General features: G+C 40.5%; 42 protein-coding genes and 1 tRNA gene. 5 read left to right on the top strand and 38 right to left on the bottom strand.

The window, feature by feature from the left end:
• Positions 1 to 83: 83 nt before the first annotated feature.
• The 25 genes from AB5642_RS11735 to AB5642_RS11615 all read right to left on the bottom strand — a co-directional run bounded on the left by AB5642_RS11735 (position 84) and on the right by AB5642_RS11615 (position 24,629).
• Entirely contained in the window at positions 84 to 527 is a 444-nt protein-coding gene (locus AB5642_RS11735) for a hypothetical protein (RefSeq protein WP_118578893.1), read from the bottom strand.
• The gene (locus AB5642_RS11730; protein ID WP_334285828.1) at positions 520 to 957 is read right to left on the bottom strand and encodes a DUF3990 domain-containing protein; all 438 of its coding nucleotides are present in this window, start codon (positions 955 to 957) and stop codon (positions 520 to 522) included. Before AB5642_RS11730 ends, AB5642_RS11735 begins: the two co-directional genes overlap by 8 nt.
• A 47-nt stretch (positions 958 to 1,004) precedes the next feature.
• Complete coding sequence (locus AB5642_RS11725; RefSeq protein ID WP_195391663.1) at positions 1,005 to 1,196, bottom strand: hypothetical protein; 192 nt, start codon at positions 1,194 to 1,196, stop codon at positions 1,005 to 1,007.
• A gap of 27 nt (positions 1,197 to 1,223) precedes the next feature.
• Positions 1,224 to 1,682: a hypothetical protein gene (locus AB5642_RS11720; RefSeq protein WP_118578897.1), complete on the bottom strand. Its 459-nt coding sequence runs from the start codon at positions 1,680 to 1,682 to the stop codon at positions 1,224 to 1,226.
• A 276-nt stretch (positions 1,683 to 1,958) separates the two neighbouring features.
• Positions 1,959 to 3,347, bottom strand: coding sequence for a phosphoglucosamine mutase (gene glmM, locus AB5642_RS11715; protein WP_368371641.1), 1,389 nt, complete (start codon positions 3,345 to 3,347; stop codon positions 1,959 to 1,961).
• Between the two features lie 81 nt (positions 3,348 to 3,428).
• A complete protein-coding gene (locus AB5642_RS11710; RefSeq protein WP_207746639.1) occupies positions 3,429 to 3,752 on the bottom strand; it encodes an SIS domain-containing protein in 324 nt (107 codons plus the stop codon).
• A 2-nt stretch (positions 3,753 to 3,754) separates the two neighbouring features.
• The gene (gene glmS, locus AB5642_RS11705) at positions 3,755 to 5,623 is read right to left on the bottom strand and encodes a glutamine--fructose-6-phosphate transaminase (isomerizing) (RefSeq protein ID WP_087273357.1); all 1,869 of its coding nucleotides are present in this window, start codon (positions 5,621 to 5,623) and stop codon (positions 3,755 to 3,757) included.
• A gap of 24 nt (positions 5,624 to 5,647) precedes the next feature.
• Positions 5,648 to 6,283 carry a hypothetical protein gene (locus AB5642_RS11700; RefSeq protein WP_087273355.1) on the bottom strand — a complete coding sequence of 212 codons (636 nt, stop codon included), beginning with the start codon at positions 6,281 to 6,283 and terminating at the stop codon, positions 5,648 to 5,650.
• Between the two features lie 3 nt (positions 6,284 to 6,286).
• The gene (locus AB5642_RS11695; protein ID WP_087273381.1) at positions 6,287 to 7,525 is read right to left on the bottom strand and encodes a nucleotide sugar dehydrogenase; all 1,239 of its coding nucleotides are present in this window, start codon (positions 7,523 to 7,525) and stop codon (positions 6,287 to 6,289) included.
• Positions 7,526 to 7,540: 15 nt separating this feature from the next.
• On the bottom strand, positions 7,541 to 8,404 hold the full coding sequence (locus tag AB5642_RS11690; RefSeq protein WP_227200754.1) for an esterase-like activity of phytase family protein: 864 nt from the start codon (positions 8,402 to 8,404) through the stop codon (positions 7,541 to 7,543).
• Positions 8,401 to 9,861, bottom strand: coding sequence for a lipopolysaccharide biosynthesis protein (locus AB5642_RS11685; protein WP_087273351.1), 1,461 nt, complete (start codon positions 9,859 to 9,861; stop codon positions 8,401 to 8,403). The genes AB5642_RS11690 and AB5642_RS11685 overlap by 4 nt, the downstream gene beginning before the upstream one ends.
• A 2-nt stretch (positions 9,862 to 9,863) precedes the next feature.
• Positions 9,864 to 11,045 carry a hypothetical protein gene (locus AB5642_RS11680; protein ID WP_009246053.1) on the bottom strand — a complete coding sequence of 394 codons (1,182 nt, stop codon included), beginning with the start codon at positions 11,043 to 11,045 and terminating at the stop codon, positions 9,864 to 9,866.
• A gap of 8 nt (positions 11,046 to 11,053) precedes the next feature.
• On the bottom strand, positions 11,054 to 12,163 hold the full coding sequence (locus AB5642_RS11675) for a radical SAM protein (protein ID WP_087273347.1): 1,110 nt from the start codon (positions 12,161 to 12,163) through the stop codon (positions 11,054 to 11,056).
• 2 nt (positions 12,164 to 12,165) lie between these two features.
• Positions 12,166 to 13,215, bottom strand: a complete 1,050-nt coding sequence (locus AB5642_RS11670; RefSeq protein WP_087273345.1) for a polysaccharide pyruvyl transferase family protein — start codon at positions 13,213 to 13,215, stop codon at positions 12,166 to 12,168.
• The gene (locus AB5642_RS11665) at positions 13,190 to 13,969 is read right to left on the bottom strand and encodes a glycosyltransferase family 2 protein (RefSeq protein ID WP_368371640.1); all 780 of its coding nucleotides are present in this window, start codon (positions 13,967 to 13,969) and stop codon (positions 13,190 to 13,192) included. The genes AB5642_RS11670 and AB5642_RS11665 overlap by 26 nt, the downstream gene beginning before the upstream one ends.
• Positions 13,970 to 13,979: 10 nt before the next feature.
• A complete protein-coding gene (locus AB5642_RS11660; protein ID WP_087273341.1) occupies positions 13,980 to 14,732 on the bottom strand; it encodes a glycosyltransferase family 2 protein in 753 nt (250 codons plus the stop codon).
• Positions 14,733 to 14,741: 9 nt separating this feature from the next.
• Positions 14,742 to 15,425, bottom strand: coding sequence for a sugar transferase (locus AB5642_RS11655; protein ID WP_087273340.1), 684 nt, complete (start codon positions 15,423 to 15,425; stop codon positions 14,742 to 14,744).
• Between the two features lie 27 nt (positions 15,426 to 15,452).
• Positions 15,453 to 16,655 carry a DegT/DnrJ/EryC1/StrS aminotransferase family protein gene (locus AB5642_RS11650; RefSeq protein ID WP_087273379.1) on the bottom strand — a complete coding sequence of 401 codons (1,203 nt, stop codon included), beginning with the start codon at positions 16,653 to 16,655 and terminating at the stop codon, positions 15,453 to 15,455.
• Between the two features lie 34 nt (positions 16,656 to 16,689).
• Positions 16,690 to 16,953, bottom strand: a complete 264-nt coding sequence (locus AB5642_RS11645) for a hypothetical protein (protein ID WP_087273338.1) — start codon at positions 16,951 to 16,953, stop codon at positions 16,690 to 16,692.
• Positions 16,954 to 16,998: 45 nt separating this feature from the next.
• Positions 16,999 to 18,630, bottom strand: a complete 1,632-nt coding sequence (locus tag AB5642_RS11640) for a nucleoside-diphosphate sugar epimerase/dehydratase (protein ID WP_252210552.1) — start codon at positions 18,628 to 18,630, stop codon at positions 16,999 to 17,001.
• Between the two features lie 28 nt (positions 18,631 to 18,658).
• Complete coding sequence (locus AB5642_RS11635) at positions 18,659 to 18,955, bottom strand: hypothetical protein (protein ID WP_243872665.1); 297 nt, start codon at positions 18,953 to 18,955, stop codon at positions 18,659 to 18,661.
• 366 nt (positions 18,956 to 19,321) lie between these two features.
• Positions 19,322 to 19,786, bottom strand: a complete 465-nt coding sequence (locus AB5642_RS11630) for a sugar transferase (RefSeq protein ID WP_173718967.1) — start codon at positions 19,784 to 19,786, stop codon at positions 19,322 to 19,324.
• 16 nt (positions 19,787 to 19,802) lie between these two features.
• A complete protein-coding gene (locus tag AB5642_RS11625) occupies positions 19,803 to 21,011 on the bottom strand; it encodes a DegT/DnrJ/EryC1/StrS aminotransferase family protein (RefSeq protein WP_173718968.1) in 1,209 nt (402 codons plus the stop codon).
• A gap of 45 nt (positions 21,012 to 21,056) precedes the next feature.
• On the bottom strand, positions 21,057 to 23,126 hold the full coding sequence (locus tag AB5642_RS11620) for a polysaccharide biosynthesis protein (RefSeq protein WP_368371639.1): 2,070 nt from the start codon (positions 23,124 to 23,126) through the stop codon (positions 21,057 to 21,059).
• 258 nt (positions 23,127 to 23,384) lie between these two features.
• Positions 23,385 to 24,629, bottom strand: a complete 1,245-nt coding sequence (locus AB5642_RS11615) for a transposase (protein ID WP_368371638.1) — start codon at positions 24,627 to 24,629, stop codon at positions 23,385 to 23,387.
• A 224-nt stretch (positions 24,630 to 24,853) separates the two neighbouring features.
• On the opposite strand from AB5642_RS11615, the gene AB5642_RS11610 reads away from it, so the two are divergent.
• A complete protein-coding gene (locus tag AB5642_RS11610) occupies positions 24,854 to 25,996 on the top strand; it encodes a tyrosine-type recombinase/integrase (RefSeq protein ID WP_368371637.1) in 1,143 nt (380 codons plus the stop codon).
• A 340-nt stretch (positions 25,997 to 26,336) separates the two neighbouring features.
• Here the strand turns inward: AB5642_RS11610 and AB5642_RS11605 are convergent, their stop codons facing one another.
• Together AB5642_RS11605 and AB5642_RS11600 are read right to left on the bottom strand one after the other, a co-directional pair.
• Positions 26,337 to 26,717 carry a hypothetical protein gene (locus tag AB5642_RS11605; RefSeq protein ID WP_195392017.1) on the bottom strand — a complete coding sequence of 127 codons (381 nt, stop codon included), beginning with the start codon at positions 26,715 to 26,717 and terminating at the stop codon, positions 26,337 to 26,339.
• A gap of 177 nt (positions 26,718 to 26,894) precedes the next feature.
• Positions 26,895 to 28,541 carry an LCP family protein gene (locus AB5642_RS11600; RefSeq protein ID WP_368371636.1) on the bottom strand — a complete coding sequence of 549 codons (1,647 nt, stop codon included), beginning with the start codon at positions 28,539 to 28,541 and terminating at the stop codon, positions 26,895 to 26,897.
• Positions 28,542 to 28,856: 315 nt separating this feature from the next.
• On the opposite strand from AB5642_RS11600, the gene AB5642_RS11595 reads away from it, so the two are divergent.
• Entirely contained in the window at positions 28,857 to 29,738 is an 882-nt protein-coding gene (locus AB5642_RS11595) for a homocysteine S-methyltransferase family protein (protein WP_173736488.1), read from the top strand.
• Between the two features lie 117 nt (positions 29,739 to 29,855).
• On the opposite strand, the gene AB5642_RS11590 is transcribed toward AB5642_RS11595, so the two are convergent.
• From AB5642_RS11590 to AB5642_RS11545, 10 genes are all read right to left on the bottom strand, one after another.
• On the bottom strand, positions 29,856 to 31,163 hold the full coding sequence (locus AB5642_RS11590) for a DUF362 domain-containing protein (protein WP_243249322.1): 1,308 nt from the start codon (positions 31,161 to 31,163) through the stop codon (positions 29,856 to 29,858).
• Positions 31,164 to 31,253: 90 nt separating this feature from the next.
• Entirely contained in the window at positions 31,254 to 32,954 is a 1,701-nt protein-coding gene (ptsP, locus tag AB5642_RS11585; protein WP_368371635.1) for a phosphoenolpyruvate--protein phosphotransferase, read from the bottom strand.
• A gap of 284 nt (positions 32,955 to 33,238) precedes the next feature.
• Positions 33,239 to 34,267: a spermidine/putrescine ABC transporter substrate-binding protein gene (locus AB5642_RS11580; protein WP_195409888.1), complete on the bottom strand. Its 1,029-nt coding sequence runs from the start codon at positions 34,265 to 34,267 to the stop codon at positions 33,239 to 33,241.
• Positions 34,268 to 34,340: 73 nt separating this feature from the next.
• On the bottom strand, positions 34,341 to 36,188 hold the full coding sequence (locus tag AB5642_RS11575) for an extracellular solute-binding protein (protein ID WP_215660859.1): 1,848 nt from the start codon (positions 36,186 to 36,188) through the stop codon (positions 34,341 to 34,343).
• 9 nt (positions 36,189 to 36,197) lie between these two features.
• A complete protein-coding gene (locus tag AB5642_RS11570; protein ID WP_148461825.1) occupies positions 36,198 to 37,019 on the bottom strand; it encodes an ABC transporter permease in 822 nt (273 codons plus the stop codon).
• Positions 37,019 to 38,062: a spermidine/putrescine ABC transporter ATP-binding protein gene (gene potA, locus AB5642_RS11565; RefSeq protein WP_195379445.1), complete on the bottom strand. Its 1,044-nt coding sequence runs from the start codon at positions 38,060 to 38,062 to the stop codon at positions 37,019 to 37,021. The genes AB5642_RS11570 and potA overlap by 1 nt, the downstream gene beginning before the upstream one ends.
• A gap of 107 nt (positions 38,063 to 38,169) precedes the next feature.
• Positions 38,170 to 39,075 (bottom strand): ABC transporter permease, encoded by a 906-nt coding sequence (locus AB5642_RS11560; protein ID WP_334285869.1) that lies wholly within the window; start codon positions 39,073 to 39,075, stop codon positions 38,170 to 38,172.
• A complete protein-coding gene (locus AB5642_RS11555; protein WP_330663578.1) occupies positions 39,072 to 40,049 on the bottom strand; it encodes an ABC transporter permease in 978 nt (325 codons plus the stop codon). The genes AB5642_RS11560 and AB5642_RS11555 overlap by 4 nt, the downstream gene beginning before the upstream one ends.
• Positions 40,049 to 41,197, bottom strand: coding sequence for an ABC transporter ATP-binding protein (locus AB5642_RS11550; protein ID WP_195392011.1), 1,149 nt, complete (start codon positions 41,195 to 41,197; stop codon positions 40,049 to 40,051). The genes AB5642_RS11555 and AB5642_RS11550 overlap by 1 nt, the downstream gene beginning before the upstream one ends.
• 447 nt (positions 41,198 to 41,644) lie before the next feature.
• Positions 41,645 to 42,652: an Rpn family recombination-promoting nuclease/putative transposase gene (locus tag AB5642_RS11545; RefSeq protein ID WP_243249544.1), complete on the bottom strand. Its 1,008-nt coding sequence runs from the start codon at positions 42,650 to 42,652 to the stop codon at positions 41,645 to 41,647.
• A gap of 149 nt (positions 42,653 to 42,801) precedes the next feature.
• Between AB5642_RS11545 and AB5642_RS11540 the strand changes: the two genes are divergently transcribed.
• Entirely contained in the window at positions 42,802 to 43,287 is a 486-nt protein-coding gene (locus AB5642_RS11540; RefSeq protein WP_118578965.1) for an ureidoglycolate lyase, read from the top strand.
• Between the two features lie 128 nt (positions 43,288 to 43,415).
• Positions 43,416 to 43,488 (top strand) — tRNA-Thr (locus AB5642_RS11535).
• A 151-nt stretch (positions 43,489 to 43,639) separates the two neighbouring features.
• Here the strand turns inward: AB5642_RS11535 and glgB are convergent.
• Complete coding sequence (gene glgB / locus AB5642_RS11530) at positions 43,640 to 45,967, bottom strand: 1,4-alpha-glucan branching enzyme (RefSeq protein ID WP_173736651.1); 2,328 nt, start codon at positions 45,965 to 45,967, stop codon at positions 43,640 to 43,642.
• Between the two features lie 214 nt (positions 45,968 to 46,181).
• On the opposite strand from glgB, the gene AB5642_RS11525 reads away from it, so the two are divergent.
• On the top strand, positions 46,182 to 47,156 hold the full coding sequence (locus tag AB5642_RS11525) for a carbohydrate kinase (RefSeq protein ID WP_368371634.1): 975 nt from the start codon (positions 46,182 to 46,184) through the stop codon (positions 47,154 to 47,156).
• Positions 47,157 to 47,332 lie beyond the last annotated feature (176 nt).

The following is a 47,332-nucleotide window of genomic DNA, read 5'->3' as shown; positions in this document are numbered from 1 at the left end:
CTGGAGTAGCACTCCTGAAGAATCTGTATATTATCCATAGCGGTTCCCCCATGTTTTTGCCTATATACCTTTTTCTGCTTCGTTTAATCCAACAATTTTCCTTCTCTATACGACCATTCCAGATAATCCGGATTCTGGTAATACAAATCCGAGTTAAAATTTGATATTTCATCACTTATAAAAGAGTTGAATATATTAATCAATTCCTGCACTTCATTTCCAGGCTTTGCACAATCTTCTATCATGATGCTATAAAGCTTTCCAATATCCAGGAAACTTGGCACTGAATATTTGCAGGCTGATATTGTATCGAAATTTCCATTTTTTATTTTATAATAGGAAATAACCTCATCTCCAACCTGCTCAAAGCTAAGACAATGATCTACTTCAGCATCATGCAAAAGCTTCTCCACACCTTTTCTGCCAATCGCACTCACAATATCCCCACGATGATTCAAAGTTTCTCTTGCAATATATTCGATCAATGCACATACATAAAAGTAATCGTTTCGTTCCTTCTCAGTCATAAATTACCTCACTTTTTACAAATTTCAAACAATTAAGGGCAGATAATGTATGAAAACTAATCTGATGAGTCGGATACTTGAATTCTGCCAATGCCCAAAACTGTTTTCTGTTAATTCTTCCAGCCAGGAAATCGTTTACATAGTTCCAAACCGTATCATTCGCCATAGGACCTTCTACAATATCATAATTATGAGTTACACTGCTTCTGCATTTTGCAATAAAATCAAGCCATTCATCTGATATCTCTGGGAATTTCAATATATTTAAACTTTCATTTGGCTCATATTCGTAAAAATTAATTATTGGTTCACCAATTCCACGATTTGCCCAACGTATAGCCTGGCGTAGTGCAATCCAGTAATATTTTAAATTATAACTCATCTTATACCCATCACCGCCGCCCAGCACACGCCGGGCGGCGGTATCCACGGCATCCAGCCGTTATCCGGCCACATACCCATTTTCTTTAATTACATTCACAACCATATCCTCATACTTCTGGCAGATTCCTTCAGGCGGCCTTTCGCCTTTACAATTCTTATCTTGTTCTCCCCTTCCCGAACGGCAAGACCGGCTGAGTCATAGCCGCGGTATTCCAGTTTCGACAAACCATTCAAAAGGATGGGTGCAGCCTGGGAAGGGCCGATGCAGGATACGATTCCACACATAAAATTTGTTCTCTCCTCTATAGCTGCTTAATCAATTCCATACTCTTCCAAGAGTTTTTGGCGAAAAGCAGGGTCGTCAAGGGCACACTTTAGGTCGTCGATGCGGTTGTCATTCAAGAGAGCTTTGGTAAGTCGTTGCTCATGCTCTGCGCCAATCTGGATTCCTTCAGACCTTCCAGCAGCACGTCCCTCTGCTAATCCAGCGATTCGCCCCTTTTCCTCAATGCCCTGAATCGCTTTACAAACATTCACCTTTTCTCCCTCGACTTCTTTTTCAATCTTCATTCCAGTCATCTCCTCCATTACACGAACAGCCTTCCTGTCCATAGTTTCAAATGCATCATTTCCTTTCACAAGCTGACTCAGTTTCTCCGTATCTTTTGAATACTTTATAAACTGCATCACTTCCCGGAAATTAGAAGTAAAATGTTCCAATACTTCTGTGTCCTCCATATACTCTTTTGTGATGATATCCTTTCTTCCCATGGATTTCACCACCTTCTATGATTTGTTTTTCAGAAGAGCTTATGTAAGTTTGAAACTCTTATGATGTATATAGGATAGCATACTATTTCCTTTTCTGGAAGAAAAATATATTGGAAAAGTATGAAATACAACAGCTGCCCCTAAGTATTTGATTTTCATAAGTGCCTCAAAACACTGTAACTCCAAGACCAATTATTATATTATTTTATAACTTATCTTATATATACCACCACCGCCCGGCACACTCCGGGCGGCATCATCCACGGCATCCAGCCCTTATCCGGCCACATACCCATTTTCTTTAATTACATTCACAACCATATCCACATACTTCTGGCAGATTTCTTCACTTTCCGCTTCCACCATAACACGCACAACCGGCTCTGTTCCAGACTCACGGACAAGGATTCTTCCGGTATCGCCCAGTTCCTCTGTAACCTTCTTCACCGCAGCCTGCACATCTGCATCATCCTGCGCTGCTTTCTTGTCAGTCACTCTCACATTGGTGAGCACCTGAGGATAAACGGTGAAGCCTTCTGAAAGCTCACTGAGCTTTTTCTTTCTCGCCATCATAACTTCCATAATCTTCAGGCTGGTAAGGATTCCGTCCCCAGTGCTGGCGTATTTGCTGAAAATAATATGCCCGCTCTGCTCACCGCCGATACGGCAGCCGTTTTTCATCATGTACTCATATACATATTTGTCTCCAACGGCTGTTTTCGCGTAGTCGATTCCAAGCTCATCAAAGGCCTTGTACAAACCGAAGTTGGACATGACGGTGGTGACAACAGTGTTGGTCAGCAGCTTGCCGCGCTCTTTCATGTATTTTCCGTAGATGTAGAGAATGTGGTCGCCGGTGATCACGTTACCCTTCTCGTCCACGCAGAGACAGCGGTCTGCATCGCCGTCATAGGCAAAACCAACGTCCATTCCGTTCTCCACCACGTATTTCTGCAGTCCCCCGATATGGGTAGAACCGGCATTGTTGTTGATGTTGGTGCCATCCGGCTTGGCATTGATCACGTAGGTTTTGGCGCCGAGAGCGTCAAAAACAGCCTTGGCAATGTTCCAGGAGCTTCCATTGGCACAGTCCAGCGCCACCTTCATACCGCGGAAGGAATAGACGCCCAGAGAGATCAGATACCCTATGTAACGGTTTCTTCCGGAAACATAGTCTACTGTACAGCCGATTTTTTCCTTCTTTGCAAAAGGAATCTCCTCCCATTTCTGCCCGAAGACTTCCAGATTTCCATCCAGATAGGCTTCCACAAGGGAAATGGTCTCCTCGTCCATCTTCTCCCCGTTTCCGTTGATCAGCTTGATTCCATTGTCAAAATATGGATTATGGCTTGCGGAAATCATAATACCGCAGTCAAATTCATCCACTCTTGCCACATAAGCCACAGAAGGTGTGGTCGTGACATGGAGAAGATATGCATCCGCACCGGAAGCCACCAGTCCGCCAACCAGTGTATACTCGAACATATAGCTGGAACGGCGGGTATCCTTTCCTATTATGATACGCGCCGGCGTGTCGTCACCGTTCCGGCGTTTCAGTTCTCCGTAATACCAGCCGAGAAAACGGCCTACTTTATATGCATGATCTGCTGTCAGGTTTTCATTTGCCTCTCCGCGGAAGCCATCTGTACCAAAATATTTTCCCATTTTTATAACCTCATCCTGTTGTTTTTCCCCCGAAAAACATCTGCCGTTTCTGTTCACCGCACCCATAAGACTGCTGCAAATTTACTCTACCGTAACACTCTTTGCCAGATTTCTCGGCTTATCCACGTCAAGTCCCTTTGCCACGCTGACGTAATATCCCATAAGCTGTAACGGAATCACCGCAAGGCTTGTGGCAAAGCACTCCTCTGTCTTTGGAACATAAACGGTAAAGGAAGCCGTATCTTCAATATTATAATTTCCATAGGTAGTCAGCCCCATGAGATAAGCTCCGCGGCTTTTGCACTCTACCATATTGGAAATGGTTTTTTCATAAAGCTCAGACTGGGTGAGCACACCGATCACAAGAGTGCCGTCCTCAATGAGACTAATAGTGCCATGCTTCAGCGTTATTCTACAGTAACGCTTTTTGCCAGATTTCTAGGTTTGTCTACATCTAACCCTTTAGCCACGCTGACATAATATCCCATTAGCTGCAACGGAACAACTGCCAGACTTCCTACAAAGTGTTCATCTATCTTCGGAACATAAACTGCAAAATTTACTTGATCTTCAATCTCATATTTTCCATATGTTGTCAGTCCCATCAAATACGCACCACGACTCTTGCACTCCAACATATTACTGATGGTTTTCTCGTAAAGATCACTCTGTGTCAATACACCAATTACCAATGTTCCTGGCTCGATCAGACTGATTGTACCATGCTTTAATTCCCCGGCTGCATATGCTTCAGAATGAATATAAGAAATTTCTTTCAGCTTTAAACTACCCTCCAGGGAAATCGCATAATCAATTCCTCTGCCCACAAAGAACACATCATGTGCATTAGCATATTTCGCAGCAAACCATTGCAGTCTTTCCTTATCCTGCAAGATTTTCTGAATCTTATCTGGAATTGTCAATAACTCAGTAATGTAATTACTATACTGCTCTTCTGTAATGGTATTTCTAATTCTGGCAAATTGAACAGCAAGACAATACATTGCTACAAGCTGAGCGCTGTAAGCCTTTGTCGTTGCCACTGATATTTCCGGACCAGCAAGAGTATAGAATACTTTATCTGCCTCACGAGCAATACTGCTGCCAACCACATTTACGATTGCCAGAGTTGTTATATCTTTTTCCTTTGCCAAACGCAAAGCTGCTAAAGTATCTGCTGTTTCCCCCGATTGGCTGATGACAATAACCAATGAATTTTTATTTATTGGCATTTTTCTGTATCTAAATTCAGATGCAAGCTCCACTCTTACTGGAACATCCACCAAGTCCTCTATCACATACTGCGCTGCCATTCCAACATGCCAAGCTGAACCACATGCAACAATATATATCTGTTCAAATTTCCGAATTTCTTCTTCTGTAATTTCAACTGATGATAAATCAATACAATTATTTTTTATGACAGAACCCAAAGTATCCTGAACGGCTTTCGGCTGTTCATGGATCTCTTTCATCATAAAGTGTTCAAATCCTGCTTTTTCTGCTGCCTCGGCATCCCACTTAATTTCTGTTGTCTGCTTTTCAATCTCATCCCCATCAAGGTTAAAGAAATGAGCTTCTCCAGGTGTCAATCTGGCAAATTCCAGATTACCAATATAATAAACATTTCTGGTATATTGCAGAATAGCCGGAACATCAGAAGCCACATAAGTTTCGCCGTCTGTCACTCCAATAATCATTGGACTGTCTTTTCTTGCTACCCAAATTTCTCCCGGATAATCTTTGAACATAAGTTCCAAGGCATAAGAACCACGCACACGAACCATTGTTTTGGCAATCGCATCAATCGGTCCGAGATTATACTTCTTATAATAATAGTCCACTAATTTGATTACTACCTCTGTATCAGTCTGACTATAAAAAGTATAACCATGCTTTAATAATTTTTCTTTAAGCTCCGTATAATTTTCGATAATGCCATTGTGTACTCCAACCACTTCTGATTCTACTTCTCCAGAACCTGATCTTGTACAATTTCCAGATACATGCGGATGTGCATTAATCTGACTTGGCTCGCCATGTGTTGCCCAACGTGTATGTCCGATTCCACATGTTCCTATTAGTGCTTTTCCTTCATCTGTTTTTTCAATCAGATTGCCTAATCTTCCCTTGGCTTTAACCACCTGTGCCAGACGCTCCCCATCTCGCACAGCGATTCCAGCCGAATCGTACCCTCGGTACTCTAATTTAGACAGACCATTTAATAAAATAGGTGCTGCCTGCTGTCTTCCAGTAAAACCAACTATTCCACACATTTTATTTTTATCTCCCCGTAAATACTATTGTTTATTTACATTTTCAAAAATATAATCCATTAATTTTCCATATTGTTCGATTCTATTTTCTTCTGGCAACATTTCGATAATCTGCAAAGCAATTAAATATTTCTCGGTTGCCTCCAATCGTTTGTGGTACTTTGCAAGTTGTTTAGATGTTTCCCTATACATCCAGAAGTAAAGACCAGACACAATCTCTACTATCGCTCCAGATAAACCAGCCATAAATGATGCTGAATTATTTCCACCTAATAAAAATATAATGACTGCCAAAACAAAAAGCATAAATCCTGCAAAGCATGAGAACATAGCTGCTGAAAAAGATTTTCTAATTTGCTGTTTACAGATAACATAGAACTCCTTCAATTCTTTTAAATTTTCAAACATTAAAGTTCTAATATCCTGATTCTCTTCCTTGCTTTTTTCAGTTAAAATATCCAGATCCTTAATGGCTTCTGAAACCTCTTTTGCTTCCTTTTCAGCAACCAACTCATCTGTTTTTACTTTCATTTTGTACAGAGCATGTATTGATTTTATTATCCAAATAATCCCCAAACACCATGTTATCGGAGATGAAACCGGCGATTCACAATACTGCACTATCAATCGATGTATAAATTGCAATGCATTTCCAATCATCTTTTAATCTCTGCCATACAAATCTCTTGTATATACTTTGTCTTTCACATCATCCAAACAACTATCATATCTATTTGCTATAATTGCCTGGCTCTGTTCTTTAAATTTATCCAGATCATTCACAACCTTGCTTCCAAAGAAAGTGCTTCCATCTTCCAATGTTGGTTCATAAATAATAACCGATGCCCCTTTAGCCTTAATTCTCTTCATAACTCCCTGTATAGAAGACTGGCGGAAATTGTCTGAATTTGATTTCATAGTAAGACGGTATACACCAATTACAACCTCTTTTTCCATAGAAGCATCATATGTATTTTCATCTCCATAAGCATAATATCCAGCTTTTTGTAATACACGATCTGCTATAAAATCCTTCCTTGTTCTATTAGACTCAACGATTGCAGACATCATATTCTGAGGAACATCTGCATAATTTGCCAGAAGCTGTTTTGTGTCTTTTGGTAAGCAATATCCACCATAACCAAATGACGGATTGTTATAATGAGAACCAATTCTAGGATCAAGGCATACCCCATTAATAATCTGCTGTGTATTCAGTCCCTTCATTTCTGCATAAGTATCAAGCTCATTAAAATATGATACTCTAAGAGCCAGATATGTATTAGCAAACAACTTCACCGCTTCTGCTTCTGTAAATCCCATTATCAAAGTATCAATATTTTCTTTAATTGCGCCCTCCTGCAGCAATCCAGCAAACGTGTTCGCAGCTTTTACCAATCTGGCATTTTCAACATCTGTTCCCACAATAATTCTGGATGGGTACAGATTATCATATAATGCTTTTGACTCTCGTAAAAATTCCGGACTAAAGATAATATTATCACAGTGGAATTTCTCTCTAATGCTTGCAGTATACCCTACCGGAATTGTAGATTTAATTACCATAATTGCATCTGGATTATATTCAATAACCAGCTTAATCACAGCTTCTACTGCTGACGTATCAAAGAAATTTTTCTTGCTGTCATAGTTTGTAGGTGCAGCAATAACAACAAAATCAGCATCCTTATACGCAGATTCCGCATCTAACGTAGCTGTCAGATTTAACTCTTTTTCCTTCAAATATTTTTCAATATATTCATCCTGAATCGGACTAATCCTTTTATTGATCTTCTCGACTTTTTCCGGGATAATATCAACTGCCATTACCTCATGATTTTGAGATAACAATGTGGCAATAGAAAGTCCCACATATCCTGTTCCTGCTACTGCTATTTTCATTATATTTTCCCCCATTTACTGATAATTTTCTTTGGTTTGTATCTTATTTAAAAAATACATATTAACTTGATTGATTGGCGTTTCAGCGTCATGATAATAACCATCATTTAGCACATACAATACATCATCAACAATCGTTATCCCTTCAATTGCATATGAATCTTTCAATACATATAATGGTTTAACTTTACTTGTTTTTAAGTCAACTGTATAAATATAGCTATCTCCATGATAGTCTGCACCTGCTGAAAAATATATCAAATCATTTTTTTCGTCTAAAAACAATTGATCTTGTCCTTTTATATGTATTTTAATTGTTTTTTGTACTACGCCATCATATGAACAATTATATAAATAATTATTCGTCAAAATCCAAAGCGTGTTACTCCTACTATCATTTGCAATGCCAGATGGTTCTTTTATATCAAAATTTCCTAATTCATTTCCTTTTTCGTCTATATGGCGAACTTTGTTTTCTCCATAAGAACATAACCAGATAGTTCCATCTGTTGACTTAGTAACTCCTTGTATATCTCTCATATTCTCAAATTTTAAATAACAAGGTATATCTCCTTTAATAGCCGAAAAATCCTTTTCAACTATTTCGATAGAAGCCTGGAAAGTCTTATCATTAGGCTTATATTTACCTGCATTCCCTATAAAAAAACTCTCTTCTTCTTTATCCCAATAAAGCCCTGTACACGTAAATCCTACATTAGCTTTTTCTTTGTCCGGCAATTTTAATATTTTATTTGCATATATTTTGTCACATTTCTCTTGTTCAATTTTTACTCTAATACGTGGTAAAATTATATATCCTACTGTAAAAAGTATTATGAGAAAAAATAACATAAAAATTAATTGTTTTTTCTTTTTCATACTTTCTTTCCTTTTCTCAGTTCTGGTATCCATTTTTTCCTTGTTGCAACCAATAATACAAACATCATTAAAGCCAACAAATATCTAGCAACTGCATTTTTATATACAGCAACCATAGACAATGCCACAATACTCGTACCTATAAGTATTGTCATTTGCAATTTTGTATTAAAATAATTTTTCATTTGTATCTCATTATCAATACATTCTTTTCTTGCTAATACAAAATATAAAATCATGACTATTAAATAGCTTACTAATGACGTATATCCACCAGCAACATATCCAAAAATCGGAATAAAAATAGCATTTAAAATTATATTACACACTGCTGCAAATACTGACGCAAACAAAATAAATTTCGTCTTTTTATAATAGAACAAGATATTTACATATTGTTGATATATATACATAACAATAACACTAATTGCTAATGGTGGCATAACCCATATTGCCTCTAAATATTTTTTCCCTCCTAAAATCAAAATTATTTCTGGAGCCATCACAATTTCCGCAATAGCGCAAAAAGCAACTATAATTGTACCGACTGTTATCAATTTACTTTTATCTTTCGACGAATCCTTTAATTTTAATTCCTTAAACAGCCATGCCTGTAAAGATAAATTCAACGCACCACTTATAACAAAGATGACCATGGCTGCACTATATGATACACTATATAAAGCAGCATCTTCATAACCATCAATTTTTTGTATCATTAAACGATCCGAATGATTTAATAATATCATCGATAAGTAATATGGCATCAATGGCAAATTATATTTCAATGCATCTATTGCATAGTCTTTTTTCCATAATGTGGACGTACCTTTATAATTTGATATAAAAAACGGAATTGCAACCCCTAACTGGATTACTGTCCTTGTAGCTATAACATAAAATATAGGATTATCTAAATTAAGGAAAACGGTTAATGCACCAACGATAGGTCCGATAAGACCATATACAATTATTGCAAATAACATTTTCTTATATTGGTTATCAACTCTTTGTCTTGATGACCACAATCCGAAACTGATAGTTCCTATAAAAGAACATATCATCAGTATACTTAACGGAGTACTTATTCCAGTAATATAATTAATGCCCTTGTGAAACATTAAATACATTAACGTCCAAATCACAATCAATACAATACTCAACGATTGCATAGTTGCTGTATATGTTGTCCTATTTTCATCGTCCCTTACTAATCCTGCAACATAACCATTGCTGTATATTCTCAATGTTATAATAATCTCAAATATTTCTAGCCAGGACATAAATATACTATATATTCCATATTCCTCAGTAGCTAAGTAATGCGTCAGTATAATCATTACCAACCAAGGCGCAATTTTTTGTATTATATTTCCCACTGCATACCAAGACGCAGCTTTCATTTCTACTGACATATCTCTATATTTTTTTATGATTTTTTTAAGAAAAAGTTTCATATCTAACTCACTTCTATTGACTGATAAATCTTGCTATTTCCAAAAAAGAAAATAGCAATAAAAATAGTTGATAAATAATGAATCCATATACTCGATCCTGTCATTCCAATGCCTATATAACATAGCAGCATAAAATACATAAATTTTTTACACTTTAAAGGTGCAATATACTTTATCGTTCTTGCACGAATCAATGTAATTCCAAGAATAATGATAGTTCCCCATATTCCGAAAAATGTCAAAAATTGCAAAACAACATTATGCGCATAATAATATTCACCCGAAGTAATATATAGCGGAATTCCAAATCCTCCTGGCAAACCGACTCTACCTCTTATATACTCTACACATGCCGTATAAATATAATCTCTGTTGGTCAAGTATATCTCATTGCTTTTTATTTGATTTATCAACAAAGTAACACTTCGAGATTGCATTCCATATTGTGCTAGTTTTTGGCTTACCCAATATAAAATATCTATTAAATTGTTTAGCAAAATATATGCCGATACTACCAGTCCTACAATAATTATTAATTTCTTCCATAACTTTATTTTACCTGAATATACATATGCAAATAAAATCATGCACGCTGATATTACTGCAGACATACGTCCACCCAAAACAGCAGTCACAAGAATATTAATGGCAACATTAATATATAACCATTTTCTTTTTTCAATTCCCTGAAGTACCATGTAAGAACCAATAAATACATTTGGTACACATATACTTGTAAATATTGAATAATGCACTAGCCCTTGTTTAAGTAAGACAACTGCAACTAATACCAACGGTAAATTTAATTTAGAAAATTTCCACCATTTTTCAACAAATATTCTTAAATCAAATATATTATTTGAAACACACAAACATGGAACTGCTATGCCAACCAACGCTTGTATACCTTCTATAAATACATAATACCGATAAGGCACTACTATATAATTAATGATTATCGCAGAACAAAAGACAAACAAAAATGTAAGCACACGTTTATTCATGCTCATTGTCGTTCCTATTGCTATTATCGCAAGCATCATATAAATTATATATTCATATAACGATGAAATTTTAAAAGTGTTTTCTAAAATATTCGCAAAGTATGGAACATAAATATATATCACCAATATAATTGCAAGTATTGTACTTTTCTGTTTTATATTTCTTTGTCCATTACTCATATTGCACCTTATTTCTTACGTTTTCTTATAACTTTATTATATATTTCTTTCCAGTCATATAATGCCGTTTTAAAAAATATAAACGGATACTTTCTTTCATAACTATTCTTTTTCTTTTCATCCCATACTTCATTGTTATCAGCTAATTTTTGTGAAAATGCATCTTTAACTTCTTTCGATAACCATTCTCTACCATCTTCACATACTCTGTTACGAATATCAGCGTATGTTGGTGTTTCTAATTCTGGAACTACTCCCAAGGTTAAAAATGCATGCCCATTATAACAATATGGCTGTCTGCAATGTTTTCCCACTGGATTAAAGATTATTGGTTGTTCAGGATTTTTAAATATATTTTGATTACTAAGCTGTCCATAACATGGCTTAGCAGCCCCAGTTCCTAAATCAACGTACAAAGTCCAAGCTCCCGCATAACAAAAATCATCTATTTTTTTCTGAAAAATATCCAATTTGAAATCAAACATTGTAGAATCAAATTTTCTCCAAACAGACTCATACTCTTTTCTTGACATAGATGTCAAAAGATCTTTTTTCTCAGTCAAATCATTTCGTCCTACTGTAATTTGACATGCTGCTCCTAGTTCTGATTTACAAAGATTTATAATTTCATCAATATCATCAATCAATCCATCATAAGGCATTAACTCAACAGTAAACGAACATCCCTTTTCCCACATCTTTTTCACATTTGAAAAGTATCTATCTAGCCATCCTTTTTTCTTTAACTCTGCATAGTGGAAAGAGAATTTGAATTCCAAATGCTCTAACAAATTTCTTGGAAACTCAGCAATTTCATCAAATCGACTTGTCAATGTTCCATTTGTTACAACCTCTAAAAAATGTCCTTGTAATAATAATTGGTAAATATATTGCGGCATTTCTTTCGGAATAAGAGTTTCTCCTCCTCCCGTTAGATTTATAATACAAGTGCCTCCTAACCTCTCTTTTGAAAGACATTTGCCAACATGCTCTGGAGTATATAAAAATTTAGCTGCTCCTTTTTCATTTTCTTTCAATGCTGAAATATAACAATATTCACATTTAAGATTACAATTTTTAATTGGTACATTGATAACTAACAATCTTTTAATTTCCATACTTAATCCTTTCGTATTACGTCTGCCATTTCTTCAAAATAGTTTAGCAATTTTTCTCTATCATATTTTTTATGTTCCCATATAGTTGTTCTCTTTAATTTCTCAAGCACTTCACTTAACGAATTAGCTCTTACAATCATATTTGTATCATCAAGCCAATCTGCCACTCCAAAAACTTTACCAGTTTTATTATTTAAAACAATGCATGGAGTCCCATTTAATACAGAAAACAGCATTGCATGTAAACGATCTGTTATAGTAATTTCTGCATTTTCAAAAGTTTCCCACGACTTTTGCAACTCACTTATTCGCTTTCTTAAAACAACTGGCGATTTTATAACAGTACTAACTTTTCTAATATTATAATTTTGTTTTATTTTTTCATAGAAATCATCAATATTTTCTTGCTCGGATTCGCAATCCTCTCGAATACATACATTTATCACTTTCTCATATCCAGTACATTTTTCCTTTGTTATCATATTTTTCCCATACAAAACCATATCTGGTACTAAATATACATCCGAGTTTCCTGTAAATTCAAATTTTTGTTTTATAAAATTGTAAGACTTCCTTTCTCTTACAAAAATATGTAAATTACTATGTTTTTTTAATATTTCATTTGTTATTCTGTATTCCCTCTCTCCCAGTTCGTCTGAAGTATAATATACTGTTTGTGGAAGAATAATAATTTTATTATTGGGATAGTTCTGCACAATCTCACGTATAACACATTCATTATGTATCCATAAGTTCCCCATCCATCCACCACCCGAAATTACAACTAAATCTTCAGGTGTTACTGTATTTTTTATTATTTCTTTTTGTGTGTGATACATAGGCATCAATATTTCAAAATATTCATAGTCCGGGAAAAAATCCTCAAAAAAATATTGTTCTTGGATTGCGATTGCATGATCCCCCAAATTACCATGCATAGGTGTTCCAAATAAAAAAATCTTTTTATTTTTATTTGATTTTAATTTTTTTATTGCCGAACGCCATCCAGGATAAGCTACTGACAGTTTAATTTGTTCTTTTAAAATATTCATTATATCCCTCAAAAAAGTATTTAAAATTATTTTCTTTTTTTAACATCAAATCTCTAAGTAAAACTAATAAACAAATAAATATATTAAAATTCTTTCCATAAATTGCCCCTTTAGCAATAATTTGTTTGTTGCTACTACCATTTTCTTTCTTTTTATGATAAACCGTTACCTCTGGTATATAAAAGATTGCATTTTTTTCATAATTACTTAAAAGGAAATCCACTTCTTCTCCACAAACAAATTCGCTTCCCAAACCTAACCGTTCATCAAATTTTTTATTCAGCACTAAATCTTTCTTGAATGCAATTTCAATAGACGATTTTGACATGAGCTGTAATTTGTTTCTTACATACTCTTCGTTGGAAGTATAATTTTTATATGGAATATTTTTTTCCGGATCAAAAATCTGTGATAATACAATTTTAGCACATTGTCTTTTTTTAAATGCATTTACAATAATTTCAAATGCATTTGCAGGATACCAACAATCATCATCGGATAATACTACTATCTCGCCTAATGCCTGCTCTAATCCTCTATTTCTAGCTCGTGATAATCCTTTTACACTCATTTCAATTTGCTTTATATCCAAATTACTATATTTACAAATTATATCTTTTACAATTTCATGATTATCCTGTGTTACAAATATAATTTCAAAGTCTTTATATGACTGTTTTTCCAGTGTTTCTAATAATCGTCTAATTTCCTTTTCTCTTGTTCCTAACGTAGGAACTAATACTGATATTTTCATATTTATTTCCTTACTTAATTTTTAGCAATTTAATCACACACCAATATGCAATATGAAAAACACTTCTAACTATACTAAGATGTTCTATATTTCTATATAAAATCCAATGATATTTAATCACTTTGAATTTATTACTTGAAATAGAATTCTGTCTTATTCGATATTTCATAAGCACCGATTTCATACCATAAATGTACTTTTCTTTTTTTAACATTCGAAGCCACAAAGCATCATCGTTTCGTTTTCTAATATTAGGTACTTCAAATTTTCCCATCTTTTCTACGTTGTACATAACCGTAGAATTTCCTACCGGGCAATCTAAAAGCACTCGATTATAATCAGCCTTTGGTACTGTCTTTATAATTTTATTTAATGATTTCCCATTTTCATCAATTTGTTCATACGCTGTACAAGAAAATGCAACATCATGCTTTTTCATAAATGCTAATTGCTTTTTCAATTTTTCTTCTGGCCAAATATCATCAGAATCCAAAAAAGCCATATATTCCCCATTTGCCAATTCCATTGCTTTTGTTCTTGCAACGGCAGCTCCAGAATTATTTTCTAAACAAAAATATTTTATTCTACTATCTTCTTTTATATATTTATCGACAATTTCTTTTGTATTGTCTGTCGAGCAATCATCAACAATAATCATTTCCCATTGCTGATACGTTTGTGCCTGAACAGATTCAATTGTTTCCCCTATAAACTTCGCACAATTATATGTCGGCGTAATAACTGATACTAATCCTTTTTCCATACACACTCCCTACCTAATCACTGCAAAAACTGTTTTTATCATTGTTCCTATATCATGTATAAAACTAAATTTTCTAATACTTTCAAGATTGTATTTCATCTTCTCAGGAAGAACCTTTTCTACATATACTTTGTCCACATCGTCTGCTTTATCCAATAACTCTGCTTCATCTTTATATTTTATACTCGCCTCAGATGTAACTCCCGCCGGTAATAACAACGTAGCATACATTTCTGGTGTATACTTCTTTACATAATGCGTACTTTCCGGTCTGGTTCCTACAAGCGTCATATCGCCTAAAATAATATTTATTAACTGCGGCAATTCATCCAAACGATATTTACGAAGTTTTTCGCCTACCTTTGTAACTCTACTGTCATTGGATACGGTAACCTGGGTGCCAATTTTATCTGCATTAGCAACCATTGTTCGGAATTTAAATATTTTAAATTTTCTTCCATATTGTGTAACACGCTCCTGACGATAAAACACTCCTCCTTTAGAATCTCTTACAATCATAATTGAAATAGTAATTAATACAGGAGAAAATGTTACGAGCATAACAGATGCAGCAAATACATCAAATCCTCTTTTTAAAGCCAAACTAATTTTTTTCTTTTTTAAACTGTCATAATATGGACGAACTTCCTCCGTCTGCATAAATTTTGGTAATTTCTCCCATTCTCGTAACATCTGTATCTCCTATTTCTTCTATCACATTTAAATATATTCTTTCACGATTCTACTAAACTGCTCGATCACATAATCCACTTCTTCATCTGTAAGTTTTGTATGAAGCGGTAAAGTAATCTCATTTTCAAATCTCTTATATGCATTAGGATAATCTTTAATATCAAATCCCATATTTTTGTATGCAGTCATCATTGGCAACGGCTTATAATGCACATTGCAGGCAACGCCTGATTCTGCCATTTTCACAATAATCTCATGCCTCTGCTCCAACGTAATTCCCGGAACTCTTGTTATATACAAATGACCAGATGACTGGTGGTTTTCTGTATAGTGATTTAATACCTCTATTCCGATTGGCTTAAATGCTGCATCATATTTTCCTATGATTTCTTTTCGACGTTCAAGCAAACCTTTATATCTCTTCATCTGTGCCAGTCCGATTCCAGCTACAACATCAGTCATATTACATTTAAACCAAGGTCCAATGATGTCATACTCCCATGCCCCAAGCTGCGTTTTCGCAAGTGCATCTTTTGACTGACCATGAAGTGATAACAACTGATACTGATGATAAATTTCTTCGTTATCAATTCCATCAATATCTTTCCAAACAGCAGCACCACCTTCTGCAGTTGTAAAATTCTTAACTGCATGGAAGCTGAAATTTGAAAAATCTGCAATACTTCCAACTGGTTTCTCTTTCCAGGTTGCACCAAAAGCATGTGCTGCATCTGCCATAACAATCACTCTGCCGATGCTTTCCTGTATTTTATTTGCCGGATGGAATAAGCCTTTCTTACGTTCTACAATAGAAAAAATCCTATCATAATCACATGGCACTCCACCGAGATCTACTGGAATAATTACTTTTGTTTTTTCAGTAATCGCATTTTCCAACTGCTCATAATCCATTTCAAGAGAATCTCTCTGAGTATCAATTAAAATAAGTTTTGCCCCTACATGGCATACTACAGACGCACTTGCAGTATATGTATACGCACATGTAATGACTTCATCGCCTTCTTTAACTCCTAATAAGCGCAAAGTCATTTCTGCACAAGCTGTCTGCGAATTAAGACAAACTGCACGATTTACTCCACATAAATCTGCAACCTCTCGCTCTAATTCTTTTGTCTTAGGCCCAGTTGTAATCCATCCAGATCTTAATGCTTCTGACACCTGTTCAATTTCTTTTTCTGTTATATCTGGCGGTGAAAATGGAATCTTCATAATATTGTTTTCTCCTTTTATCTGACTGATTATTTTAGAAAAATCCTGGCTCAACACCCGTTCTTCCTACCTCTTCTTTTACCCAATCTGCATTCAGATCATTTTTAACTATTTCATTCTTTTTCAAATAAAGAACAATTTTGCTATCTCTTGCCTCAATAGCACTAACAATCATTTCAGCATCCAATAGATTCTCTGGAATTGCATCAACATTTGCATATTCCTGTTCGCCCTCTTCTGTTGCCAAAATAATAGAACCTTTAATTTTGTCTAATATTGATTTTGTTTCGTAATGCATATGCGTCCTTCCCGTATTTTTGTAAAAATACAATCTTGTTATATTTTATATAGCTACTGCTTCTTCCCTTTCAGGCTCGCTCTTTTTTTGATGTACGGCAAATTCAGCAGCTCGATTAACTTCTTCCGGCTTTTTAAATGTTGGTACAGCTTTTCTTAATACTTCTCTTGCCTGTGAATCATCTCCTGTTTCACAAACTTCTCTAAGCATATTCAGACGAGTATTAATTTCTTCCGCACTTAATGCTGAATCACGCTCAATAAATATCATACTGTTACTTGTTTTATCTAATTCTTCTGTTTTAACCAACAATTCTTCATATAACTTTTCTCCCGGTCTTAATCCGGTTTCCACAATTTCAATTCCCTGTACACCAGACAATCGAATCATATTCTCTGCCAAATCCATTATTTTTACAGGCTGTCCCATATCCAATACGAAAAGCTCTCCATTATTTGCCATAGCACCACTTTGAAGTACAAGCTGTGATGCTTCTGGGATAGTCATAAAATATCGGATAATTCGCTTATCAGTAACTGTAACCGGTCCTCCATTAGCTATCTGACGTTTAAATAACGGAATAACTGAACCCGCACTACCTAATACATTTCCAAAACGTGTCGCACTGTACTTCACTTTTCCATGCGTACTGGCACTCTGTACAATCATTTCGCACATTCTCTTGGTAGCCCCCATAACATTCGTAGGATTAACCGCTTTGTCCGTTGACACCATCATGAAACGTTCCGCTTCATATTTTTCACAAAGTTCTACCAGATTCTGTGTTCCAAATACATTGTTATAGATGGCTTCGATACAGTTATGTTCCATTAAAGGCACATGCTTATGTGCTGCTGCATTAATTACAATCTGTGGATGATACTTAGCAAATACACGTTCCAGTGCTTTCTTGTGTGTAATAGAACAAATTTCAATCTGAAGATTTAAAGTATTTCCATATGCAATTTTTAATTCTTGCTGAACATCGTATGCGCCATTTTCATAAATATCCAAAATAACAATCTGTTTCGGTTGCATCTTTGCCAACTGACGACACAGCTCCGATCCAATGGAACCGCCACCACCTGTAATCAAAACAACTTTGCCTTTGTAATATTCATTTGTATGCTCATCAGATACCACCAATGGCTTTCTGAACAGTAATTCCTCAATATCAAATTCTCTTAAATGTCGCTTTCCTCCTGCCGCATAAACAGTCGGATAATCATAAACTTTTAATTTATATCCAGCATTTTTATAGTATTCATATAATGTTTTCTTCTTTTCTGCATCCATTGACGGTATAGCAAATACAATTTCCTGTACTTCATACTCATTCAATTTTCTAAATGTTGCTTCATCTTCTGACCATACCGGTAATCCCTGAATTTCACGACCTACTTTATTTTCATTAATATCAATAAAACATCTCGGAATGTATGCCGCTTCATCACTATTCAGAAGATCTTCCGCAAAACTTACTCCTACACGTCCAGCTCCAATTATTGCTATTTTTATTTTCTGGACTTCTTTATCATTTCCTTTCTTTACTCTACCGAATGTGTATAATAAGGAAGCTAAAAATCTCCCCTGCTTCGTTTCCTGATTGCTACATTTATATGCATATCTGTACATCATCCTTAACGCCAATGCGCCTAAGAGATTTATACTGATCAAACACAGCATTCTCGCAAATGTAATTTTCTCAACTGGAAGAACCAGTTCTAAAATCAAATAGACAAAAAAATGCTATTGCATCTGTATATAACAGTCGAATATAACACTGAATACCGCCATATCTCCAAATCTGTCCATATACATTTCCAATCAATCTAATTGAAAATACACATAACAGTGCAAGAACCATCTGTTGCAACATACCTGAAATGGAAAGTTTATCATTTCCACCATAAAGTCCTAAAAGCAACACCGCTGATAATTCATACACAAGCAAATCATATACAACCAGCATCCATCGAACATTACGCTTCTTATATTTCATTTGTATTTCTCCATCCGCAGGTTTTAATCTTACTTTTCCTGCATTTTCTTTTTTGTTAAAAACTTAAATTTTCATCGTTCAATGAAGATAATTTTTCTTACTTGCTTCTCATATTCATTCTCACAATTTTTCCTTTTCATATAGTCCATTACCCCCCCCCCAACAATTTTGGAGTCCTTAACACGACAACTAGCCTGTGAATGTTCTTTTTTGAAGAGCATCCGCAGGCTAGGTCAAACCTCCTTATCATAATTTTTCGGCTTATAGTGTGGGTCAAAATAAGCATCCAAGAAACCATTTATTTGTACATAATTTCCTAGCTTAACCGACACAACCATGCAGAAAAATCATCATAACCAGATTCGACTAAGCCAGCGAAACCCTTGTAAAATCAAGGTTTTTCTTGGTTGTCCCTATTATACCGCTATCTCCGTTAAGCACATCAAACAACTGTGGGAGTTCATCCAAACGATAGTCTCTAATTTTTGCCCCCACTTTAGTAATTCTTGAATCTCCCCCAACCGTTACAGCAGTTCCAATCTTATCTGCATTGTTTACCATAGTACGGAATTTATGTATTCTAAACTTTTTGCCGTATCTGGTCACACGCTCCTGGCGATAAAAAACAGGTCCTTTCGAGTCCATTTTTATCATCACTGCAATAATCAGCATAGGTATAGCCAGGAGAATCAACAGGATAACCCCCACTACAATATCAAAAATCCGTTTCAGAACCAGACTCCCTTTCTTTCGTGATAAAATATCATAGTATACCTTTACCTCATCACATTTCATAAATTCAGGAAGGTCATCCCATTTTTTCAAAATCATTAATTACTTCTCCTAATTATTTTCCAATATAGTTCTTTGCAATCTCGCAATAATTTTCAATTACATATTCCACTTCTTCGTCAGTCAATTTAGTGTGAAGTGGCAGTGTAATTTCATTTTCAAATCTCTTATAAGCATTTGGATAATCTTTAATATCAAACCCAAGATTCTTGTATGCAGTCATCATTGGCAATGGTTTATAATGTACATTACATGCAATTCCTTTTTCCGCCATTTTTACAATAATCTCATGTCTCTGTTCCAGAGTAATCCCCGGAATTCTTGTAATATAAAGATGACCTGATGACTGATGTTCATCTGCATAGTGATTCAGGACTTCAATTCCTAATGGCTTAAATGCATCATCATATCTTCCAATTATTTCTTTTCTTCTGGCAAGTAAGCCTTTATAACGTTTCATCTGTGCAAGACCAATTCCTGCAACAACATCTGTCATATTGCATTTATACCATGGACCGACAATATCATATTCCCATGCACCAAGCTGAGTCTTAGCAAGAGCGTCTTTTGACTGTCCGTGAAGGGAAAGCAATTGATATTTATGATATAATTCTTCATTATCAATTCCCTCAATATCTTTCCATGTAGCAGCTCCACCTTCTGCAGTTGTAAAATTTTTCACTGCATGAAAACTAAAGTTACTAAAATCAGCAATACTTCCAACCTTTTTGCCATGCCACTCTGCTCCAAACGCATGAGCTGCATCAGTCATTACAATAATTCTTCCTATTGCTTTTTGAATATCGTTTGACGGATGGAACAGATGTTTCTTACTTTCAACTATAGAAAAGATTCTGTCATAATCGCATGGTACACCACCAAGATCAATAGGAATAATTACCTTAGTTTTTTCTGTAATTGCATCTGCAAGTTTCTCATAGTCCATTTCAAGAGAATCTTTTTGTGTATCGATTAATACAAGTTTTGCACCTACATGGCATACTACAGATGCACTTGCTGTATAGGTATAAGCGCAGGTAATTACTTCATCACCTTCTCCTACTCCTAAAACTCTCAGTGTCATTTCCGCACAAGCTGTCTGTGAATTCAAACATACTGCTCTGTTAACGCCACAAAAATCAGCAACTTCACGCTCTAATTCTTTTGTTTTCGGTCCGGTAGTAATCCAACCGGAACGAAGTGCTTCTGCAACCTGTTCAACCTCTGCATCTGTAATATCTGGTGGTGAAAATGGTATTTTCATTGTTCTCTTCCTCTCTTAAAATTTAATAATATATGTTCAAATGAATTAATAATTATTTTCAGTTGCTTTATTGAATAATTTCTTATATGTCTCCCCATGCAGTTTCAAATCATCCTTCGCCGCATGATAAGTCGGCACAATTTCTTCCACATAACTTCTAATATCTGGATCATTTCCATATGCCACAACAGCCAGATTCTCAAGCTGATGTAAGAACTCATCCGTATCAAACGGAATCGGCTTACCAATATGAATCAAATCATTATCCGTCTTAGTCAGACCTTCCTCAGCCATCAGTTTTTCTTCATAAAGCTTCTCCCCAGGTCTCAGCCCGGTGTATTCCACTTTAATATCCACATCCGGTGTCAGTCCTGACATCTTGATCAGGTTTCTTGCCAGTGTATCAATCTTCACCGGAGCTCCCATATCCAGCACAAAGATTTCTCCGCCTTTTGCATAGGTTCCAGCCTGAAGCACCAGACTTACCGCTTCCGGAATGGTCATAAAGTAACGGATAATGTCCGGATGGGTAACCGTTACCGGACCACCTTTGGCAATCTGCTTCTTAAACAACGGAATAACAGATCCATTACTTCCCAGCACATTTCCGAAGCGCACTGCCACAAACTCAGTCCTGTATTTTCTCTCGCCATTTGCTCCTGGATTTTCACAAGTCGCTGCCACCTCTGCAAGTGCTTCCTCGCTGTCCTCATAGTGGCTTCCCAGTAATGGAAGCAGATCTTCTCTTCCGGTTCTGCTGATCTTATCCATTGTCTGAATAACCATCTCGCAGAGACGCTTGCTGGCTCCCATAATGTTGGTTGGATTCACAGCTTTGTCTGTACTGATCAGTACAAAACGCTGGCAGCCATTTTTCAAAGCGGCGTGAGCTGTTTTATAGGTTCCCATTACATTGTTCTTGATTGCCTCACAGGGGCTTGTCTCCATAAGAGGTACGTGCTTATGGGCAGCTGCATGGTAAACAATGTCTGGTTTGTATGTTTCAAATACATTGTTGATCTTTCTGGTATCGCGCACGGAACCGATCAGTACCACCAGATCCAGATGTGGATATTTGGAACGAAGCTCCTGTTCAATATCGTAGGCATTGTTCTCATAGACATCGAAGATCACCAGTCGTTTCGGAGCGTGGGCTGCGATCTGACGGCAAAGCTCACTTCCGATGGAACCGCCGCCACCAGTTACCAGAATGGTTTTTCCGCAGATGTAACGGAAAATCTCATCCATATTTACTTTGATAGGTTCTCTTCCAAGAAGGTCTTCCACTGCCACGTCTTTCATTTTGCTGAGGGACACTTCTCCGGTGACGAACTGGTACACACCTGGAAGAATCTTCATTTCACATTTGGTTTCCTTGCAGATGTTTAGGATATCTCTTCGCTCTGCCGCACTTGCGCTTGGAATTGCCAGAAGAATCTGGTCGATTTTATATTTCTTTGCACTTGCGAGAATGTCATCACGACCGCCTACAATGGGCACACTCTCCATATAACGTCCCCATTTATTCGGGTTATCGTCAATAATACAGCAGACCTTTCCCTTCGGCTCTTTGGCACGTTCCACGTCGCGGAGAATGATCTGTCCTGCCTGGCCGGCACCGATCAGCATAATGTGATGCAACGGGCCCTCCTCTTCCTTCTGTTTCCGTGTTCTTTCCAGAAGAACAAATCGATACGAAAAACGGATTCCTGTAATCAGGCAAAATTGAATAATGGTTCCGAAAAGATAATAGGACATTGGCATTCTCTGAATGACAAATGTGATTCCAATTATCTGGAACAGGAATGTAATTACAGTAGATAAGCAAATTCTTAACAGCTCACTGTAGCTTGCGAAGCGCCACACACTGTTATAGAGGCGCAATGCCCAAAAGACCAAAACAGAGAATACTGTATACCATGGTGCAAATTTCAGATAGGCAGACAAATATTCTCCGGGTATTGCGGAGTATGTACAATCAAAGCGGAACCACAGTCCGAGAAAGTATGCGGCGTTTACGGCGATCACATCATAAATCATCAAGTAAAGTGCAATTACCTGCCAATGCTCCAACTTTCTTTTTTTGCGTTCGGTTTTTTGTTTTTTCGTTGTCATTTCTTAATCATATGGACGGAGTTACCCCCCCAGTCCTTTCCTCCCATTTTTTCATAACTTTGACCACTTACCAGATAGCTTCCTGTCTGGTGCTTCGGCGACTCCCAGGATATCTTGGGGAAGTCCGGAACCCGCACCGGCGGTGGTCTGCCGAAAAGCCTGCGTCACTGGCGCAGCCTCTTTGCCCGGTTACCCGGTTTTATAGATAAGAGCGTTCGTAACGCTGCTTATTATCATTTTTATCTTTGTTGTCAATAATTATTTTGTTCTACTTCCGCGAAAAAAACTCTCCTGGCATTTCCTGCCAAGATTTCTGGCGTCATTCAGGAAGCGGTTTCCCTGATGACCATTTTCACAGAGGAATTCATTTCCCTTCCGGCGAACCTTGCCGCCGCAGATGGCGCATTTGTCTTTCAGTCCGTCTGTTCTGGTTTCCAGTACCAGAATGCCTTCTGCCCAGGCTTTGTACTGCAGGTTGGTCCGGATCTTACTGCTTAAGTGAAGCGGGGAAAAATTGCCGCTTTTTACCATTGCCATCCGGGTGAAGTTCTGGTCGTAATCGGGGAGGACAATGATTCCTGCCTGATTTTCTTTACAGAAGTTCAGGATCTCACGGCTGACCTGGTGGGCGTAGTGCTCGGACAGGTTCTTAAGGTGCATGTAGTACTTCCGGTTTGGCTGGGGACTATTATCTCCCACTGTGTTCGGTCTAGATTTCTGTATTCTGGTCTCCAGCAGCTTGCAGCGGTGGCGGTACGCATCTCCGCCCCGGCAGGTGTGTACAGCCAGCTGATTTCCCAGCTCATCCAGAATGCAACACACTGCGAAGGTGTCTGTGTTTGTAAAGCGGACACTGCACAGGCTCGTGCCTTCTGCCATTCGTTCTTTGGCAGTGCGGGCGTCGCTGTTCTCCTGTTTCACCGGGATATTCAGCAGGTAGCGCCTGCCCTCTTTTACCAGGGTGGGCGACATTAGCTGACCATCTTGGGGAAAGGGGCGTCCTTTCAGATTGCAGTCTGTCCAGATCCATTTCTCACCGTTCCACAGCTTCAGGCAGATGGATCTGTCGGTGAGGTCGGAATACATTCCTTTGAAAAAAGTAACCTTGGCTTCCAGCTTCTCAGGGAATCCGGATTGAAGCTCCTGGGTGCTTTTTACTGTGGCAGATGCTTTGTTGATGGCTGCGCGTCTCAGGTAGACAGGTACTTTCCCCATTGGTAAGGGGTTGGTGGGCTGTCTGCCGTCCCGACCGGCCAGGGTCAGGAGCTCCAGACTGCGCTGGATATCGAAGAGGCTGCTGTTCCACAGTTCTTCATGCTGTCTCAGAAGGTGGTAGTAAAATTCCACCACATTCTGAAAATATTCTTCTGTCCTGTCCAGCCATATAGGCTCCGGACAAACCAGGCGCATGCGCCAGGTTCGGATGCTGTATCCTGTTTTCATAAATTTTGTCTGTGATTTCTGCTGGTTTCTTTCGTAATATTTCAGTAATGCGACGGTCATCCAGGCAGTTTTTCTGCTTTCTTTCCCATCATCGTTTTACATTCTATCGCGAATAACAGGGAAAGTCAACCAATTATAGCGACTATAGACTCTTTTTGTCGAATTATACCATAATTTGTTCCAAATTCACCTTTTTCCCATTAGTTTTTCAAAGGGATTTTTTCGATATAAAATAATTGCGTGGTCAAATAATTGGTACATACTTATAGAATAAGGAGGCAGCTATGTGCAGAAAAGGTGAAAACATACGCAAACGCAAGGACGGGCGCTGGGAAGCCCGTTATATCAAATACCGTGATCCGGAGGGAAAAATCCACTACGGTTCCCTCTATGGCAAAACATATGGCGAAGTAAAGGACAAACGAAACAAAAAAATTGCAGAAGTGCCAGGCTATGGACATCTGGTGCGAAACCCTGGCATTTTGAATTACCAGGCTACCTTCGAAACAGCCGCTGAGCATTGGAAACAGGAAATCCGCTATACCATCAAGGACAGCACTTTTTCTAATTATGAAGCAATCCTGAAGAACCAGCTTCTTCCGGAGCTTGGCAGCACCCGGATACGGAAAATCAGCAATTCTCAGATCACGCAGCTTATTCATAAGAAAAAAGAGCTGACATTGTCTGCAGGAACCATTCATGTAATTTTAAGCGTACTCCGCAGCATTTTGAACTTTGCAGCAAAGGGAGGCGTCTATACCAGTGAACCAATCCGCTACCCCCATTTGGCTGGCACCAGCCAGGAGGTGCAGATTATGAAGCTTGCAAACTATAACCAGCTGGAGAAATTTCTTATTGACAATATCAGTGATTTCCATTTCGGTCTGCTGCTTTGCATGCATACCGGCATCCGTGTAGGCGAACTCAGCGGCCTGCGCTGGGAAGATGTGGATTTCGCCCAGCACAAAATCCGCATACAGCGTACTGTGATCCGCATCAAAAATCTGGATCAGACCGCCAATCCGGACACTGGAAAAATCCCAAAAACCATTCTGTATATCGGTCCGCCGAAGACAGAACATTCCAACAGGGAAATTCCATTGCCAGACAAGCTGCTTTTTTATGCGAAATGTTTTCGCAAAGATGGCTCCGCATATATTTTGTCTGGAACTGCCAGATGCATGGAGCCGCGGGTCATCCAACGCAGATATGCAGCGCTGCTAAAAACATGTGAAATTCCCCCCATTAAAATCCATGCTCTCCGGCATCAGTTCTCCTGTCGCTGGGTGGAACATGGCTTCGATACCAAGTCCCTGTCCGAAATACTTGGACATACTTCCGTGCGAACCACACTGGATCTGTATGTGCATATCCAGGCGGAAACGAAGCGACAGTATATGAATCAGATGATGGAGCAGGCAATATAACAGAATAAACAATTTCAGAAAAGGCAGTTATACCAGAGAATTCTCTTGTGAGAGACCTCTGGTGTGACTGTCTTTTTTGCTGTCTGGAAAAGGTGACCGGATACTGAAAAATCTCAATTTCTAAAATAAGGGGTCTTTATTCGGGGTCGATAGTCCAAATTGTACTGATTTTCTGCTTGTTTGCAGCGCAAATACGCATTACTGAAATAATGCGACTTGGAGGTCATCTTTTTTTATTGTTTCCAGTTGGGTGGTGGGTTATGCAAATTTGCTTCTATATGTTTCTAACATAGTTAGGGCCGGGAACGATCAGGTAAGTGATGTCCCGGCCAGGTTTTATTTATTTTATACCAAATTCTTTCATGAGTTTTTTCTGATATTCTTCATCTTCTGTAGCTTTTATACAATCTTCAATGCGATTGGAAGAAAGTAATTTTTTATTCAGCGTATTTAAGGCTATACGCTCCTTTTCACGTCCATCTTTCTCTATCATCTGTCCCAATCTCGTCATTGTCATCGCCTCCTTAATCTCATCAAGTTCTGCTCCATCCAAGAACTTATCTGCCAGAGTATACAACATAGCCATCACTTTATCCGCCATGTCATTATGCTCTTCTTTCGCTATAAAAATCCCTTCTTTAATTTTATCTTTACGGCTCATCTGTCCACCCATAAGTGGTATCATACTAAGCTGTGCGATGTCATCTTCTGTAAAATCCAAGAATGTAAACTCAGATTCACCCGCCTTTCCTTCTTCTATATCCCCATTTTATCACAATATAATATAAAAATCATCTTAAAAGTTTATAAATTTATCAAAAAAGAAGCAAACCACGTTATATAATGATTTGCTTCTTTCTATATTTAGATTCCTCTCACCAGAGGAATCTCATTCTCTTTACTGCTGTGTAGTAGTATCAGCTGCGCCTTCGGTTGTAGTTCCATCTGCAGCAGTGGTATCTGTCGCAGCCTGTGTCTCGGCTGCTACTGTACCTGGCTCGGTCACAGTTTCTGTGGAGGTGCTGTCAGTGCTTGTGCTTCCACTAACTGGTGCGTCAGCTTCCTCCTGGGTAACCACTTCACCGTTGCGAACCTTTTCCATAAGGCTCTTAGCCTTATCAACAGTGTTATAATCCGGAACCATAACATATGCCTTCTGGCTCATGGAATATGGTTTCTCAGTAGCACCGGTACCATTTACACTGTAGGAAACGATTGTCCAGTCGCCCCCATTGGTAAGCTGCTGCTGAAGGATCTGTGCGATCTCTTCATATGTGATGTTAGTACCGAAGCATCCATCCAGACTGGAAAGAATGGAGGAATAGCTGGTAAGGATTTCCGGAGAAAGTGCCTTCTTCACAACACCACGGATAACCTCCATCTGGTTCTTACCACGCTGGCGGTCACCCTCCTGGAATGCGTAACGCTCTCTTGCAAAGATAAGCGCCTGCTCACCATTCACATAATTCTCACCCTTGTTAAAATGATAACCCAGAATATTCTTGGAATCAAAATCATAATCTGAATTAACGGTAATTCCGCCAAGTGCATCGATTACCTTCACAAATCCACCGAAGTTAATTCGGAAGTAATAATTAATGTCAATATCATACAGCATTCCCAGAGTATCCATACACACATCGATTCCATAAATACCGGCATGTGTCAGCTTATCCGGTGCACCTCCGGAAATAGAAAGCGGTACAAAGTAATCACGAGGTGTGGAAACCAGCAGGATCTCATGTGTATCTGTATTCACAGTGGCAATAATATTTACATCGCTTCGGCTCTTAGCTGTCATCTCACCTCTGGTATCAATACCACTGAGATAGATGGTGTAAACCTTACCGCCATTAGCAGTGGTGATCGGCTCTATAGGGGTGGACTCTTCTGCAGACTGAATTGTGGATTCAACGTCTACTGTTCCAACCTCTTTTATCTTAGTGCTGAAATCTGTGTATCCGTCCATATCCTCGTATACACTAAGATATCCGCTGTTCAGAAGCATAGCATTTACTTCACCGTTTAGGATTCCGTCAGCAAGCTCGGTCAGACCTGCGTACTCTTTCGTCTGTACCTCTGTGCCGAATTCGCTGTTCAGGTGTGCTACCGCGCCATCTGTGTTCTCACGGTCAAGTGAGGAAAGAATACCATAAGTATATCCGGCAGTTGCCTCTACAGAATCAGCGGCATCATCGTTCTTTACATAAACAGCCATCTGTGTGACCTCAGTGGTCTCACCGGAAATATTGCTGATGGCGGATCTTGTCTTATTAATATAGAAACCGCCGAATGCCAGAATGGCAATCATGATCACTGCCAAAACAGTTCCGCCAATAAAGCGGCCTGTGTATCTGGTATGCCATACCAACAGCCAGATAATGGCTGCGATCACCGCAAGTACAATGCCGATGATCAGCATATAAATGGTCGGGATCATCTTGGTCATTGCCAGAAGTCCCATAAAAACAACAGAAAGCATAATGACGATGATGGTGATCACCGCGCCTGGTATCCAGTCGTTTCTTCTTCTCCTTCTACTCATCTTTTAGCTCCTTTTTTATTTCTTTTGTCATTAAGGGCTGCTGTTCACTTTATAGTCAGCACCTATCAAAAGCATATCTTATATTTTATACGCTGACAACTGGAAAATCAAGTTAAATAGTGTTATAATACGAAAGATTTATAAAATTTTTTTATGAAAACGTTATAACTTCCAGGACGCGGACAGGAATATGACGAAATCAACCGTATCCGGCAGGATAAATGTTCGCCAGATAGTTGCAGACCACAATGGGCGGCATGTTATGCAAATATCATTTGAATGCAATATTCTGCCAATTTAAGGAGGAATTACAATATGACAAAACAAGAGTTTCAGGAACTGGCACAGAATATTGTTCTTCTGGACGGCGCTACAGGTTCCAACCTGATGGCTGCCGGCATGCCGAAGGGGGTATGCACAGAGGAATGGGTGCTGGCGCATAAGGATGTGATCCAGAATCTTCAGAGAGCTTATATCGAAGCGGGAAGCAATATTATCTACACTCCTACTTTTGGCGGCAACCGTGTAAGCCTTACCATGCATGGTCTGCAGGACCGTATGGAGGAGATCAACCGCACTCTGGTTTCCTATTCAAGAGAAGTCGCGGATACGGCAGACCATAAGGTTTACGTTGCTGCGGATATTACCACCAGTGGTAAAATGATGGCTCCTGCCGGGGAGATGACCTATGAGGCAGCTTTCGAAATGTATCAGGAGCAGATTGGAATTCTGAAGGATTCCGGCGTGGATCTGATCGTTGCTGAGACCATGATCAATATCGAAGAGACTCTGGCCGCTGTGGATGCTGCTTCCACAGTTTGCGAGCTGCCGATTATGTGTACCATGACGGTAGACGCAGACGGAAGTATTTTCAGCGGTGGAAATGCTATCGAGGCTGCTGTTTCCCTGGAGGCTGCAGGTGCAGATGCTGTGGGCGTGAATTGCTCTGTTGGTCCGGATCAGCTGGTTTCTGTTATCCGCAATATTAAAGAAAATGTCTCCATCCCGGTCATTGCCAAGCCGAATGCCGGTATGCCGTTCATTGATGATAATGGAAACGCCGTTTATTCCATGAAAGCGCCGGATTTTGCCAGACATGTGAAAGCTCTGATTGATGCAGGTGCCGGTATTGTAGGGGGCTGCTGCGGTACCACACCGGAATATATCAGGGAAGTAGCGAAGATGATCGGACGATAAAATACATAAGCCACTGTAGAACGTCACAACTTAGTTGACGTTCGGTAGTGGCTTTTCTTCTTTATCTCCGAAATTACTCTGATGTTTCTCCGATGTTCCCTTCGGAGTATTTTACACTCACTTCACCTTAATCGCTTTCTTCGGGCACATTTCCTGACAGCAGAAGCAGCGAATACACTTCTTATAATCATAAACAGGCGGATTATTTTTGTCATTTCGAAAATCTACCGCTTTGCCGGGCACAGGGCAGCTGTTTACACAGATTCCACAACGGATACATTTGTCAGGCTCAATGTATGGTTTCTTCTGGAAAATATTCAGAGCCTTGGCAAGCTTTGTCCAGACATTGTTTCGTACTTTCGTGCGATCCACATTGAAATTGGGATTGCCATATTTTTCTATTAATGCTTCCATCGAAATCACATTACAAACCACGTCAATACCAATCTGCTTTTTATCTACAGAAACCTTTGCATTCTGGCGCTGCTTCTCGCGCCCAGTTATTTCACTTCCTTCATCACACACTGCTGATGCCGAAGGATTCTCCTCAACTACCACAACCTCAATATTTTCTTCCCTGCAATTTCCCAGTCCCATCTTCTCCCCATGGTAATTGGTAGGAACCATCTCCGGTTTCAGATAAACCAGTCTTGCAAACACACTGTCCAGTGCCACCGGATCTGTGGACATCAGAATCAGGTTCATGGCTACCGGGTCTCCGGAGCCCGGTCCATTTCCCTCCATTGCAGTGATTCCATCCATAATATAAAGTCTTGGCTTTACATACTGGTTCAGATCAATAAGCATCCGGGCGAAGCTGTCCGCGCTGGGATATTTAGTATGACCAATGGCCTTATTTTTCCCATATACAAATCCATAGCTGTTCTTCACTGCTCCTGTAATTCGCTCCAGAGCGTGGGTTTTCATTTTGGAAAGAGAAATCACACACTCTGCCTCCAGCAGTTCTTTCGGAAGGATAAATTCCTTCGCCTGGACACCATCCGGATTTTCCACACGCACGCCTTTCGTATAATCAATAGCCGGAATCTGATATTTTTCCAGATAAGTGTCCATTCCGGTGCCCTGGATTACCTGTTTCGTAGTCCCGTGACCACAGGAATCCGCAAGCACAATATTCTTATAACCTTCCTCATGTAGAATCCTGGCAAAGGCACCCACCACAACCGGATGCGTGATGACCGCTTTCTCCACTTCTGCTTTTTTCAAAAGGTTAGGCTTCAAAAGGATTTTTTCTTCTTTATTTATAAGGTTGTCCAGACCTCCCAGCTGAGCCAGACCATTTTTCATAAGTGTATAAATTCGTTCTTCGTCGTAAGCTTCACAGGGAAGCACAATTACTTTGCTTTTTGTGTTCATGTTTCTACCCATATTTTCAAACATACAGCCTGTAATCTGGATCTGCATGTCTGGTGCTCTCGTTTTATTTTGTAATTATTCTGCAATTTTTCACACATACATGCACGCCTCAATACAGTCGCAGAAGATAAGCTAAGATCACATTTCTGCGATACAAACCGCCCTCAGTGCCTTCCTCACTGGTAATATACATGCCGGTACCACAGACAATGCATCTACCCCCATCTGCAAAAATGTCTCCGTCAATCTGGTATCCGCTGCCAGTTCCCCACAGAGACATACTTTACAATTCTGCGCGTGTCCTGCATCTACAATCATCTTTATCATTTTCAGAATTGCAGGATGATGATCATCATATTTCTTCTGTAAAAGCGGATTCTGACGATCCATGGCCAAAGTATACTGGGTCAGGTCATTGGTTCCGATTCCCAGAAAGTCCACACGTTTCGCCAGTTCTTCCCCGATCATCACTGCAGCCGGAGTCTCCATCATAATTCCAGTCCGGATTTCCTTAAATGGTACACCTGCTGCCTTCAGCTCTTCTTTTACTTCCGTCACCAGAGCTTCAACCTCATCCATTTCCTCTTCCGAACAGATCATAGGGTACATCATCCCCAGATTGCCATACCGGCTCGCACGGTAAATGGCACGGATCTGGGTTTTAAACAGGTTCTTCCGGTCCAGACTGAGACGGATTCCCCGATTACCCATGAGAGGGTTGGTTTCTACCGGAATTTCAAGGTAGGAAGCCTGCTTATCAGCCCCGAGATCGGCGGTGCGGATAACTACCAGGCGGTCGCCCATAGTCTCAGCAGTTTTCTTATATGCCTGAAAAAGTTCTTCTTCCCCGGGATAATTCTCCCTGCCAAGATACTGGAACTCGCTTCGCAGCAGTCCGATTCCCTTTGCCCCATAATAAAGGGCGCTGTTTAAATCATCCAGACTGCCAATATTCGCGTAGATTCCCACTTCACGTCCATCTTTCGTAATATCGCCCTTGTCTTTCAGCTTCAAAAGGGATTCCCGCTCTACCAGATCTGCTTTTCGGCGAATCTCGTATTCTTTTCGTACCTCATTATCCGGTTCCAGATAGATGGTTCCCGTATATCCGTCAATAATGGCAATGCTGTCTTCCCACTCTTCTTCTGACTGTGGAATCCCAATACCTGTAACACAGGGAATATCCATATTTTTCGCAAGGATCGCAGCGTGAGAGGTAGCAGAACCTTTGCGGGTGACAATACCCAGAAGCTTCTCCTTATCCATTTCCATCAGTTCTGCAAGAGAAAGGGCATCTGCTGCCAGAATGACTGGTTCCTCTCCCAGATCAATTTTGTTCTCATCTTCCCCGAGAATCTCCAGAAGGAGACTGGAGATGCGGCTTACATTGTGGATTCGTTCCTTTATGGTCGGATCGTTCAGCCTGGAAAAAGTACTCTGCATCTCATCTCTTGTGGTCTGCACTGCATAAGCAGCAGTCACCTTTTCCCCTGTGATCATACTCTGTACCGCACGGAGAAAGCTGCCAGAGCCCAGAAGCTCTGCCTGCTCCAGGATCTGGTTTGTTCCATTTTCCCCATTCACTTTCACAATTCTATCCAAAGGTTGGGGTTCCATATCCAATTCAGGATCAGCTGTGTCCATTTGCTTTTCTGACATTCTGTCATACTCTTCCTTCAAGGTCTGCATCACATGCCGACGAGCCACATCAAAATTCTTCAGTTCCTTTTTTACATCATCTGCTTGATGCTGTCGGATCTGATATTCACCTTTCCGATAAAACCTGATTTTCCCAATGGCAATCCCCGCAAAGGCGGAAGCTCCCTTGTATATTTCCATTTTGTTTCTCCTCTAAAAAACTCATTTATTTCTGTAAATAATAATCACACACTGGCGAAGCTTTGTCAATATCCGTGTTGTTCACTCTGTCCCCGGAAACATATATGTGCAAGCATTCTCCACCTCCAGCGACCTCTCTCCTTCCGCTGCAGTGCAATCCTGCCCGGTAGGACTTTTCTATTACATAAAAAAGAGCCTGCACAGTGATTTATCCGTTTTCCCCGAACAGCTCACTCACAGGCTCTTTCCCGATTTTATCCTTTTACTGGATTAATGCAATTCAATTAATCGCAGGCAGCCTTAAACTCAGTCCAGTTCTTATTATACTGTTCCTCAGCTTCCTGACTTACATTCTTAATACTCTCACCGCTTGTTACACTGTCCGGAACCACCAGGCTCTCGTCTACCAGCTCGTCTGCTGCCTTGTTGGTGCAGTAGTAACCGATATAATTGAAGCACTGTGCAGCAACCTCCGGTCTTAAAATATAATCTACAAACTGGTAAGCTGCATCTGCATTTGGAGCCTCGCTTGGAATAAACATTCCCATAACACCGAAGCCAAGACCTTCCTCCGGATAAACCACCTTCAGATCCGGGTTCTCTGCCAGAGCTGCAGTTACCTGGGAGGTGTAAAGGAACGCTACAGAAGCCTCTCCGTTCAAAAGCGCATTCTGGGTATTGTCATCCTGGATCATACGCACATTGGGAGCCAGCTCCACAAGCTTCTCTCCTGCCTCTGCTATAGTATCCACGTCTTCTTCATTCATGCTTTTTCCCATGGTGAGAAGAGTAATTCCGTTAATAACACGATAGTTGCCGATCAGCGCTATGCTGTCCTCCAGAGACGGATCCCACAGATCAGAATAGCCCTTGATATCAATGTCCACTTCCTCCGGATCATATACGATCAGCGGAATACCAGCGCCGTAAGGTACGGTGTACTCGTCCTTCGCATCATAGAACTGTCCCTGATAAAGAGGATTGATGTTTCCCCAATTGGAGATTTTGTCTTTGTCAAGCTTGGTGGCAAGACCTTCTTCCACGATTTTCTCAAGGATGTAGTCATCTGCGATTACCACATCATAGTCTCCGCCTTTTGCCATGGAAACCTTCTCCAGCATGGTCTCGTCAGTGTCAAAGTTGGAATATACGATCTTACAGCCGGTTTCTTCCTCAAATCCGTCCAGAACCTCCTGCGGGAACATTCCTTCCCAGGTATAAAGGACAAGCTCTGAGTCAGCTGCGTATACAGGTGACAGGCTGCCACAGATTGCTGCTGCAGCAAGAATTACCGCAAATACCTTTTTCTTCATAATCATTCTCCTCTTCTTCAAAAACACAGCCGGCTTCTGCCAGCCACGTTTCCGTTTTTATAAATTTCCATGTTTACTCTGCCTTGATCTTCGTCCACAGCTCCGCATATTTCTGCTTGATCTTCGGTTCCTGATAACGGAAGATCTCGCTATTTGGATTTTCGAAATCCGGGATGTAGGAGGAAACGCCCTCATACTCTCCGGTGATCATAGTTTCGTAAACACTCTTTACAGGAGAAGTATAACCTACTTCTTCCGTATTGGAAAGAGCAGATTCTTCATTTAGCATAAAATTAATAAACTGATGGGCAAGCTCTGTCTCATTGCAGTCCCTTGTGATAACCATTGCATCATACCAGTTGTTGGTTCCCTGGCTCGGTGTGAAGTAATCCATATTCGGATTTTCGCTTATAATATAAGAAGCATCTCCGGAATAAACAACTGCCATAGCCTTGTTTCCGGAAATCATATTGTCAATGACGTCATCACCTGCGTAAATCGGGTCCATGGTATTTCTCTGGTCAACCAGCCATTGGTAAGCTTCCTGAATCTGATTCTCATCTGTAGTATTCATGGAATATCCAAGAGCCTTCAGTGCGATCATAAAGGAATCCCGCTCAGAATCATACATGTAAATATTTCCTTTATATTTGGTATCCCTGAGAAGATCCCAACCCTCCTGAAGATCTTCCGGATCAACCACAGTCGTATCATAAAGAATACCAACCGTTCCCCAGAAATATGGGCAGGAATAACGATTTCCCGGATCATAGCTTTTATTCATGACCTCATCCATCAGGCTGCCCTTATTCGGGATCAGATCCCAGTCAATATACTGTAAGTAATCCTCTTTAATCAGACGCTCGATCATGTAATCCGAAGGGATCAGCACGTCATAGGACTCACCGCCGGAAAGCTTGGTGTACATCATTTCGTTGGATTCGAAGGTTTCGTAAACTACTGTACAATTATATTCCTGCTCAAACTGTGTCAGAAGATCCAGATCCATATATTCTCCTGCATTATAAACCTTCAGGACATGGTTCTCCGCTGCACTGCCTCCGCACTTGATCAGTCCGAAGCCAAGGGCAAAAACCAGCAGAAGGGCGATTACGCGCTGAATCTTTTTCGCATGCTTGCTGGCATGCTTTTCCAGGAGCTTTGGAAGCACGTTGGCAAAAACCATGACAAGCACAATGACCAGGATTACAATTGTGGACAGGGCGTTGATGGTAGGGTTGATTCGTTTGGTCATATTATAGACCACAATGGAAATATTCTTTACACCGTTTCCGGATACAAAGTACGAAATTACGAAATCGTCAAAGGACATGGTAAATGCCAGCAGCGCACCGGCGAAAATGCCATCCTTAATCATGGGCACGATTACCTTGGTCAACGCCTGGAACGGAGTTGCTCCAAGGTCCATGGCTGCATTTGCCAGGTTCGGGTCAAGGCTTCGCACCTTGGGATAAACACTGGTGATCACATATGGCGTACAAAAGGAAATGTGTGCCAGCAGCATGGTAAAGTACCCTTTCCGAAAGCCCAGTGAAGAAAACAGAAGCATCAGTCCGATTGCAGTAACAATATCCGGGTTCAAAATGGGCAGGTTGTTGATATTTAAAAGTGTTTCCTTTAACACCTTCCTGGACTTGGAAAGACCAATTGCAGTGATGGTTCCCAGCACTGTGGAGATCACAGTTGCCAGGATGGCGATGGTCACAGACACGTAAACCGCTTTGCTGACTTCTGTATTGTGCAGCAGCTCTGTATACCATCTCATGGAGAATCCCGTAAACCTGGTCAGGGATTTGGAGGAATTAAAGGAAAAAATCATGGTCACCAGGATTGGCAAGTAAAAGAATACCAGACAGATGGCCACATAAAATCTCTGAAAAAAGCTTATTTTTTTCTGCATGATACTCTCCTACTCTCCTTTTTCCTTGTCCATCCGCTTCATCAGACTCATGGAGATCAAAATGATCACCGCCAGAATCATGGAAATGGCACTTCCGAAATTCCAGTCTCCAACTGAGATAAACTGGGACTCGATCAGGTTTCCGATAAGCATGTACTGTCCGCCTCCCAGAAGCTTCGGGATAACGAAGGAGGAAATGGCAAGAAGGAAAACCATCATAATACCATTTACCACCCCTGGCAGGGACAGCTTCCAGATTACCTTCCAGAAGGTCTGGAAACGGTTGGCTCCCAGATCGTAGGCTGCCTCGATCAGGGATTTATCCATTTTATTTAAGGATGTATGGATAGGAATGATCATAAAGGGCATAAAGTTGCAGATCAGGCCTACCATTACGGAAAAATCCGTATACATCATGCTGATAGGTCCCAGTCCGATTTTTGCCAGAAGGTTATTGATGATTCCGTTATCTGCAAGAAGATTCATCCACGCATAGGTACGAAGAAGCATGTTGATCCACATTGGAATGGTTACCAGCATAATGAGAAGTCCCTGGACTTTCTCAGAGCATCTCGCAATGATCAGGGCAAGGGGATAGCCAAGCACCAGACAGATAAAGGTGGTGAGAAGTCCCAGCCAGAAGGATTTCAGGATCACATTCAGGTAGGTAGCTTCCAGGAATTTGGCAAAATTCCCCCAGGTGAAGGAAAGTGTCATTACTTCATTTCCTTCTGTGGTGAACGCATACAGGGCAATGAGAAACAGTGGGATCACAAGGATAACAATTGCCCAGATAAAGTAAGGAATGATCAGGCGCTTAAACTGTTTCATCAATAAGCTCCCATTCTGTACATGACGTGAATGTCTTCCGGTCCGAATTTCAGTCCTACCTGGCGGCCCACTTCCGCATAATCGGTGGTCTGAACTTTATAGGTGCGCAGTTCTGTCTCTACGAGAATTTCGTAATGAACGCCTTTGAAGGTGACGTTTCGGACAACACCGTTGATTTTCGCCTGAGATGGTTCCACAATGTCAAGGTCCTCAGGACGAAGCACAACCTCGATTTCTTCATTATCCTCAAAGCCTTTGTCCACGCATTCGAATTCAAATCCGTCAAACTGAACCAGATAATCTCTGATCATAATTCCTTCTATAATATTGGACTCTCCAATGAAGCCTGCTACGAAACGGTTTTCGGGCTCGTTGTAAATATCGGTAGGAGAACCGATCTGCTGAATTTCACCGTTATTCATAACGACCACAGTATCAGACATGGAAAGGGCTTCCTCCTGGTCATGGGTAACGTAAATGAAGGTAATTCCAACCTCCTGCTGGATTTTTTTCAGCTCAATCTGCATCTGTTTTCGTATTTTCGCATCCAGGGCGCCAAGAGGCTCGTCAAGAAGAAGGATTTTCGGCTCATTTACCAGCGCACGGGCAATGGCAACTCGCTGCTGCTGTCCGCCGGAGAGCAGGGTGACATCTCTTTTTTCGAAACCCTCCAGACCTACCATTTTCAGCATTCTGGTGACTTTCTGGGCGATCACGTCCTTGTCCACTTTTTTCAGATTCAGACCGAATCCAATGTTCTCTGCCACATTCAGATGGGGAAAAAGGGCATATTTCTGGAAAACGGTGTTTACCTCTCTCTTATATGGAGGCAGCTTGGAAATCTCAATTCCGTTAAACAATACTTCGCCGCCGCTTGGCTCCTCGAAGCCTGCAATAATACGAAGGGTTGTGGTCTTTCCACAGCCACTTGGTCCCAGAAGGGTGAGAAACTCGTTCTCATAGATGTCCAGATTGATTCCGCGGAGAACCTGCTGGTCATCAAAGTTTTTTGTGAGGTTTTTCAACTCTATGAGTTTGTTCATTCGTGTGCTCCTTTCCGTCCCTAAGTGGAAATATCCATATATTTCCTTATGCCGTGAAAAAACCGGCTTTTATCAGGTGATTTTTTTCGCTGATTCCTGTGAGCAGACTACTTATACTTCCTCTTTAACTTCTTTATAAGAGAGTAAACAAGAAGAATCACCACTGTAAAAGCCAGCATAATCGTACACAGGGCATTGATTTCCGGCGTGACACCGGTTTTGATCTGAGTGTACACCTTAATTGGCAAGGTAGACAATCTCGGACCGTTAATAAAAATACTGATTACCACGTCGTCCATGGACATGGCAAAGGCAAGCAATGAGCCGGACGCAACAGCTGGCATGATCAGTGGCAGCGTAACGTCAAGAAAGGCTCTCATGGAAGTAGCTCCAAGATCCCGGGCAGCTTCCTCAAGGGAAGGATCCAGGCCCACAAGTCTGGCTTTTACTTCCATCAATATATAAGGAATGCAAAATACCGTATGTCCGATCAGCAAAGTAAGCATTCCGAAGGGCAGGTTCAGCATGTAGAAAAATGCCATCAGCACCATACCCAGAATAATTTCCGGTATCATAAGGGGCAAAATGGAAATGTACTCCAATGCGCCTTTTGTTTTCCAGTGAATCCGTGACAGGCCTACAGCGCCTAAAGTTCCGATAACTGCTGAAACCGCGCAGCTGGCCACGCCAAGGATCAGGCTGTTTACCAGTGCTTCCATCATGGCACTGTCTGCGAAAAGCTTTTCGTACCACTGGAGGGAAAATCCGGTGAGACGGACAGGCAGCTTGGACTCATTGAAGGAGAAAATGATGACTACGGCTACTGGGAGGTACATTAAGAAGAAAATGATACCAAGGTATATCTTCTCAAAGCGGGTGCTCCGTTTCATGCCAGAGCCTGTATTTCTCTTCTTTCCAAACTTTTTAACTAATGTACCGTTTTTAGCCTCGGCGCCTTCACCTTGCATTTTCGGATCCAGCACTTCTATTTCATTATTTTGTGTTTTTATCATCCCAGTCCCTCCACTTCTTTCGCATTGGTGACCTTGCGGTATAGCAGAATCATCAAAGTGGTAAGGATCATCATGATCACTGCCAGAGCTGCCGCAAAGGGCCAGTTATTTCCCCGGGTCATCTGATCCTGGATCAGGCTTCCTACCAGCACAACTTTGTTTCCGCCCAGGATATCTGCTATGAAAAACAGTCCCATAGATGGAATAAAGGTTAGGATTACGCCGGACAAAAGTCCTGGCAGGGTCAGCTTAAAGCTGACTGTCCAGAAGGCCTTTGCCTTACCTGCCCCCAGATCACGGGCGGCTTCTACCAGTGACCAGTCCAGTTTTTCCGCACTGGAATATACTGACAGAATCATAAATGGCAGTAACACATATATCATACCAATGACGATTGCCGGGTAGCTGTACATGATTTTCAGCGGCTTCTCGATCAGGCCAAGCTTTTTCAGCACAAAATTCAGAACGCCTTTTTTCTGAAGGATGATGATCCAGCCGTAAAGTCTGATCAGGGAATTTACCCAGAAGGGAAGCATAAGAAGAAGCATAGCTTTCTTTTTACCGCCTGCTGGTAATTTCGCCATAAAATAGCCAAAGGGATACCCGATCAGGGTGATAAAAACAGTACTTGTAATGGCCAGCTGGAAGGACTGGACAAAGGTGTCCAGGTACACTGGTTCCAAAATATTCCTGTAATTATCCAGTGTAAAAATCCACTGTACACCGTGGACTTCTCCGGGAGTGGCAAAGCTTAAGGCAACCATATAGATAAGAGGACAAGCCACAAAAATCAGGGTAAAAATGTAGAGTGGCAGAATCATCCAGATGGTGGCGCGGGTATGCCTGGTGGATGCAGCACTCTTGCTATTGCCGCGGATATTCTTTACAGGCGCAGATTCCTGGCTGTTGCCGCGGCTGTTCTTTACAGGTGCAAATTTCCGGCTGTTGCCACGGCTGTTACTGAGACCGCCCATCACTGAATTCCTCCTGACATATCAGCAGGCTCTTTCGTCTTAAACTCCCGATTTACTACAACTGCATTTCGCGGATCAAAATACCATTTTATCTGCTGACCTGGCTGAATGTTTGCATTCATGCCAAACCGGCTGGCTGTGATTTCTGTGCCGTCAGACAAAGCAAGCAGAACTCGCAGCTGACCTGCAGCGAAATTCTTCTCCTTCACAGTTGCGTGAAGATGTCTGCCAGTTCCCTCAGCTTCATTTTGCTCAACTACATTTTCCATTTCAGCTTCATCCAGCAGAATATTTTCGTTTCTCACAGCCAGGGTAAGCTGCTCTCCCACCTTTACAGTCTCTTCTGTATAAACGGAAACAGTGTCATTTCCTATTTCAACCTGTGCATAAGAACCATTTATTTCTGCAACTTTTCCTTTTAAAATATTGGCATTTCCCACAAAGGTTGCCACATAGCTTGTTTTCGGATAGTTGTAAATCTCATCCGGAGTGCCGATCTGCTCAAACTGCCCCTGATTCATTACCACGATCCGATCGGACATATTAATGGCCTCTTCCTGGTCGTGGGTGATATAGATAAAGGTAATTCCAAGCTTCTTCTGCAGTCGCTTCAGTTCCAATTGCATCGTCCGTCGAAGCTGCAGATCCAGAGCTCCGAGAGGCTCGTCCAGAAGCAGTACACGGGGATTATTTGCCAATGCTCTTGCAATGGCTACACGTTGCTTCTGTCCACCGGAGAGCTCCGCAGGTTTTCGTTTCTCGAAGCCTTCCAGCTGAACCAGCTCCAGCATTTCCTTAACCTTTTTCTTTATATCCGCTTTTGGTACTTTTCGTATTTTCAGACCATACCCGATGTTATCCGCCACGTTCATATGGGGAAAAAGGGCATAATTCTGAAATACCGTGTTCACATCTCTCTGGTTTGGCTCCAGATTCGTCACATCTTTCCCCTCCAGCCATACACTTCCGCTGTCCGGCTGCTCAAGTCCTGCGATGATGCGAAGAGTGGTCGTCTTGCCGCAGCCGGAAGCACCCAGCAAGGTGACGAATTCCCCCTGATCAATTTGCAGATTGATTCCCTGTAGAACATATTCTTCTGATGTAAAACTTTTTTTCAGATTTCTTAATTCAAGAAATGAGTCAGACATTTGTCTCCTCCTTTCTGGAGCGTGTTTGAAAATTATTCCTGCAGGCTTCCACAAATTGTGACACGCATTTTGAAGAAAGCCTTTTTTAACACGCTCTACTGTAATGTTAAGTGAAGTACGAAAAAAATACGGGATACCCCTATAGCCATACATTCAGAAAATCTCTATATAAACACGGTGCATGTTTATATAGCGCCATTACTGTATATTGCTATATCGGTAACCCGTATTCCCATATAATTCTTCAAAAAAAGGTACAACTTTTCTAAAAAGCCTGGGGCGGAATAACCTGACATGTACCTCATCTCCTTTGTTTGCAATCAAGGTGTATTCTATCATAGAATGAATCATTTGAAAACAGTTATTTTCCCATTGATAACATATTTTTTCATTTTCATTTAACAGATTAGGAGCAGAACCAAATTGGCTCTGCTCCCTTGCAAAATGTTATCCAATATTATATTTTTTACGTATTTCTTCTTTATCTTCTTCAGAAATTTTAAGTGCATCCATAGCCTGATCCACAGACCAGTTCATTGTTTCTGTAAGAGTTTTAATTGAAGAAACCAAACTCTCGCAAACTCCTTTTTCATAATTTCTCTGTGCTACATCGTCAAGAACATGTCCCACATCTGTTACCTCACTTTCTAAATCCATTTCCATTTGGATTCCAAAATCGTCCTGCAAAATCATCCTTTTCTCTGAAGCATTCCGTTTATCTGAAAGTAAAACTTCCAACATTCGCAGGATGCCAGACGCTTCTTTATCATATGCATCCCCAAGGCATATAATCACATTTGTCAGAAGATCGTAATTTTCTTCTTTTTCATGTACATTTCCTATCATATTTTCCTCTTTTAGAGAATACCGATTAATTGTATTTTTTCGGTAATTTGGAGGATTTATACATATGAATACGTTATATACCTTCTTTATCTTTTCGTAATGTGAGTTTGTAAAAACCGTTCCATACTGTGAAGAAACCATCCTACAACAATAATAAATGCTACGCTTAATGATGGGATACCCAGGATAATAATTATTCTGAGGTTCCACATTAATGATCAGACTCAATCGATTGTCAGTGCCTGGTATCAATGCACTAAAGCGAATATCATAGGTTACTGTTCCTTCCGCTATGGTCGTATCTTCAGTAGATAGTCCTTTTATCAATTCGGGAGTTTCTTCATCCGGATATACTGGAATTTCAGAAACATACAAATCTCCTTCTATGTATTTCTCTGCAATTTCCTGTATTGCACACTCCCTGTACTCCTGCAGACAGCTTTTCATAATCCATGCAAGAATAATCTTGTTTGACAATAATTTCTTACATGCGTTATCATACGCTGCCTTTTCTCCTGCGGTAGAAAGCATTTTGACAATTTGTTTGGTACTTTCATTCACCACAAGCCTTTCTTTATGAACTTTATCTACATTTTTATAATAACACATACTGCGTTCTTAAATCTATAAAACTTTTATTAAAAATATTAACTGCCTTTCTTTATTCACACTATCCATTTAAAGATATTTATTGAGCTTTTTCCAACACCATGATACAATAGCTTCAAGGGTTTTTACTACATTTGAGGAGGTTTACCATGAAAGAAATTACAGCTGTAAAAATTAATCCAACAGATTTTGCTCCCTTTGGCACCTACTGTTCCATGACTGAACCGGAAGGTTATCCTTTACAGGGCGAAATCCACAAATTTTATCCGGATCGTATCTCAGGTACTTGTATGGGAAGTATGGGATTTTCTCCCATTGCCGTACGCAAGGATGAGCGAATCGTTAAGATGGCAGAATACCACACAACCACCTGGGAAGGCATTGTAGCTCTGGATGATGATATGATCATTCATGTTGCTCCTGCATCTGCCGGTACGCCAGTCCCGGAACTTACAAAGGCCTTCCTTGTTCCCAAAGGATGTATGGTAAAGATCAATGCCGCTATCTGGCATTTATGTCCTCTGCCTGTAAACAACGATGTCCTTCATGCAATGATCATTTTACCGGAATGTACTTATGCCAATGACTGTACGGTAGTTGAGTTTGAGGAAAAAGACTGGTTTAAAATCGTATAATCAGAATTTTCACCCACGATAAATCAGAATTTTTACCCAAGATTTTCTTGACAAATGGCTGCTTATAACTTAAAATATCTTTTGTGTCTGATAAGTGTATAAATTTTTATACACTTATCATTCCATAAGCTGGAATAGCTCAGTCGGTAGAGCACTTCACTCGTAATGAAGGGGTCGTGAGTTCGAGTCTCATTTCCAGCTTTTTTTATTTGCATCAATCGGATATTTCTGATCTGCTTCGCTACTTGCTTATTGTAAAAAGATTCAAAAAGACTGCATTCCTCACATCTGAAATTCAGATATGTAAATACAGTCTTTTTTGCTATTTTATTACTTATTGGCTATTTATTTCTCATTTGCTATTTCTGTCTGCTTTGTTATTGTCATTTTTTACTGTGGCTCTTTTCTTCACTGTTTCTGCCTTTTTCTCTGCCTTGACAGCTTCTTCTACTTTCGTAGCTTTTTCTTCCTTTACTGACTTCTTTGCTGGAGTTTTTGCCTTCACAGTCCTTACCAGTTTTCCTGCAGTCTTATCTTTCGCAGTCTTATCTTTCGCAGTTTTCGCTGCGGTCACTTTCTTCCTGGCTGGGGCTTTCCCGGGAGTGCAGCTGTAAATGCTCACACCAAGTGCCGGCAGCTTCACCTTAATAGAATACTCCCGTTCATCGCACTCTTCTGCTTTTGCTGTCTTCACACGAGAATTCACTACACCCTCTCCGCCGAATTCTACTGCATCGCTATTAAAGATTTCTTTATATTTTCCTGCAAAAGGCACGCCCACCTGGTAATTCTCGTAGGGTATTGCGGCGAAATTACAGATTACAAGCAGCGTTTCCTCTGGTTTCTCTGTCTTACGCAGGAAAGTGATCACATTCTCCTCGTATTTCATCAGCTGAACCCACTCAAATCCGTCATACTCATCATCCATCTGATAAAGAGCAGGCAAACTCTTATAAAGGGTATTCAACGCCTGAATGCATTTGGCAAGTCCCTCCGGCATATCAGTCCCCGGTGCCATCATTTTACAGCCAGGATGCACCATCATATAGGAATAAGCCTCTCTCACCTGAGCCAGCTTCTGCTTCTCATCTCCTGGCAGCTTCGCCATAAATTCTTCCAGACTTCCTACGTCTCTGCTTCCAAGAGTCAGAATATAATGCTCAGAATATGCGTATAAGGTGGACAAAGTCAGCTGATCATGATAATTCTTCCGCAAAATCGGATCCACAGACAGATAAAAGAGGAAATCTCTTGTCCATCCGCCACTCCACTTATAATCAAATCCAATGTGATCATTCTCCACACTGTCAGTCAGCTCTGGCCACAGACCATCCTCCTGTGCGATCAGAAGTGCCCCTGGATCACGCTTCTTCAAAATAGAATTCAGATGCTTCAGAAATTCAATGGCTTGAAGATTCTCATTGGAGCCATACATATTCGGCGTCCATCCATCCTTTCTTCCATAATCCAGATAAAGCATGGCATCCACATCATCCATACGAAGACCGTCCACATGGAAAACCTCCAGCCAGAAACAGGCATTGGAAATCAGGAAATCCATTACCATAGGGCTGTCATAATTATAAAGCATGGTGCCCCACATCGGGTGGACTGCCATTTCCGGGTCTTTCACTTCATAAAGGGGCGTTCCGTCAAATTTCTCCAGACCGCCTGCGTATCTCGGGAACTGAGCCGGTGACCAGTCAAGGATCACGCCTATTCCCACCTGATGAAGCTCATCTACCAGCGCTGCAAATTCTGCTGGTGTGCCATAACGTGTGCTGACTGCAAAGTATGCAGATGTAGGGTATCCGTCTGAGCCATCCTCCAGAAATTCCATAACCGGATGAAGTTCCACATGAGTATATCCCTTTTCTTTCGCAAAAGCCACCAGCTCTTTTCCTGATTTCCACTGTCCCAGACTTGTCTCATAAATGGAAACCGGCTGCCTGCGGTCGTCGTATTTCTTACGTTCAGCCATCCAGCTGCTGTCGTTCCATATAAAATCAGAAACATCTGCCACAACAGAATTCCACAACGGTGCAGGCTGGGTTCTGTTTCCATAAGGATCTGCCTTCTGAAGGAGCACATCCCCTTTCGCCTTAATTTCATAACGATAGGCATCTCCCGCCTTTACTCCCGGGATAAAAAGTTCAAAAAGGCCTGACATGGGCATCTTATGCATGGGGAGTGCTCTGCCATCCCAATTATTGAATTCGCCAACCACACTTACCCGAACTGCATTGGGTGCCCACACTGCGAAATGAGTGCCTGCTACCCCATTCATCACCATGGGATGTGCACCCATTTTCTTATAGGCTTCATAATATACGCCGCCAAGGAAGGCTCTTTCATCCTCTTCTGTGAGAAGTCTGCCAAATGCGTAGGCATCCTTAAAGTTCTTCGTCTCCTTCTCAAACTCTACCTGAAATTCATAATCCGGAATTCTTCTGCCTGGGATCAGCACTGCATAATAGCCTGCCTCGTCCTCCAGCTCCATTTCATATTTCGTGCGCCCTGTAACCACTGCCGCAGCTCTGGCTTCCGGAAAAAAGCCCTGTATCAGCACACCATCCGGTGTCAGTCTCGGTCCCATCACATCTCTTGGCGCTGTCTCTTCCCCATATACAACCGCTTCAATTTCTGGCCAGTCCATATAATCATATACTGTTTTGCTCATAAGTCTCTCCATTTCCCCGCCAATTTTCACGGACTGTCGGATTTCCGGAAAATATGTTAATATTGTTATATTTTCCCGTCGATCCGACCATAATTTTGATAGTTCTATTTTACCATTTTAAGCGGGAAAAAGAAAGAAATTTGTTTGACAAATACACCCCTCTGCGTTAAATTATTGGTATATGATTTTGAAAACACCTAAGGAGGATTTTTCAATGAGTAATCGAAACTACGACGTAACTGCACTTGGCGAGCTTCTCATCGATTTCACAGAGAATGGAACCAGCGCGCAGGGCAACCCGATCATGGAAGCGAACCCGGGCGGAGCTCCATGTAATGTTCTGGCTATGCTTGAGCGCCTTGGCAAGAAGACCGCTTTTATCGGAAAAGTTGGAAAGGATATGTTCGGAAACCAGCTGAAGGCTGCTGTTGAAGAAGTTGGAATTGATACAAGAGCTCTTATTATGGATGAAGAAGTACATACCACACTGGCATTTGTCCACACCTATCCGGATGGAGACAGAGACTTCTCTTTCTATCGTAATCCAGGTGCTGACATGATGCTGACTATGGATGAGGTTCCGGACGACCTGATCCGCGATTCCCGCATTTTCCATTTCGGAACTCTCTCTTCTACCCATGAGGGCGTACGTGAAGCTACACGTCATGCCATTGAGGTAGCAAAAGAAGCCGGCTGTATCATCACCTTTGACCCCAATCTGCGCCCGCCACTCTGGAAATCCCTTGAGGATGCCCGTGTCGAGATTGAGTACGGTCTTACCAAATGTGACGTTCTGAAGATTTCTGACAACGAAGTGGAATTCCTTTTCGATACCACAGACTACGACAAGGGTGCTGCACTGATCGAAGAGAAATATCACATTCCGCTGGTTCTTATCACCATGGGTAAAGACGGAAGCCGTGCTTATTACAAGGGACGCCGCGTAGAATGCGCTCCATTCCTTCAGGAGCACACCATTGAGACCACAGGTGCCGGAGACACCTTCTGTGCCAGCATCCTGAACTATGTTCTGGAGCACGGTCTGGAAGACCTCTCCGACGAGAACCTGATGGAAATGCTTACCTTCGCAAACGCAGGCGCATCTCTTATCACTACCCGCAAGGGTGCTCTCCGCGTGATGCCAACTCGCGAAGAGGTTGAGGAATTTATTGCAGAAAGTGGCAGATAATCCACATAAAAAATAAAACATATAAACAATAAAAACAGGAATTCCTAACTAGAAAGAATTAGTTATTCCTGTTTTTATTATTAAAATATTTTTTTTTCTGGTTGAATGAAAAAGTAACTTCCACCATACATTGACACAGGTAAAATAAGACTTTTTTGCAGGACTAACGTCCATAT

Source organism: Ruminococcus sp. 1001136sp1_2201st1_G3_2201SCRN_220225 (assembly GCF_040924365.1).
Taxonomy (GTDB): domain Bacteria; phylum Bacillota; class Clostridia; order Lachnospirales; family Lachnospiraceae; genus Blautia_A; species Blautia_A faecis.
Note: the sequence above shows the minus strand (reverse complement) of the source record. Positions and strands in the feature narration are given on the sequence as shown.

Excerpts from the sequence above, each read along its gene's own strand:
- AB5642_RS11655 (WP_087273340.1), bottom strand. The coding sequence starts at position 15,425 with ATGTTACGAGAATGGGAGAAATTACCAAAATTTATGCAGACGGAGGAA.
- AB5642_RS11625 (WP_173718968.1), bottom strand. The coding sequence starts at position 21,011 with ATGAAAATACCATTTTCACCACCAGATATTACAGATGCAGAGGTTGAA.
- AB5642_RS11670 (WP_087273345.1), bottom strand. The coding sequence starts at position 13,215 with ATGAATATTTTAAAAGAACAAATTAAACTGTCAGTAGCTTATCCTGGA.
- glmM (WP_368371641.1), bottom strand. The coding sequence starts at position 3,347 with ATGGGAAAATATTTTGGTACAGATGGCTTCCGCGGAGAGGCAAATGAA.
- AB5642_RS11725 (WP_195391663.1), bottom strand. The coding sequence starts at position 1,196 with ATGTGTGGAATCGTATCCTGCATCGGCCCTTCCCAGGCTGCACCCATC.
- AB5642_RS11735 (WP_118578893.1), bottom strand. The coding sequence starts at position 527 with ATGACTGAGAAGGAACGAAACGATTACTTTTATGTATGTGCATTGATC.
- AB5642_RS11665 (WP_368371640.1), bottom strand. The coding sequence starts at position 13,969 with ATGAAAATATCAGTATTAGTTCCTACGTTAGGAACAAGAGAAAAGGAA.
- AB5642_RS11630 (WP_173718967.1), bottom strand. The coding sequence starts at position 19,786 with ATGATTTTGAAAAAATGGGATGACCTTCCTGAATTTATGAAATGTGAT.
- glgB (WP_173736651.1), bottom strand. The coding sequence starts at position 45,967 with ATGAGCAAAACAGTATATGATTATATGGACTGGCCAGAAATTGAAGCG.
- AB5642_RS11525 (WP_368371634.1), top strand. The coding sequence starts at position 46,182 with ATGAGTAATCGAAACTACGACGTAACTGCACTTGGCGAGCTTCTCATC.
- AB5642_RS11690 (WP_227200754.1), bottom strand. The coding sequence starts at position 8,404 with ATGAAAAAGAAAAAACAATTAATTTTTATGTTATTTTTTCTCATAATA.
- AB5642_RS11545 (WP_243249544.1), bottom strand. The coding sequence starts at position 42,652 with ATGTGTTATTATAAAAATGTAGATAAAGTTCATAAAGAAAGGCTTGTG.
- AB5642_RS11635 (WP_243872665.1), bottom strand. The coding sequence starts at position 18,955 with ATGAAATATAAGAAGCGTAATGTTCGATGGATGCTGGTTGTATATGAT.
- AB5642_RS11610 (WP_368371637.1), top strand. The coding sequence starts at position 24,854 with ATGTGCAGAAAAGGTGAAAACATACGCAAACGCAAGGACGGGCGCTGG.
- AB5642_RS11645 (WP_087273338.1), bottom strand. The coding sequence starts at position 16,953 with ATGCATTACGAAACAAAATCAATATTAGACAAAATTAAAGGTTCTATT.
- AB5642_RS11675 (WP_087273347.1), bottom strand. The coding sequence starts at position 12,163 with ATGGAAATTAAAAGATTGTTAGTTATCAATGTACCAATTAAAAATTGT.
- glmS (WP_087273357.1), bottom strand. The coding sequence starts at position 5,623 with ATGTGTGGAATAGTTGGTTTTACTGGAAGACAGCAGGCAGCACCTATT.
- AB5642_RS11570 (WP_148461825.1), bottom strand. The coding sequence starts at position 37,019 with ATGAAACAGTTTAAGCGCCTGATCATTCCTTACTTTATCTGGGCAATT.
- potA (WP_195379445.1), bottom strand. The coding sequence starts at position 38,062 with ATGAACAAACTCATAGAGTTGAAAAACCTCACAAAAAACTTTGATGAC.
- AB5642_RS11590 (WP_243249322.1), bottom strand. The coding sequence starts at position 31,163 with ATGCAGATCCAGATTACAGGCTGTATGTTTGAAAATATGGGTAGAAAC.
- AB5642_RS11650 (WP_087273379.1), bottom strand. The coding sequence starts at position 16,655 with ATGAAGATTCCATTTTCACCGCCAGATATAACAGAAAAAGAAATTGAA.
- AB5642_RS11660 (WP_087273341.1), bottom strand. The coding sequence starts at position 14,732 with ATGGAAAAAGGATTAGTATCAGTTATTACGCCGACATATAATTGTGCG.
- AB5642_RS11700 (WP_087273355.1), bottom strand. The coding sequence starts at position 6,283 with ATGATTGGAAATGCATTGCAATTTATACATCGATTGATAGTGCAGTAT.
- AB5642_RS11555 (WP_330663578.1), bottom strand. The coding sequence starts at position 40,049 with ATGGGCGGTCTCAGTAACAGCCGTGGCAACAGCCGGAAATTTGCACCT.
- AB5642_RS11575 (WP_215660859.1), bottom strand. The coding sequence starts at position 36,188 with ATGCAGAAAAAAATAAGCTTTTTTCAGAGATTTTATGTGGCCATCTGT.
- AB5642_RS11600 (WP_368371636.1), bottom strand. The coding sequence starts at position 28,541 with ATGAGTAGAAGGAGAAGAAGAAACGACTGGATACCAGGCGCGGTGATC.
- AB5642_RS11720 (WP_118578897.1), bottom strand. The coding sequence starts at position 1,682 with ATGGGAAGAAAGGATATCATCACAAAAGAGTATATGGAGGACACAGAA.
- AB5642_RS11540 (WP_118578965.1), top strand. The coding sequence starts at position 42,802 with ATGAAAGAAATTACAGCTGTAAAAATTAATCCAACAGATTTTGCTCCC.
- AB5642_RS11685 (WP_087273351.1), bottom strand. The coding sequence starts at position 9,861 with ATGAAACTTTTTCTTAAAAAAATCATAAAAAAATATAGAGATATGTCA.
- AB5642_RS11595 (WP_173736488.1), top strand. The coding sequence starts at position 28,857 with ATGACAAAACAAGAGTTTCAGGAACTGGCACAGAATATTGTTCTTCTG.
- AB5642_RS11580 (WP_195409888.1), bottom strand. The coding sequence starts at position 34,267 with ATGAAGAAAAAGGTATTTGCGGTAATTCTTGCTGCAGCAGCAATCTGT.
- AB5642_RS11695 (WP_087273381.1), bottom strand. The coding sequence starts at position 7,525 with ATGAAAATAGCAGTAGCAGGAACAGGATATGTGGGACTTTCTATTGCC.
- AB5642_RS11560 (WP_334285869.1), bottom strand. The coding sequence starts at position 39,075 with ATGATAAAAACACAAAATAATGAAATAGAAGTGCTGGATCCGAAAATG.
- ptsP (WP_368371635.1), bottom strand. The coding sequence starts at position 32,954 with ATGGAAATATACAAGGGAGCTTCCGCCTTTGCGGGGATTGCCATTGGG.
- AB5642_RS11615 (WP_368371638.1), bottom strand. The coding sequence starts at position 24,629 with ATGACCGTCGCATTACTGAAATATTACGAAAGAAACCAGCAGAAATCA.
- AB5642_RS11620 (WP_368371639.1), bottom strand. The coding sequence starts at position 23,126 with ATGACAACGAAAAAACAAAAAACCGAACGCAAAAAAAGAAAGTTGGAG.
- AB5642_RS11680 (WP_009246053.1), bottom strand. The coding sequence starts at position 11,045 with ATGAGTAATGGACAAAGAAATATAAAACAGAAAAGTACAATACTTGCA.
- AB5642_RS11550 (WP_195392011.1), bottom strand. The coding sequence starts at position 41,197 with ATGTCTGACTCATTTCTTGAATTAAGAAATCTGAAAAAAAGTTTTACA.